Origin of the sequence: Pseudomonas sp. F8002 (assembly GCF_013385495.1) — a bacterium.
Classification (GTDB): Bacteria; Pseudomonadota; Gammaproteobacteria; order Pseudomonadales; family Pseudomonadaceae; genus Aquipseudomonas.
The window spans coordinates 1-55,980 of sequence record NZ_JACAPW010000023.1 but is presented as its reverse complement, the minus strand read 5'-3'; the positions used below and the strand labels follow the sequence as shown (position 1 = coordinate 55,980).

55 protein-coding genes, 4 tRNA genes and 1 riboswitch are annotated in these 55,980 nt (G+C 60.6%); of the genes, 40 read left to right on the top strand and 19 right to left on the bottom strand.

Annotated features, from left to right (window positions below):
* The first annotated feature begins 79 nt into the window (after positions 1-79).
* The 13 genes from HX811_RS17655 to astE all read left to right on the top strand — a co-directional run bounded on the left by HX811_RS17655 (position 80) and on the right by astE (position 13,663).
* Positions 80-865, top strand: a complete 786-nt coding sequence (locus tag HX811_RS17655; protein WP_003214343.1) for an ABC transporter substrate-binding protein — start codon at positions 80-82, stop codon at positions 863-865.
* Between the two features lie 91 nt (positions 866-956).
* Positions 957-1,646: an ABC transporter permease gene (locus HX811_RS17650; RefSeq protein WP_003214341.1), complete on the top strand. Its 690-nt coding sequence runs from the start codon at positions 957-959 to the stop codon at positions 1,644-1,646.
* A complete protein-coding gene (locus tag HX811_RS17645) occupies positions 1,643-2,341 on the top strand; it encodes an ABC transporter permease (protein WP_010165618.1) in 699 nt (232 codons plus the stop codon). The genes HX811_RS17650 and HX811_RS17645 overlap by 4 nt, the downstream gene beginning before the upstream one ends.
* A 1-nt stretch (position 2,342) precedes the next feature.
* Positions 2,343-3,455, top strand: a complete 1,113-nt coding sequence (locus HX811_RS17640) for a succinylglutamate desuccinylase/aspartoacylase family protein (protein ID WP_177046724.1) — start codon at positions 2,343-2,345, stop codon at positions 3,453-3,455.
* 27 nt (positions 3,456-3,482) lie between these two features.
* The gene (locus HX811_RS17635) at positions 3,483-4,247 is read left to right on the top strand and encodes an ABC transporter ATP-binding protein (protein ID WP_003214336.1); all 765 of its coding nucleotides are present in this window, start codon (positions 3,483-3,485) and stop codon (positions 4,245-4,247) included.
* A 247-nt stretch (positions 4,248-4,494) separates the two neighbouring features.
* Positions 4,495-5,475 carry a GlxA family transcriptional regulator gene (locus HX811_RS17630; protein WP_008435259.1) on the top strand — a complete coding sequence of 327 codons (981 nt, stop codon included), beginning with the start codon at positions 4,495-4,497 and terminating at the stop codon, positions 5,473-5,475.
* 309 nt (positions 5,476-5,784) lie between these two features.
* Positions 5,785-7,005, top strand: a complete 1,221-nt coding sequence (locus HX811_RS17625; RefSeq protein ID WP_003214332.1) for an aspartate aminotransferase family protein — start codon at positions 5,785-5,787, stop codon at positions 7,003-7,005.
* A gap of 244 nt (positions 7,006-7,249) precedes the next feature.
* Positions 7,250-8,269 carry an arginine/ornithine succinyltransferase subunit alpha gene (aruF, locus tag HX811_RS17620; protein ID WP_063027854.1) on the top strand — a complete coding sequence of 340 codons (1,020 nt, stop codon included), beginning with the start codon at positions 7,250-7,252 and terminating at the stop codon, positions 8,267-8,269.
* 49 nt (positions 8,270-8,318) lie between these two features.
* Positions 8,319-9,344, top strand: a complete 1,026-nt coding sequence (gene astA / locus HX811_RS17615) for an arginine N-succinyltransferase (protein ID WP_003214325.1) — start codon at positions 8,319-8,321, stop codon at positions 9,342-9,344.
* Positions 9,341-10,810, top strand: coding sequence for a succinylglutamate-semialdehyde dehydrogenase (gene astD / locus HX811_RS17610; RefSeq protein ID WP_177046765.1), 1,470 nt, complete (start codon positions 9,341-9,343; stop codon positions 10,808-10,810). The genes astA and astD overlap by 4 nt, the downstream gene beginning before the upstream one ends.
* A 176-nt stretch (positions 10,811-10,986) precedes the next feature.
* Positions 10,987-12,333, top strand: a complete 1,347-nt coding sequence (gene astB, locus HX811_RS17605; RefSeq protein WP_087694275.1) for an N-succinylarginine dihydrolase — start codon at positions 10,987-10,989, stop codon at positions 12,331-12,333.
* Between the two features lie 23 nt (positions 12,334-12,356).
* On the top strand, positions 12,357-12,647 hold the full coding sequence (locus HX811_RS17600; RefSeq protein WP_003214319.1) for a hypothetical protein: 291 nt from the start codon (positions 12,357-12,359) through the stop codon (positions 12,645-12,647).
* 11 nt (positions 12,648-12,658) lie between these two features.
* Positions 12,659-13,663, top strand: a complete 1,005-nt coding sequence (gene astE, locus HX811_RS17595; protein ID WP_003214315.1) for a succinylglutamate desuccinylase — start codon at positions 12,659-12,661, stop codon at positions 13,661-13,663.
* A 146-nt stretch (positions 13,664-13,809) separates the two neighbouring features.
* On the opposite strand, the gene HX811_RS17590 is transcribed toward astE, so the two are convergent.
* Positions 13,810-14,319: a 6,7-dimethyl-8-ribityllumazine synthase gene (locus HX811_RS17590; protein ID WP_003214313.1), complete on the bottom strand. Its 510-nt coding sequence runs from the start codon at positions 14,317-14,319 to the stop codon at positions 13,810-13,812.
* A 111-nt stretch (positions 14,320-14,430) separates the two neighbouring features.
* Positions 14,431-14,600, bottom strand: a riboswitch (FMN riboswitch).
* A gap of 190 nt (positions 14,601-14,790) precedes the next feature.
* Here HX811_RS17590 and ltaE point away from each other — a divergent pair.
* The 8 genes from ltaE (at position 14,791) to mgtE (ending at position 22,541) form a co-directional block, all read left to right on the top strand.
* Entirely contained in the window at positions 14,791-15,795 is a 1,005-nt protein-coding gene (gene ltaE, locus HX811_RS17585; protein WP_003214311.1) for a low-specificity L-threonine aldolase, read from the top strand.
* Positions 15,796-15,941: 146 nt separating this feature from the next.
* Positions 15,942-18,560, top strand: a complete 2,619-nt coding sequence (gene alaS, locus HX811_RS17580; RefSeq protein ID WP_063027864.1) for an alanine--tRNA ligase — start codon at positions 15,942-15,944, stop codon at positions 18,558-18,560.
* A gap of 95 nt (positions 18,561-18,655) precedes the next feature.
* On the top strand, positions 18,656-19,897 hold the full coding sequence (locus HX811_RS17575; RefSeq protein ID WP_003214308.1) for an aspartate kinase: 1,242 nt from the start codon (positions 18,656-18,658) through the stop codon (positions 19,895-19,897).
* A gap of 186 nt (positions 19,898-20,083) precedes the next feature.
* Entirely contained in the window at positions 20,084-20,272 is a 189-nt protein-coding gene (csrA, locus tag HX811_RS17570; protein WP_002554426.1) for a carbon storage regulator CsrA, read from the top strand.
* Positions 20,273-20,334: 62 nt separating this feature from the next.
* A tRNA-Ser gene (locus HX811_RS17565) sits at positions 20,335-20,425 on the top strand.
* A gap of 108 nt (positions 20,426-20,533) precedes the next feature.
* Positions 20,534-20,610: transfer RNA gene (locus HX811_RS17560), tRNA-Arg, on the top strand.
* Between the two features lie 72 nt (positions 20,611-20,682).
* Positions 20,683-20,759, top strand: a tRNA-Arg gene (locus tag HX811_RS17555).
* A 339-nt stretch (positions 20,760-21,098) separates the two neighbouring features.
* Complete coding sequence (mgtE, locus tag HX811_RS17550; RefSeq protein WP_003214265.1) at positions 21,099-22,541, top strand: magnesium transporter; 1,443 nt, start codon at positions 21,099-21,101, stop codon at positions 22,539-22,541.
* 103 nt (positions 22,542-22,644) lie between these two features.
* Here the strand turns inward: mgtE and HX811_RS17545 are convergent, their stop codons facing one another.
* The 3 genes from HX811_RS17545 to HX811_RS17535 form a co-directional block, all read right to left on the bottom strand.
* Positions 22,645-22,971, bottom strand: a complete 327-nt coding sequence (locus HX811_RS17545) for an Arc family DNA-binding protein (RefSeq protein WP_003175643.1) — start codon at positions 22,969-22,971, stop codon at positions 22,645-22,647.
* A 435-nt stretch (positions 22,972-23,406) separates the two neighbouring features.
* Positions 23,407-23,586 carry a PA3371 family protein gene (locus HX811_RS17540; protein WP_003214263.1) on the bottom strand — a complete coding sequence of 60 codons (180 nt, stop codon included), beginning with the start codon at positions 23,584-23,586 and terminating at the stop codon, positions 23,407-23,409.
* Positions 23,587-23,606: 20 nt separating this feature from the next.
* Positions 23,607-23,834 carry a hypothetical protein gene (locus HX811_RS17535; RefSeq protein WP_003214261.1) on the bottom strand — a complete coding sequence of 76 codons (228 nt, stop codon included), beginning with the start codon at positions 23,832-23,834 and terminating at the stop codon, positions 23,607-23,609.
* Positions 23,835-24,170: 336 nt separating this feature from the next.
* Between HX811_RS17535 and HX811_RS17530 the strand changes: the two genes are divergently transcribed.
* Together HX811_RS17530 and HX811_RS17525 are read left to right on the top strand one after the other, a co-directional pair.
* Positions 24,171-24,247: transfer RNA gene (locus tag HX811_RS17530), tRNA-Arg, on the top strand.
* Positions 24,248-24,589: 342 nt separating this feature from the next.
* A complete protein-coding gene (locus HX811_RS17525; protein WP_003214260.1) occupies positions 24,590-25,972 on the top strand; it encodes an MFS transporter in 1,383 nt (460 codons plus the stop codon).
* A gap of 60 nt (positions 25,973-26,032) precedes the next feature.
* Here the strand turns inward: HX811_RS17525 and HX811_RS17520 are convergent, their stop codons facing one another.
* From HX811_RS17520 to flgA, 4 genes are all read right to left on the bottom strand, one after another.
* On the bottom strand, positions 26,033-26,782 hold the full coding sequence (locus tag HX811_RS17520; protein WP_003214258.1) for a flagellar brake protein: 750 nt from the start codon (positions 26,780-26,782) through the stop codon (positions 26,033-26,035).
* A gap of 95 nt (positions 26,783-26,877) precedes the next feature.
* Positions 26,878-27,345 (bottom strand): flagellar protein FlgN, encoded by a 468-nt coding sequence (gene flgN, locus HX811_RS17515; protein WP_003214256.1) that lies wholly within the window; start codon positions 27,343-27,345, stop codon positions 26,878-26,880.
* Between the two features lie 48 nt (positions 27,346-27,393).
* Positions 27,394-27,717 carry a flagellar biosynthesis anti-sigma factor FlgM gene (flgM, locus tag HX811_RS17510; protein WP_003214254.1) on the bottom strand — a complete coding sequence of 108 codons (324 nt, stop codon included), beginning with the start codon at positions 27,715-27,717 and terminating at the stop codon, positions 27,394-27,396.
* 142 nt (positions 27,718-27,859) lie between these two features.
* On the bottom strand, positions 27,860-28,624 hold the full coding sequence (flgA, locus tag HX811_RS17505; RefSeq protein ID WP_032899382.1) for a flagellar basal body P-ring formation chaperone FlgA: 765 nt from the start codon (positions 28,622-28,624) through the stop codon (positions 27,860-27,862).
* Positions 28,625-28,704: 80 nt separating this feature from the next.
* On the opposite strand from flgA, the gene HX811_RS17500 reads away from it, so the two are divergent.
* The 7 genes from HX811_RS17500 to HX811_RS17470 all read left to right on the top strand — a co-directional run bounded on the left by HX811_RS17500 (position 28,705) and on the right by HX811_RS17470 (position 34,982).
* On the top strand, positions 28,705-29,637 hold the full coding sequence (locus HX811_RS17500) for a chemotaxis protein CheV (protein ID WP_003214250.1): 933 nt from the start codon (positions 28,705-28,707) through the stop codon (positions 29,635-29,637).
* Between the two features lie 43 nt (positions 29,638-29,680).
* Positions 29,681-30,508: a protein-glutamate O-methyltransferase CheR gene (gene cheR, locus HX811_RS17495; protein WP_177008427.1), complete on the top strand. Its 828-nt coding sequence runs from the start codon at positions 29,681-29,683 to the stop codon at positions 30,506-30,508.
* Positions 30,509-30,742: 234 nt separating this feature from the next.
* Positions 30,743-31,150: a flagellar basal body rod protein FlgB gene (gene flgB / locus HX811_RS17490; RefSeq protein WP_003214246.1), complete on the top strand. Its 408-nt coding sequence runs from the start codon at positions 30,743-30,745 to the stop codon at positions 31,148-31,150.
* A gap of 3 nt (positions 31,151-31,153) precedes the next feature.
* Positions 31,154-31,615 carry a flagellar basal body rod protein FlgC gene (gene flgC, locus HX811_RS17485; protein ID WP_177046722.1) on the top strand — a complete coding sequence of 154 codons (462 nt, stop codon included), beginning with the start codon at positions 31,154-31,156 and terminating at the stop codon, positions 31,613-31,615.
* A gap of 16 nt (positions 31,616-31,631) precedes the next feature.
* Positions 31,632-32,360, top strand: a complete 729-nt coding sequence (flgD, locus tag HX811_RS17480; RefSeq protein WP_177046720.1) for a flagellar hook assembly protein FlgD — start codon at positions 31,632-31,634, stop codon at positions 32,358-32,360.
* A 31-nt stretch (positions 32,361-32,391) separates the two neighbouring features.
* A complete protein-coding gene (gene flgE / locus HX811_RS17475) occupies positions 32,392-33,714 on the top strand; it encodes a flagellar hook protein FlgE (RefSeq protein WP_003214240.1) in 1,323 nt (440 codons plus the stop codon).
* A 170-nt stretch (positions 33,715-33,884) separates the two neighbouring features.
* A complete protein-coding gene (locus HX811_RS17470; RefSeq protein ID WP_177046718.1) occupies positions 33,885-34,982 on the top strand; it encodes a hypothetical protein in 1,098 nt (365 codons plus the stop codon).
* 80 nt (positions 34,983-35,062) lie between these two features.
* Here HX811_RS17470 and HX811_RS17465 read toward each other — a convergent pair whose 3' ends face one another.
* Positions 35,063-37,960 carry a ribonucleoside-diphosphate reductase subunit alpha gene (locus tag HX811_RS17465; RefSeq protein WP_008435294.1) on the bottom strand — a complete coding sequence of 966 codons (2,898 nt, stop codon included), beginning with the start codon at positions 37,958-37,960 and terminating at the stop codon, positions 35,063-35,065.
* Positions 37,961-38,763: 803 nt separating this feature from the next.
* Here HX811_RS17465 and HX811_RS17460 point away from each other — a divergent pair.
* The gene (locus HX811_RS17460) at positions 38,764-39,489 is read left to right on the top strand and encodes a response regulator (protein WP_177022205.1); all 726 of its coding nucleotides are present in this window, start codon (positions 38,764-38,766) and stop codon (positions 39,487-39,489) included.
* Complete coding sequence (locus HX811_RS17455; RefSeq protein WP_003214234.1) at positions 39,486-41,096, top strand: ATP-binding protein; 1,611 nt, start codon at positions 39,486-39,488, stop codon at positions 41,094-41,096. Before HX811_RS17460 ends, HX811_RS17455 begins: the two co-directional genes overlap by 4 nt.
* Here the strand turns inward: HX811_RS17455 and HX811_RS17450 are convergent.
* On the bottom strand, positions 41,093-41,809 hold the full coding sequence (locus HX811_RS17450) for a 4'-phosphopantetheinyl transferase (RefSeq protein WP_177046716.1): 717 nt from the start codon (positions 41,807-41,809) through the stop codon (positions 41,093-41,095). The two genes, HX811_RS17455 and HX811_RS17450, sit on opposite strands and share 4 nt — an antisense overlap.
* A 180-nt stretch (positions 41,810-41,989) precedes the next feature.
* Between HX811_RS17450 and HX811_RS17445 the strand changes: the two genes are divergently transcribed.
* From HX811_RS17445 to HX811_RS17435, 3 genes are read left to right on the top strand one after another with little or no spacing between them, the layout of a single operon-like run.
* A complete protein-coding gene (locus tag HX811_RS17445; protein WP_003214230.1) occupies positions 41,990-42,298 on the top strand; it encodes a hypothetical protein in 309 nt (102 codons plus the stop codon).
* 18 nt (positions 42,299-42,316) lie between these two features.
* A complete protein-coding gene (locus HX811_RS17440; protein WP_003214228.1) occupies positions 42,317-42,994 on the top strand; it encodes a response regulator transcription factor in 678 nt (225 codons plus the stop codon).
* Positions 42,991-44,337 carry an ATP-binding protein gene (locus HX811_RS17435; RefSeq protein ID WP_023659245.1) on the top strand — a complete coding sequence of 449 codons (1,347 nt, stop codon included), beginning with the start codon at positions 42,991-42,993 and terminating at the stop codon, positions 44,335-44,337. Before HX811_RS17440 ends, HX811_RS17435 begins: the two co-directional genes overlap by 4 nt.
* Before the next feature lie 129 nt (positions 44,338-44,466).
* Here the strand turns inward: HX811_RS17435 and HX811_RS17430 are convergent, their stop codons facing one another.
* Positions 44,467-45,465 (bottom strand): AraC family transcriptional regulator, encoded by a 999-nt coding sequence (locus HX811_RS17430; protein ID WP_003214223.1) that lies wholly within the window; start codon positions 45,463-45,465, stop codon positions 44,467-44,469.
* A 337-nt stretch (positions 45,466-45,802) separates the two neighbouring features.
* Here HX811_RS17430 and HX811_RS17425 point away from each other — a divergent pair, with 337 nt between their 5' ends.
* Together HX811_RS17425 and HX811_RS17420 are read left to right on the top strand one after the other, a co-directional pair.
* A complete protein-coding gene (locus tag HX811_RS17425) occupies positions 45,803-47,137 on the top strand; it encodes a dicarboxylate/amino acid:cation symporter (protein ID WP_008435307.1) in 1,335 nt (444 codons plus the stop codon).
* A 149-nt stretch (positions 47,138-47,286) separates the two neighbouring features.
* Positions 47,287-48,468, top strand: a complete 1,182-nt coding sequence (locus tag HX811_RS17420; protein WP_177046714.1) for a CaiB/BaiF CoA-transferase family protein — start codon at positions 47,287-47,289, stop codon at positions 48,466-48,468.
* Positions 48,469-48,556: 88 nt separating this feature from the next.
* Here HX811_RS17420 and HX811_RS17415 read toward each other — a convergent pair whose 3' ends face one another.
* Both HX811_RS17415 and HX811_RS17410 read right to left on the bottom strand, forming a co-directional pair.
* Positions 48,557-49,051 carry a SprT family zinc-dependent metalloprotease gene (locus HX811_RS17415; RefSeq protein WP_004371405.1) on the bottom strand — a complete coding sequence of 165 codons (495 nt, stop codon included), beginning with the start codon at positions 49,049-49,051 and terminating at the stop codon, positions 48,557-48,559.
* Between the two features lie 128 nt (positions 49,052-49,179).
* Positions 49,180-49,782, bottom strand: coding sequence for a Yip1 family protein (locus HX811_RS17410; RefSeq protein ID WP_004371402.1), 603 nt, complete (start codon positions 49,780-49,782; stop codon positions 49,180-49,182).
* A 362-nt stretch (positions 49,783-50,144) separates the two neighbouring features.
* Between HX811_RS17410 and ttcA the strand changes: the two genes are divergently transcribed.
* A complete protein-coding gene (gene ttcA / locus HX811_RS17405; protein WP_177046712.1) occupies positions 50,145-50,969 on the top strand; it encodes a tRNA 2-thiocytidine(32) synthetase TtcA in 825 nt (274 codons plus the stop codon).
* 67 nt (positions 50,970-51,036) lie between these two features.
* Positions 51,037-51,708 carry a DNA-3-methyladenine glycosylase I gene (locus HX811_RS17400; RefSeq protein ID WP_004371396.1) on the top strand — a complete coding sequence of 224 codons (672 nt, stop codon included), beginning with the start codon at positions 51,037-51,039 and terminating at the stop codon, positions 51,706-51,708.
* A 107-nt stretch (positions 51,709-51,815) separates the two neighbouring features.
* Here HX811_RS17400 and HX811_RS17395 read toward each other — a convergent pair whose 3' ends face one another.
* From HX811_RS17395 to arsC, 3 genes are read right to left on the bottom strand one after another with little or no spacing between them, the layout of a single operon-like run.
* Positions 51,816-52,235 (bottom strand): DUF2069 domain-containing protein, encoded by a 420-nt coding sequence (locus HX811_RS17395; RefSeq protein ID WP_102604978.1) that lies wholly within the window; start codon positions 52,233-52,235, stop codon positions 51,816-51,818.
* Entirely contained in the window at positions 52,219-52,833 is a 615-nt protein-coding gene (gene wrbA / locus HX811_RS17390; protein WP_004371390.1) for an NAD(P)H:quinone oxidoreductase, read from the bottom strand. Before wrbA ends, HX811_RS17395 begins: the two co-directional genes overlap by 17 nt.
* A complete protein-coding gene (gene arsC / locus HX811_RS17385; protein WP_004371385.1) occupies positions 52,830-53,183 on the bottom strand; it encodes an arsenate reductase (glutaredoxin) in 354 nt (117 codons plus the stop codon). Before arsC ends, wrbA begins: the two co-directional genes overlap by 4 nt.
* Before the next feature lie 115 nt (positions 53,184-53,298).
* Between arsC and HX811_RS17380 the strand changes: the two genes are divergently transcribed.
* Positions 53,299-53,760, top strand: a complete 462-nt coding sequence (locus HX811_RS17380; RefSeq protein WP_004371382.1) for a TlpA disulfide reductase family protein — start codon at positions 53,299-53,301, stop codon at positions 53,758-53,760.
* 117 nt (positions 53,761-53,877) lie between these two features.
* Here HX811_RS17380 and HX811_RS17375 read toward each other — a convergent pair whose 3' ends face one another.
* The 3 genes from HX811_RS17375 to HX811_RS17365 all read right to left on the bottom strand — a co-directional run bounded on the left by HX811_RS17375 (position 53,878) and on the right by HX811_RS17365 (position 55,780).
* Positions 53,878-54,282, bottom strand: coding sequence for an META domain-containing protein (locus HX811_RS17375; protein WP_004371380.1), 405 nt, complete (start codon positions 54,280-54,282; stop codon positions 53,878-53,880).
* The gene (locus HX811_RS17370; RefSeq protein ID WP_004371378.1) at positions 54,279-54,719 is read right to left on the bottom strand and encodes a hypothetical protein; all 441 of its coding nucleotides are present in this window, start codon (positions 54,717-54,719) and stop codon (positions 54,279-54,281) included. Before HX811_RS17370 ends, HX811_RS17375 begins: the two co-directional genes overlap by 4 nt.
* 71 nt (positions 54,720-54,790) lie before the next feature.
* Complete coding sequence (locus tag HX811_RS17365; RefSeq protein WP_177046710.1) at positions 54,791-55,780, bottom strand: 2-hydroxyacid dehydrogenase; 990 nt, start codon at positions 55,778-55,780, stop codon at positions 54,791-54,793.
* Positions 55,781-55,980 lie beyond the last annotated feature (200 nt).

Below are 55,980 nucleotides of genomic sequence, written 5' to 3'. Positions count from 1 at the left end.
CCGCTATTCGGTTTCACTCAGTCGCATCGTGGGCCCTGGCTCATACTGCTGTTTTGCCCTATACCGATGGAGTCCCAAGATGAAGAAACTCGTGCTGTTGGGCGCCCTGGCGCTGTCCGTGCTGTCCATGCAGGCTTTCGCCGAAGGCAAGCCACTGAAGATTGGTATTGAAGCGGCTTACCCTCCGTTTGCCTCCAAGGCACCGGACGGCAGCATCGTCGGTTTTGACTACGACATCGGCAACGCCCTGTGTGAGCAGATGCAGGTCAAGTGCACCTGGGTCGAGCAGGAATTCGACGGCCTGATCCCGGCGCTGAAAGTGCGCAAGATCGACGCCATCCTGTCCTCGATGTCCATCACTGACGATCGCAAGAAGTCCGTGGACTTCACCAACCGCTACTACCTGACCCCAGCTCGCCTGGTATTGAAGGAAGGCACTGCCGTCAGCGACAGCCTGGATGAATTGAAAGGCAAGAAAATCGGCGTGCAGCGCGGTTCGATCCACGACCGTTTCGCCAAGGAAGTGCTGGCTCCCAAAGGCGCCACCATTGTTCCTTACAGCTCGCAGAACGAAATCTACCTGGACGTAGAAGCCGGTCGCCTTGATGGCACCGTGGCCGACGCCACCCTGTTGCAGGAAGGCTTCCTCGACACGCCAGCCGGTAAAGGCTACGCGTTCACCGGCCCGGCCTTCACCGACGCCAAGTACTTCGGCGACGGTATCGGCATCGCGGTACGTAAAGGCGACAAGGAAAACCTGGACCGCATCAACGCTGCAATCGCTGCGATCCGTGCCAACGGCAAGTACAAGGCAATCCAGGACAAGTACTTCAACTTCGACATTTACGGCCCAGAAGCCAAGTAAACCGTCGCAGCTGTCTGTCCAGAATGGCGCAAGCACCAGGATCTCTGAAGTTTGCGCCATTTTTTCATCCCCCTTTTCGAGGACCTGAATCATGTTGAAAGGCTACGGGGCTGTCATCCTCGATGGCGCATGGTTGACGCTTCAGCTCGCCTTGTCGTCCATGGCCCTGGCCATTGTTCTGGGTCTGATCGGGGTCGCGTTGCGCCTCTCGCCGGTGCGCTGGTTGGCCTGGCTGGGCGACCTGTACTCCACGGTGATCCGCGGGATCCCCGACCTGGTGCTGATCCTGCTGATTTTCTACGGCGGTCAGGACCTGCTTAATCGCGTTGCGCCGTTGCTCGGCTACAACGACTACATTGACTTGAACCCCTTGGCCGCCGGTATCGGCACCCTGGGTTTCATCTTTGGCGCCTACCTTTCGGAAACCTTCCGTGGCGCCTTCATGGCCATTCCCAAGGGCCAGGCCGAAGCCGGCCTGGCGTATGGCATGAGCCCGTTCCAGGTGTTTTTCCGGGTGATGGTGCCGCAGATGATTCGGCTGGCGATCCCCGGGTTTACCAACAACTGGCTGGTACTGACCAAGGCCACCGCATTGATTTCGGTGGTGGGCCTGCAAGACATGATGTTCAAGGCCAAGCAGGCGGCAGACGCCACCCGCGAACCTTTTACCTTCTTCCTCGCAGTGGCGGCGATGTACCTGGTGATCACCAGCGTGTCGTTGCTGGCCCTGCGTCATCTTGAGAAGCGCTACTCGGTAGGCGTAAAGGCGGCTGATCTATGATCTTCGACTACAACGTCATCTGGGAGGCCATGCCGCTGTACCTCGGCGGCTTGCTGACCACCCTGAAACTGCTGGCCATTTCGCTGTTCTTCGGTTTGCTCGCGGCCTTGCCCCTGGGCCTGATGCGCGTGTCCAAGCAGCCGATCGTCAACGGCGTTGCCTGGCTGTACACCTATGTGATTCGCGGCACGCCGATGCTGGTGCAGCTGTTCTTGATCTACTACGGCTTGGCCCAGTTCGAAGCGGTGCGTGAAAGCTTCCTGTGGCCACTGCTGTCCAGTGCGACCTTCTGTGCGTGCCTGGCGTTTGCCGTGAACACCAGCGCCTACACCGCTGAAATCATCGCCGGCAGCCTCAAGGCCACGCCCCATGGCGAGATCGAGGCAGCCAAGGCCATGGGCATGTCGCGCTACAAGCTGTATCGCCGGATCCTGCTGCCATCGGCCCTGCGCCGGGCGCTGCCGCAATACAGCAACGAAGTGATCATGATGCTCCAGACCACGAGCCTGGCCTCCATCGTCACCCTGATCGACATCACCGGTGCCGCGCGCACGGTGAACGCCCAGTACTACTTGCCGTTCGAAGCCTATATCACGGCGGGTGCGTTCTACCTGTGCCTGACCTTCATCCTGGTGCGCCTGTTCAAGTTGGCCGAAGGCCGCTGGCTGAGCTACCTGGCTCCACGGAAGCATTGATATGGAACGTATCGATCACCTGTTGCCCTGGGGTCACCTGGGCTGCGAACGCCAGCTGACGGTGTTCCGATTCGGCAGCGGCGAGCGCAAGGCCTATATCCAGGCCAGCTTGCACGCGGATGAATTGCCCGGCATGCGCGCCGCCTGGGAGCTGAAAAAGCGCCTGACGGAACTGGAACAGCAAGGCGCCCTCAACGGCGTGATCGAGCTGGTTCCCGTCGCCAATCCGATGGGCCTGGGGCAACTGCTGCAAGGCAGTCACCAGGGCCGTTTCGAGATCGGCAGCGGCAAGAATTTCAACCGCGACTTCGTTGAGTTGAGCGAGCCGGTTACCGAGTTGCTCAAGGGCAAGCTGGGGGATGATCCTCACGCCAATGTGCGCTTGATCCGCCAGGCCATGAGCGATGCGCTCAATGCGTTGCCGGCGCCGAGCAGCCAGTTGCAAGGCATGCAGCGGGTGTTGCTGAGCCATGCCTGCACCGCCGACGTGGTCCTCGACCTGCATTGCGACGCCGAAGCCGCGTTGCACATGTACGCGCTGCCGCAACACTGGCCGCAGTGGCGTTCGCTGTCGGCGCACCTGAATGTGAAGGTCGGCCTGCTGGCGGAAGATTCCGGCGGCAGTTCGTTTGACGAAGCCTGCTCGCTACCGTGGCTGCGCCTGGCCCGGGCGTTCCCCGAGGCGCAGATTCCCCTGGCGTGCCTGGCGACGACTCTGGAGCTGGGTGGCCAGGCCGATACTGGCCGTGACGAAGCGATTTTCCACGCTGAAGGCATCCTGGCGTTCCTCGCCGAGCAAGGCCTGATCCGTGGTGAATGGCCCGCGCCGCAGCACGAGCCCTGCGAAGGCCTGCCCTTCGAAGGCACCGAGTTGTTGTTCGCGCCCCACGCCGGCGTGATCAGCTACCTGCGTAAAGCCGGTGACGTAGTCGAAGCCGGCGACCCGATATTTGAAGTGATCGATCCCTTGTCCGACCGCGTGAGCATTGTTTGCGCGGGCACGCCTGGGGTGCTGTTTGCCGTTGAACGGCTACGTTATGCCCAAGCGGGTTTCTGGCTGGCCAAGGTGGCGGGGCGCGAAGCGCTGCGGCACGGGCGCTTGCTCAACGACTGACCAACTGTTTTTGTGAGAACCGACCGCATGTACAAACTTGAAGTCCAAGACCTGCATAAACGCTATGGCAGTCATGAAGTGCTCAAAGGTGTGTCCCTGGCCGCCGCGGCCGGTGATGTGATCAGCATCATCGGGTCCAGTGGCTCGGGCAAAAGTACCTTTTTGCGCTGCATCAACCTGCTGGAGCAGCCCCACGCCGGCAAGATTCTGCTCAATAACGAAGAGCTGAAACTGGTGGCCAACAAAGACGGCGCCATGAAGGCTGCAGACCCGAAACAGCTGCAACGCATGCGTTCGCGACTGTCGATGGTGTTCCAGCATTTCAACCTGTGGTCCCATATGACCGCGCTGGAAAACGTCATGGAAGCACCGGTGCACGTCTTGGGCATGTCGAAAAAAGACGCCCGAGAAAAGGCCGAGCACTACCTGGCTAAAGTCGGTGTGGGCCATCGTAAGGATGCGTTCCCTGGCCACATGTCCGGCGGTGAACAGCAACGCGTGGCGATTGCCCGTGCCCTGGCGATGGAGCCTGAGGTGATGCTGTTCGACGAACCCACCTCGGCCCTTGACCCGGAGCTGGTGGGCGAAGTGCTGAAGGTGATGCAGGACCTGGCCCAGGAAGGCCGGACCATGGTGGTGGTGACCCACGAAATGGGCTTTGCCCGTGAAGTCTCCAACCAACTGGTGTTCTTGCACAAAGGCATCGTCGAAGAGCGTGGCAACCCGCGCGAAGTGCTGGTCAACCCACAGTCCGAGCGTTTGCAGCAGTTTCTTTCCGGCAGCTTGAAGTAAACAGAACTGCTTTTATGCACTGAATTAGTGCAAGCTTCACAATCCTGAGGTTGCCCAATCCCCTGTGGGAGCGGGCTTGCTCGCGAAAGCGGTGTATCAGTTGATACATCCGGTGACTGATCCACCGCATTCGCGAGCAAGCCCGCTCCCACATTTGGATCTTCACCCGCTTTAGAGATTTGTGTTGGTTTACGGGCTAGCATTGGCCTTTGTCTTCATTACTGTTACTCGCTTCGGATAGCACTCCATGACTGCCCATCGAATTGGTTTCCTGATTTGGCCCAGCACTAAAGCACTGACGCTTGCGCTGGCTGAGGAGGCCTTGCGCGTTGCTCAGCGGGTGCATCCGGACGTGGTGTACGAACTCTCGTTTTTGCAGGCCGAGCCGCCAATGGACGGCGCCTGGCAACTGCCGGGTGAGCCCTGGGCCGGCAAGCTGGAAGGTTTCCAAAAGCTGTTCCTGCTGGCCGATGAGCCACCGACCGTCATCGCCTCCCAGCTCAGCACCGCCCTCAAGCAACTGGTGCGTGCCGGGTGTGTGATCGGCGGCCTGTCGGCCGGTGTGTATCCGTTGGCCCAGCTCGGTCTGCTCGACGGCTATCGCGCCGCTGTGCACTGGCGCTGGCAGGACGATTTCGCCGAGCGTTTCCCCAAGGTCATCGCCACCAGCCATCTGTTCGACTGGGACCGTGACCGCCTGACCGCCTGCGGTGGCATGTCGGTACTCGACCTGCTGCTGGCAGTGCTGGCCCGTGACCACGGCGCCGAACTGGCCGGGGCAGTCTCGGAAGAACTGGTGGTAGAGCGCATCCGCGAAGGCGGCGAGCGCCAGCGCATCCCGCTGCAAAACCGCCTGGGTTCCAGCCATCCAAAGCTGACCCAGGCCGTGTTGCTGATGGAAGCCAACATCGAAGAGCCGCTGACCACCGACGAAATCGCCCAGCACGTGTGCGTGTCCCGACGACAGCTCGAGCGGATCTTCAAGCAATACCTCAATCGCGTCCCCAGCCAGTACTACCTGGAACTGCGCCTGAACAAGGCCCGCCAGATGCTCATGCAAACCAGCAAGTCGATCATCCAGATCGGCCTGTCCTGCGGCTTCTCCTCGGGGCCGCACTTCTCCAGCGCCTACCGCAACTTCTTCGGCGCCACCCCTCGTGAAGACCGCAACCAGCGCCGCAGCAGCAGCCCGTTCGAATTGTCGTCGGTGCCGTCCGAGCGCGGCTAGGCATCAGTGCTCGGCCGGCATCTCCAGGCATGACGCTGTTCCTGTGCGCGGATGAGATCAACAGCAGACCAAAACGGCCATCGGCGACGGCATTGGATAGTTGTGCCTCACCGACCGCCCAAAACCGGCCCGGGCGGTTTAAACTGCGCCATTGCGATGCTATTTGTCGCATTGGCGTAAACCCGCGAAAATCGCGGGTTGGCGCTATAAGAAGTTGTCGCTTGGCGGCAAGGCCGCGCTGAAAACTGTCCTTACAATCCCTGCATCGCCCGCCAGTTTCAGGCAGGCGTTCCTCTTCAGGAGACTCCGATGTCCGTTGAGCAAGCCCCGGTGCAACGTGCCGATTTCGACCAGGTCATGGTTCCCAACTACGCACCTGCCGCTTTCATCCCCGTGCGTGGCGCAGGTTCGCGCGTATGGGACCAGGCGGGCCGAGAGCTGATCGACTTTGCCGGCGGCATCGCGGTCAACGTATTGGGCCACGCCCACCCGGCGCTGGTCGGTGCACTGACCGAACAGGCCAACAAGCTGTGGCACGTGTCCAACGTCTTCACCAATGAGCCGGCCCTGCGCCTGGCCCACAAGCTGATCGACGCCACGTTTGCCGAGCGTGTGTTCTTCTGCAACTCCGGCGCCGAAGCCAACGAGGCCGCCTTCAAGTTGGCCCGTCGTGTCGCGTTCGACCGCTTCGGCACCGAGAAATACGAAATCATCGCCGCGCTGAACAGCTTCCACGGCCGTACCCTGTTCACCGTGAACGTGGGTGGCCAGTCGAAGTACTCCGACGGCTTCGGTCCGAAGATCGTCGGCATCACCCACGTGCCTTACAACGATCTAGAGGCGCTGAAAGCCGCCGTCTCGGACAAGACCTGCGCCGTGGTGCTGGAGCCGATCCAGGGCGAAGGCGGCGTGCTGCCGGCAGAACTGTCGTACCTGCAAGGTGCCCGCGACCTGTGCGACGCGAACAACGCGCTGCTGGTGTTCGACGAAGTGCAAACCGGCATGGGCCGCAGCGGCGAGTTGTTCGCCTATCAGCATTACGGCGTCGTGCCGGACATCCTCACCAGCGCCAAGAGCCTGGGCGGCGGTTTCCCGATCGCGGCCATGCTGACTCGCGAAGACCTGGCCAAGCACCTGGTGGTCGGCACCCACGGCACCACCTACGGCGGCAACCCGCTGGCGTGCGCGGTGGCGGAAGCGGTGATCGACGTGATCAATACGCCAGAAGTGCTGGCCGGTGTTAACGCCAAGCACGACCTGTTCGTTTCCCGTCTGGAGAAGATTGGCCAGCAATACGGCATCTTCACCGAAGTGCGTGGCCTGGGCCTGCTGCTCGGTTGCGTGCTGAGCGATGCCTGGAAAGGCAAGGCCAAGGACATCTTCAACGCCGCCGAGCGCGAAGGCTTGATGATCCTGCAAGCCGGCCCGGATGTGGTGCGTTTCGCCCCGAGCCTGGTGGTGGAAGATGCCGATATCCAGGAAGGCCTGGACCGCTTCGAACGTGCGGTGAAAAAGCTGACGCAAGCCTGATGGACCGTTGGGTGTCCGGCGAGTCGGGCGCCCAACACAAATTTTGTATGCCGGACTCTTTAGTTGAAGCTGTGAAGATCAAATGTGGGAGCGGGCTTGCTCGCGAATGCAGTGGTTCAGTCACCTGAAATGTTGAATGACACACCGCTTTCGCGAGCAAGCCCGCTCCCACACTTGACCTCACTGATTTCAAGATCGTGTCCGGCATTTTTTCCTGTGAGTTTTCGAGTTAAGGAGTGACACCATGCTGGTGATGCGCCCCGCGCAAATGGCTGATCTGGGCGAGGTACAGCGTCTGGCTGCGGACAGCCCGATTGGTGTCACCTCCTTGCCGGATGATGTCGAACGCCTGAGCGACAAGATCGCTGCGAGCGAAGCGTCCTTCGCCGCCGAGGTCAGCTTCAACGGTGAAGAAAGCTATTTCTTCGTCCTGGAAGACACCGACGCCGGCAAGCTGGTGGGCTGTTCGGCCATCGTTGCCTCGGCCGGCTACTCGGAACCGTTCTACAGCTTCCGCAACGAAACCTTCGTGCACGCTTCCCGCGAGCTGAAGATCCACAACAAGATCCACGTGCTCTCGCAGTGCCATGACCTCACCGGCAACAGCCTGCTGACCAGTTTCTACGTGGTGCCGGAACTGGTGGGTTCGCCGTGGTCGGAACTCAACTCCCGTGGCCGCCTGCTGTTCGTGGCCGGCCACCCGGAGCGCTTCGCCGATTCGGTGGTCACCGAGATTGTGGGCTACAGCGACGAGAACGGTGATTCGCCGTTCTGGGACGCCATCGGCCGCAACTTCTTCGACCTCAACTACGCCGCTGCCGAGCGCCTGTGCGGGTTGAAGAGCCGGACCTTCCTGGCCGAACTGATGCCGCACTACCCGATCTACGTGCCGCTGTTGCCGGACGCCGCCCAGGAAGCCATGGGCCAGGTGCACCCACGGGCGCAGATCACCTTCGACATCCTGATGCGCGAAGGCTTCGAGACTGACCATTACATCGACATCTTCGACGGCGGCCCAACCTTGCATGCGCGCGTCTCGGGCATTCGCTCGATCGCCCAGAGCCGTGTGGTGCCGGTGAAAATCGGTGAGATGGTCAAGGGTGTCGGCCGCCAGTACCTGGTGAGCAACGGCCAGTTGCAGGATTACCGCGCGGTGATGCTGGAGCTGGACTACGCGCCGGGCAAGCCAGTGACCCTGGACCTGGAAACCGCCGAAGCCCTGGGCGTCGGCGAGGGTGCCAGCGTTCGACTGGTAGCGGTTTAAGAATGAGTTTCGCGGGTGGCTTGCAAGGCGGCCCGTTTGAGGAGATAGCATGATCGTTCGTCCCGTACGCAGCAGCGATTTACCGGCCCTGATTGATCTGGCGCGCAGCACCGGCACCGGCCTCACCACCTTGCCGGCCAACGAAGAGCGCCTGACCCATCGGGTCGGCTGGGCTGAAAAGACCTTTCGCGGCGAAGCCGGGCGCGGTGATGCGGACTACCTGTTCGTGCTGGAAAACGACGAAGGCCGCGTGGTGGGAATTTCCGCCATCGCCGGTGCCGTCGGCCTGCGCGAGCCCTGGTACAACTTCCGGGTCGGCCTGACGGTCAGCGCCTCCCAGGAGCTGAACATCTACCGTGAAATCCCGACGCTGTTTCTGGCCAACGACCTGACCGGCAACTCCGAGCTGTGCTCGTTGTTCCTGCACGCCGATTACCGCAATGGCCTTAACGGCCGCATGCTGGCCAAGGCGCGCATGCTGTTTATCGCGGAATTCCCGCAGCTGTTCGGCAACAAGATCATCGCCGAGATGCGCGGCATGTCCGACGAAGCCGGGCGCTCGCCGTTCTGGGAAAGCCTGGGCCGGCACTTCTTCAAGATGGAATTCAGCCAGGCCGACTACCTCACCGGCGTGGGCAACAAGGCGTTTATCGCCGAGCTGATGCCGAAGTTTCCGCTGTACACCTGCTTCCTGTCTGAGGACGCGCGCAACGTGATCGGCAAGGTCCACACCGACACCGAGCCGGCCCTGAGCATGCTTAAGAGCGAAGGTTTCAGCTACCAGGGCTACGTCGACATCTTCGACGCGGGCCCGGCGGTGGAGTGTGAAACCACCAAGATCCGCGCCGTGCGCGACAGCGAGGCGCTGGTGCTGGCGATTGGTACGCCGGGCGACGACGCCACGCCGTTCCTGATCCATAACCGCAAACGTGAAGATTGCCGCATCACCGCCGCGCCGGCGCGGTTGGCTGCGGGCACCCTGGTGGTCGATCAACAGACCGCCAAGCGCCTGCAACTGATCGCCGGTGATCAAGTGCGTGCCGTACCGTTGTCCGCTGCCCGGGAGTCGAAATAATGAATTCGCTATACATCGCAGGTGAATGGCTGGCTGGCCAGGGTGAAGTGTTTGAGTCGCTGAACCCGGTGACCCAGCAGGTGGTGTGGTCGGGTAATGGCGCCACCGCCGAGCAGGTCGAGTCCGCCGTCCAGGCCGCACGCCAGGCGTTTCCGGCCTGGGCCAAGCGTTCCTTGGAAGAGCGCCTGAGCGTGCTGGAAGCCTTCGCCGCCAATTTGAAGAGTCGTGCTGACGAACTCGCCCGCTGCATCGGTGAGGAAACCGGCAAGCCTCTGTGGGAATCGGCGACTGAAGTCACCAGCATGGTCAACAAGGTCGCGATCTCGGTGCAAAGCTACCGCGAGCGTACCGGCGAGAAGAGCGGCCCCTTGGGCGACGCCACTGCCGTGTTGCGCCACAAGCCCCACGGTGTAGTGGCGGTGTTTGGCCCCTACAACTTCCCGGGTCACTTGCCTAACGGGCATATCGTGCCGGCCTTGCTGGCGGGTAACACCGTGCTGTTCAAACCGAGTGAGCTGACCCCGAAGGTCGCCGAGCTGACCGTGCAATGCTGGATCGACGCCGGCCTGCCGGCGGGCGTGTTGAACCTGCTGCAAGGCGCACGGGAAACCGGGATCGCCCTGGCGGCGAATCCGGGCATCGACGGTCTGTTCTTCACCGGCTCCAGCCGCACCGGCAACCATCTGCACCAGCAATTCGCCGGGCGCCCGGACAAGATCCTCGCGCTGGAAATGGGCGGCAACAACCCGCTGGTGGTGGACGAAGTGGCCGATGTGGATGCGGCCGTGTACACCATTATCCAGTCGGCGTTTATCTCCGCTGGCCAGCGTTGCACCTGTGCCCGTCGCCTGCTGGTGCCGGAAGGCGCCTGGGGCGATGCGTTGCTCGCACGCCTGGTGGCGGTGAGCTCGACCATCGAAGTCGGCGCATTTGACCAAACGCCGGCGCCGTTCATGGGCTCGGTGATTTCCCTCGGTGCTGCCAAGGCGTTGATGGATGCCCAGGAATTGCTGTTGGCCAATGGCGCCGTGGCGCTGTTGGAAATGACTCAACCCCAGGCCCAGGCTGCGTTGCTGACGCCGGGGATTATCGATGTGACCGAGGTTACGGAACGCGCTGACGAAGAGCTGTTCGGCCCACTGCTGCAAGTGATCCGCTACGCTGATTTCGAGGCGGCGATTGCCGAGGCCAACAACACTCAATACGGCTTGGCGGCCGGGTTGCTGTCGGATTCCGAGGCGCGTTACCAGCAGTTCTGGCTGGAAAGCCGCGCCGGGATCGTCAACTGGAACAAACAGCTGACGGGTGCTGCGAGCAGCGCGCCATTTGGCGGGGTAGGGGCTTCGGGCAACCATCGCGCCAGCGCCTATTACGCGGCGGACTATTGCGCGTACCCGGTGGCCTCCCTTGAGACCCCGAGCCTGGTGTTGCCTGCGTCGCTGACCCCAGGCGTAACGCTTAAGTGAAAGTGACACTGATCTAATGTGGGAGCTGGCTTGCCTGCGAAGGCATCACCTCGGTGTATCTGCATGACCGAGTTGCCCGCATCGCAGGCAAGCCAGCTCCCACACTTGATCGGGTTAACAGATACAGATCTGCACTTGATGCCTATAAAAATACAGATGTTCGTGGAGCCTCGCCGATGAAATCCTGTGAAGTCAATTTTGACGGTCTAGTGGGGCCGACCCATAACTACGGCGGCTTGTCCTACGGCAACGTCGCGTCCCAAAGCAACAGCCAGCAGTCCTCCAACCCGAAGGAAGCTGCGCTGCAAGGCTTGGCGAAGATGAAGGCCCTGATGGAAATGGGCTTTGTGCAAGGTGTGCTGGCGCCCCAGGAACGTCCGGATGTGGCCGCCTTGCGCAACCTCGGTTTTGCCGGCACCGACGCACAAGTCATCCAGCAGGCCGCCAAGCAAGCCATGCCGCTGCTGGTTGCCAGTTGCTCGGCGTCGAGCATGTGGGTGGCCAATGCCGCCACCGTCAGCCCGAGCGCCGACACCTTTGACGGCCGCGTGCATTTCACCGCCGCCAACCTCAACTGCAAATACCACCGCAGCATCGAACACCCGACCACCAGCCGCGTGCTGGGGGCGATGTTTGCCGATAGCAAACACTTCGCCCACCACGCCGCGCTGCCGGCCGTGGCGCAGTTCGGTGACGAAGGCGCGGCCAACCACACGCGTTTCTGCCGGGACTATGGCGAGGCGGGCGTAGAGTTTTTCGTGTTCGGCCGCAGCGCGTTCGACACCCGCTACCCCGCGCCGCAAAAGTACCCGGCGCGCCAGACCCTCGAAGCCTCCCAGGCGGTCGCACGTCTGCATGGCCTGCGGGACGACGGTGTGGTTTACGCGCAGCAGAACCCGGCGGTGATCGATGCCGGTGTGTTCCACAACGATGTGATCGCGGTGGGCAATGGCGAGGTGCTGTTCTATCACGAGGACGCGTTCCTCAATACCGATCAGATGCTCGGCGAATTGCAGGGCAAGCTCGGCAAGCTCGGCGGCAATTTCCAGTCGATCTGCGTGCCACGGGCCCAGGTGGGGGTTGAAGACGCGGTGCGTTCCTACCTGTTCAACAGCCAGCTGCTGACCCGCGCCGACGGTTCGATGCTGCTGATCGTGCCGGAAGAATGCCGCGCCAACGAGCGTGTCTGGCAGTACCTGCAAGGCCTGACGTCCTCCGGCGGGCTGATCCGCGAAGTCAAAGTCTTCGACCTCAAGCAAAGCATGCAGAACGGCGGTGGCCCGGCGTGCCTGCGCTTGCGTGTAGCCTTGAATGAAACCGAACTGGCGGCGGTCAACCCAGGGGTTATCATGACGGCGCCGTTGTACGACACGCTGACCCAATGGGTCGACAAGCACTACCGCGACAGCCTGCGGGAAACCGACCTGGCTGACCCGCAATTGCTGCTTGAGTGCCGGACGGCACTGGATGAACTGACGCAAATCCTTAAACTGGGCTCGGTTTATCCTTTCCAGATTAATTAACGCCGCACGGCTGAGAACTATTTATGACCACCGACACCCTGAAACTGATCCTTGAAGACACCGACGGCACCCAGCTGGAAACCTCCTGCACCCGCGTCGCCGTGGTGTGGCAGGGCAAGGAGATCTGGATCCAGCACGACGGCCGTGGCCAACTGCTGATCGGCGTGGACGTGGAAGAAGGCGACGCGGAATACGCCAACCTGCTGATGCGCCCATTGGCCACCAACCTGATGAGCCTGCAACTGGAAATGGAACCGGCCGACGTTGAAGGTGATGACGACGATCACGTCCACGGTCCTGGCTGCAACCACTAAGGAAGCTGCGTATGCTCGCCCTCGGCAAACTGCTTGAACTGACCCTCGCCGGTCGCGAACCGGCGCAAAAAATTCAACTGACTGTCGACGGCGTGCAACTGCGCTGGCTCAGTGAGGGCGCGCTGGAAGTGCGGCCTCCTGAGGCGCGGGACAACGGCAGCGACGTGCTGCTGTCGTCCGGCATCCATGGCAACGAAACCGCGCCGATCGAATTGGCCGACCGCTTGCTGCAGGGCATCGCCCGTGGGGAGATCAAGCCCCGTACCCGTATCCTGTTCCTGTTCGGCAACCCCGAGGCCATGCGCCGCGGCGAGCGTTACCTCGAACTGGACGTCAACCGGCTGTTCAACGGCCGTCATGAACAAAACATCGGCCCTGAAGCCATGCGCGCCGCCGAGCTTGAACAGTTGGCCCGCACCTTCTTCAGCGTGCCTGGGCGTAGCCGTTTGCACTACGACCTGCACACCGCCATCCGTGGCTCGAAGATCGAGCAGTTCGCACTGTACCCGTGGAAGGACGGTCGCCAGCATTCACGTCGTGAACTGGCGCGCCTGCGAGCCGCTGGCCTGGAGGCGGTGCTGTTGCAGAACAAGACGTCGATCACCTTCACGGCGTTTACCTATGAGCAGCTGGAGGCCGAGTCCTTCACCCTGGAGTTGGGCAAGGCCCGGCCGTTCGGGCAGAACCAGGGCGTGGACGTATCGCGCCTGGAAACCCGCCTCACGCAGATCATCGAGGGTAACGAGCCGGCCACCGAGAGCCTGGATGGCCTGCAGCTGTTCAGCGTCTCCCGGGAAGTCATCAAGCACAGCGATACCTTCGTCCTGCATTTGCCGGCGGACGTGGAAAACTTTTCGGAGTTGGAGAAGGGTTATCTGCTGGCCGAGGACATTGCCAAGACCCGCTGGGTGATCGAGGAGGAGGGCGCGCGCATCATCTTCCCGAACCCGAAGGTCAAGAATGGCTTGCGAGCGGGGATATTGATTGTGCCGACTACGGATGCCGGCCTGGCCTGAACCCCGAGACCGACTCGGTCAAATGTGGGAGCTGGCTTGCCTGCGATAGGATCAACTCGGTCTGCCAGATACACCGAGGCGATGCTATCGCAGGCAAGCCAGCTCCCACACAAGCCCAGCTCTGAGACTGGGCTTTGTGGTGTTGCTTAAACCGCGAGAGCCCGTGGCTCATTGCGACGCAGTGCGCGAACCTTGTGCAGGGTGTCGGCGCAGGTGCGTGCCGCTTCCTGGCCCTTGTGCACGAAGTGCTCATAGAAGAACGTATGGTGCTCGCTGCCCGCGTGGAAGTGGTGCGGGGTCAGGGATACCGAGAACACCGGCACTTCGGTTTCCAGCTGGACCTGCATCAGGCCGCTGACCACGGACTGGGCCACGAACTCGTGACGGTAGATCCCGCCGTCCACCACCAGGGCGGCCGCGACGATACCGGCATAACGGCCGGACTTGGCCAGCAGCTTGGCGTGCAGGGGCATTTCAAAGGCGCCGCCGACTTCGAAAAAATCGATGTCCGATTCCTGGTAGCCCTGGGCGATCATTTCGGCGAGGAAACCTTTACGGGATTGGTCGACAATATCCTTGTGCCAGCAGGCCTGGATAAACGCGACGCGCTCGCCGTGATGGTTTTTGCTTTTGCTGTCGATTGCGGTGGGTTGCATGTTCTGACTCCTGTTTAAGAAAAAAACAGGGCGTTATGAATCGAATGGGATTTAAGGGTACGCACAGCTGGCTCATGTGAACATGACGTCAGCGCGGCCCTTAGGTGCCAATCCCGTTCTCTCTTCATCCGGACTATGACCGTCGGCCCCGGGATCACACCGGGTCTGCTGACCTTGTCGCCGTCCTGCCGAGGCAGTTCGAGGCGCCAAGCGCTCGCGGGCTATGCACATTGCGTGCAATTACCGCCGGTGGGGAATTACACCCCGCCCTGAGAACGTTGCCGCCAGAACCCTGGCGGCGGAGAGTTTTTATCATGGTTTTTCAGAAACTGCACGGTTGGTTTATCGATAACCTATATCGGTTTGTTTGGTTGGTATTCGATTGTGCAAGCACGGGGCTTGATATTCCGCGGGTTTGCCCGCAGTAATCGTCAACACAAGAAACGCTCCAATCCGCTAGAGGCTAGTTTGATGAACGTGATTGACCTGCGCAGCGACACAGTGACCCAACCGACCCCAGGCATGCTCGAGGCGATGGCCACTGCCGCCAGCGGCGACGACGTCTACGGCGAGGACCCGAGCGTCAATCGCCTGGAAGCCGAACTGGCCAAGCGCCTGGGTTTTGCCGCCGCGTTGTTCGTGCCCACCGGCACCATGAGCAACCTGCTGGCGTTGATGGCGCACTGTGAGCGTGGCGAGGAATACATCGTCGGTCAGCAGGCCCACACCTACAAATACGAAGGCGGCGGCGCGGCGGTTCTCGGCTCGATCCAGCCACAACCCCTGGAAGTGCAGGCCGACGGTTCCCTGAACCTGGAGCACGTGCTGGCCGCGATCAAGCCGGACGACTTCCACTTCGCCCGTACCCGCTTGTTGGCGCTGGAAAACACCATGCAGGGCAAGGTCCTGCCGCTGCAATACCTGGCGGCCGCGCGAGCCTTTACCCGGGAACACGGCCTGGCCTTGCACTTGGACGGCGCGCGGCTCTACAACGCGGCGGTCAAGCTGGGTGTGGATGCGCGGGAAATTGCCCAGCACTTCGATTCGGTGTCGGTGTGCCTGTCCAAGGGCCTGGGCGCGCCGATCGGCTCGGTGCTGTGCGGCTCCACCGCGTTGATCGCCAAGGCCCGTCGTTTGCGCAAGATGGTCGGTGGCGGCATGCGCCAGGCCGGTTCGCTGGCGGCGGCGGGGCTGTACGCCCTTGATCACCAGGTGCAGCGCCTGGCCGACGACCACGCCAATGCCCAATGGCTGGGGGATGAACTGCGCAAGGCGGGTTATACGGTGGAGCCGGTGCAGACCAATATGGTCTACGTCGACATCGGTGATCGAGCCCAGGCCTTGAAGGCGTTTGCTGCCGAACGCGGGATCAAGTTGAGCGCGGCGCCGCGCCTGCGCATGGTCACGCACCTGGACGTCAGCCGGGCGCAGATCGAGCAAGTGCTCGCGACATTTGTCGAGTTTTCCCGGAAATGACAGTGCAGACCGTCTAATTGACTGTTTCTATCACATAAACACGCTGTACCACGGGCAAAGGGCCGATATAATGCGGCCCTTTGCCGTCGCTCCGTCTGATGACGTTTAGCACTGGCCTTTGGCCGCAGCCTCCGTGGAAGAACCTAATGAAAAGCGCAGAAATCCGTGAAGCCTTCCTTCGCTTCTTCGAAGAGCAAGGTCACACCCGTGTCGCCTCCAGCTCCTTGATCCCAGGCAATGACCCAACCCTGCTGTTCACCAACGCGGGGATGAACCAGTTCAAGGACTGCTTCCTGGGCCAGGAAAAGCGCGCCTACACCCGCGCCACCAGCAGCCAGAAGTGCGTACGCGCCGGCGGCAAGAACAGCGACCTGGAAAACGTGGGCTACACCGCCCGCCACCACACATTCTTCGAGATGCTGGGTAACTTCAGCTTCGGCGACTATTTCAAGAAAGACGCGATCACCTTTGCCTGGACCTTTCTGACCGGCGTGCTGAAGCTGCCGAAGGAAAAACTCTGGGTGACCGTCTACGCCACCGATGACGAAGCCTACGACATCTGGACCCAGCAAATCGGGGTGCCGGTCGAGCGCATGATTCGCATCGGCGACAACAAGGGCGCGCCTTACGCGTCCGACAACTTCTGGACCATGGGCGATACCGGCCCGTGCGGCCCGTGCACCGAGATTTTCTACGATCACGGCGCCGACATCTGGGGCGGCCCACCGGGCTCGCCGGAAGAAGACGGCGACCGCTACATCGAGATCTGGAACAACGTGTTCATGCAGTTCAACCGCACCGCCGATGGCGTGTTGCATCCGTTGCCAGCGCCGTCGGTGGACACCGGCATGGGCCTGGAGCGGATCAGTGCGGTGATGCAGCACGTTCACTCCAACTACGAGATCGACCTGTTCACCAACCTGCTGAGCGCTTCGGCCGCGGCCATTGGCTGTGCCAACGACAACCAGTCGTCGCTCAAGGTGGTGTCGGATCACATCCGTTCCTGCGGCTTCCTGATCGCCGATGGCGTGCTGCCGTCGAACGAAGGCCGTGGCTATGTGCTGCGCCGCATCATCCGTCGCGCCTGCCGTCACGGTAACAAGCTGGGCGCCACCGGCAGCTTCTTCTACAAGATCGTTGCCGCGCTGGTTGCCGAGATGGGCGATGCCTTCCCGGAACTCAAGCAGCAGCAAGCCAACATCGAGCGCGTGCTCAAGGCTGAAGAAGAGCAGTTCTCCAAGACCCTGGAGCACGGCCTGAAGATCCTCGAGCAGGACCTGGCCGAGCTCAAGGGCACCGTGGTGCCGGGCGACGTCGTGTTCAAGCTGTACGACACCTACGGTTTCCCGATGGACCTGACCGCCGACATCGCCCGCGAACGCGAGCTGACCATCGACGAAGCCGGGTTTGAGCGTGAGATGGAAGCCCAGCGCGTCCGTGCCCGTTCCGCCAGCTCCTTTGGCCTGGACTACAACACTCTGGTAAAGGTTGATGTGGCGACTTCGTTCATTGGTTACGAAGCCACCGTTGGCTCGGCCAAGATCGTGGCTATCTATAAGGACGGCAAGTCGGTTGACGTGCTGAACGAAGGTGACGAGGGCGTTGTGGTCCTCGACCAGACCCCGTTCTACGCTGAATCCGGTGGCCAGGTTGGCGACTGTGGTTTCCTGAGCTCCACCTCCGGTCGTTTTGAAGTGCGCGACACCACCAAGACCGGCGGTGCGTTCCTGCATCACGGCGTGCTGGTGCTGGGCAACCTGACCGTCGGAGCGCCGGTGGACACTCAGGTAGATGCCGACGTACGGCATGCAACTGCCTTGAACCATTCTGCCACTCACTTGCTGCACGCTGCGTTGCGTCAGGTGCTGGGTGAGCATGTGCAACAGAAGGGTTCGTTGGTCGATAGCCAGCGCCTGCGTTTTGACTTCAGTCATTTCGAGGCGATCAAGCCTGAGCAGTTGAAGGCCCTGGAAGACATCGTCAACGCCGAGATTCGCAAGAACACCCCGGTGGAAACCGAAGAAACCGATATCGAGACCGCCAAGCAAAAAGGCGCCATGGCGCTGTTTGGCGAGAAGTACGGCGACGAAGTGCGCGTATTGAGCATGGGCGGCAGCTTCTCGGTGGAGCTGTGTGGTGGTATTCACGCCAGCCGTACCGGCGACATCGGCCTGCTGAAAATCATCAGCGAAGGCGGCGTGGCTTCCGGCGTACGTCGTATTGAAGCGATCACCGGTGCTGCGGCCCTGGCCTACCTCAATGCGGCAGAAGAACAACTCAAGGAAGCGGCCGGCCTGGTCAAGGGCAGCCGCGACAACCTGATCGACAAGCTCTCCGGCGTACTGGAGCGCAACCGTCAGCTGGAGAAACAGCTGGAGCAGTTGCAGGCCAAGGCGGCCAGCGCGGCGGGCGACGATCTGTCGGCTTCTGCCCTGGACGTCAAGGGTGTGAAAGTGCTGGCCGTACGCCTGGACGGTCAGGACGGCAAGGCGCTGTTGGCCTTGGTCGATCAGTTGAAGAACAAGCTCGGCCGCGCAGTGATCCTGCTCGGCAGTGTCCATGAGGAAAAGGTCGTTCTGGTTGCCGGTGTAACCAAGGACCTGACTGGCCAACTCAAGGCCGGTGATTTGATGAAGCAAGCCGCCGCGGCAGTGGGCGGGAAGGGCGGTGGTCGTCCGGACATGGCGCAAGGCGGTGGTGTTGACGCCGGCGCCCTGGACGCGGCCCTGGCCCTGACCGTGCCGTTTGTCGAGGCAGGTATTTAAGGCGCTGTTAATGAGCCCGTGGTCTAGTCGCGGGCTCAGTCAGTGCTGGTTGATTGAATAACAGGCGCCCCTTTACGGGCTGAGGCGGCTTAGAAATGGCTTTGATCGTACAGAAATTTGGAGGCACCTCGGTCGGCTCTGTCGAAAGAATCGAGCAGGTCGCCGACAAGGTTAAGAAATTCCGCGATGCCGGCGATGACCTGGTGGTGGTGCTGTCGGCCATGAGCGGCGAGACCAATCGCCTGATCGATCTGGCCAAGCAAATCAGTGGCGATCAGCAACCGGTTCCCCGTGAACTGGACGTGATCATTTCCACCGGTGAGCAGGTGACCATCGCATTGCTGGCCATGGCGCTGAACAAGCGTGGTGTGCCGGCGGTGTCCTACACTGGCAACCAGGTCCGCATTCTTACGGATAGCGCGCACACTAAAGCCCGCATCCTGCAGATTGATGACCAGAAGATTCGCGCTGACCTGAAAGCCGGTCGTGTGGTAGTTGTCGCCGGTTTCCAGGGCGTCGACGAGCACGGCAACATCACCACCCTCGGTCGTGGCGGTTCCGACACCACTGGCGTGGCCCTGGCGGCAGCCCTGAAGGCTGACGAATGCCAGATCTACACCGATGTGGATGGCGTCTACACCACTGACCCGCGGGTCGTGTCCGTGGCCCAGCGCCTGGACAAGATCACCTTCGAAGAGATGCTGGAAATGGCCAGCCTCGGTTCCAAGGTGTTGCAGATCCGTGCCGTTGAGTTCGCCGGCAAATACAACGTTCCGCTGCGCGTACTGCACAGCTTCAAGGAGGGTCCGGGCACCCTCATTACTATTGATGAAGAGGAATCCATGGAACAGCCGATCATTTCCGGTATCGCTTTCAACCGTGATGAAGCCAAGCTGACTATCCGTGGCGTGCCAGACACCCCGGGCGTGGCTTTCAAGATCCTGGGCCCTATCAGTGGCGCGAACATCGAAGTCGACATGATCGTGCAGAACGTCTCGCACGATAACACCACCGATTTCACCTTCACCGTGCACCGCAACGAGTACGATGCGGCGGAGCGGATCCTGCAGAACACTGCGAAGGAAATCGGCGCCCGTGAAGTGGTCGGCGATACGAAGATTGCCAAGGTGTCGATCGTGGGCGTGGGCATGCGTTCCCATGCGGGCGTTGCCAGCCGCATGTTCGAAGCCCTGGCCAAGGAAAGCATCAACATCCAGATGATCTCCACATCGGAAATCAAGGTGTCGGTGGTGATCGAAGAGAAGTACCTGGAACTGGCTGTACGCGCACTGCATACCGCTTTTGAGCTGGACGCTCCGGCCCGACAGGGCGAGTGATGCGTTGCCGGGAAGGCGCGGTTATCCGCGCCTTTCATTTTTTTGCCGGGTGTGTGGTTAAGACCTGTTCTTTTACCTGCGCTCGACAATACTTAGGCGTGTAGGGCTATGGCCATTTGGTTGTAGGTCGAATGCCTTTTTTTTGCAGACTGTTGTTCCCGAAATGAAATGCGTGAGGAGAAAGGTATGCTGATTCTGACTCGTCGATGCGCAGAAAGCCTGATTATTGGTGATGGCGAAATCACCGTGACCGTGCTCGGCGTCAAAGGCAATCAAGTGCGTATCGGGGTTAACGCTCCGAAAGAGGTGGCTGTCCACCGCGAGGAAATCTACCTGCGGATCAAGAAAGAGAAGGACGAAGAACCAAGCCATTAATTTTTATCGTTTTTTATGTTTGCAAACGGGGATGAAGCTGGTTAATATACGCCCCGTGTTGCGGAGAGCTGGCCGAGTGGCCGAAGGCGCTCCCCTGCTAAGGGAGTACACCTCAAAAGGGTGTCGGGGGTTCGAATCCCCCGTTCTCCGCCATTATTTGCTTAGTACGTTGCAATCTGGTTTTTTCGCTAAGTTGTTGAAACTAAACGAAAAAATAGCTTTACATAGAGATTGAACGGCCTATAATGCGCGGCAACAAATGCACTCGTAGCTCAGCTGGATAGAGTACTCGGCTACGAACCGAGCGGTCACAGGTTCGAATCCTGTCGAGTGCACCATTTAAGAGTTAGTTGCAGCAATGCAGGTAACTTGGCTTCAACCAGTTGTGATCTGGTCTAAAAACACAATCTGCACTCGTAGCTCAGCTGGATAGAGTACTCGGCTACGAACCGAGCGGTCACAGGTTCGAATCCTGTCGAGTGCACCAAACAACAAAAAGCCCGCCTAGTGCGGGCTTTTTGCCGTCTGGGGTTTTTATTTCCCGGGGCGCCTTTTTCTCCCGCCCATGTGTTTTCCTCTCAAGCTGCGTCGTCGCAGTTCATATGTGTGGCCAATGCTCAGCTTTGTGTCGCAAGCGCTTGTTCTTTCCAGTTTTTTGACGTTAAACGCGGCCGCCCAGTGTATCATTGCGCCCGTCAGCCCCGCCGGGGCTTGTGGAACACCTCCATGGACTTACCCAGTAGTTACTCAGTACCCCGTTTTACCAATCATGAATTGACTGATTGATCCTTCCGGCGTGCCCCGCTGCTGGGAGTGGAGTTCGCCTATGACCGAAGTTGAAGTAAAGAAAACACAAGAAAGCCTGCAGGATCGCCTGGCTCAAGTCGTCGAGCTGCTGCAGCGCCAGCGCGTGGTCGAAGACCTGACGCATCGCCAGGAAGGCGCGAACAATGACCGGGTCGAGAACCTGGTCCACCGGCAAAACCTTGTCGAGTTGCAACGCAAGCTCGATGACCTGCACTCCGCCGACGTTGCCTACATCCTCGAAGCCTTGCCGCTGAATGACCGCCTGACCCTTTGGCAGTTGGTCAAGGCTGACCGCGACGGCGACATCCTCCTCGAAGTATCCGACTCGGTCCGTGAAACCCTGATCGCCGACATGGACGATCACGAGCTCCTGGCGGCCGCCAAGGACATGGATGCCGACGAACTCGCTGACCTGGCTTCCGAGCTGCCGCGTGACGTCGTCCATGAGCTGATGGAAACCCTCGATGGCCAGCAGCGCGAGCGTGTGCGCTCGGCGTTGTCCTATGACGAGGAGCAGGTCGGTGCGTTGATGGACTTCGAGATGGTCACCATCCGCGAAGACGTCAGCCTGGAAGTGGTTCTGCGCTACCTGCGCCGGTTGAAAGAGCTGCCAGGCCACACCGACAAGCTGTTCGTGGTCGACTACGAAGGGATCCTCAAGGGCGTACTGCCGATCAAGCGCCTGCTGGTCAATGATCCGGACAAAAAAGTCGCGGACGTCATGGCCAGTGACCCGGTGAGTTTCCATCCGGACGAAGACGCTTACGACGCGGCCCAGGCGTTTGAGCGTTATGACTTGATCTCGGCCCCGGTGGTCGACAAGAACGGCAAGCTGATCGGCCGTCTGACCATCGATGAAATGGTCGACCTGATTCGTGAGGAGAGCGAAAGCGAAGTCCTCAACATGGCCGGTCTGCGGGAAGAAGAGGATATTTTTGCGTCGGTCTGGAAGTCCCTGCGTAACCGCTGGGCCTGGCTGGCGGTGAATTTGATTACCGCGTTTATTGCTTCACGGGTGATCGGCCTGTTTGAAGGCTCCATCGAGAAGCTCGTGGCCCTGGCTGCACTGATGCCGATTGTGGCGGGTATTGGCGGTAACTCGGGTAACCAGACCATTACCATGATCGTCCGCGCCATGGCGCTGGATCAGGTGGGGACCGGGCATGGCAAGCGTTTGATGCGCAAGGAGCTTGCGGTCGCGCTGATCAACGGCCTGGTGTGGGGCGGTGTCATCGGTATCGTGGCGTACCTGCTGTATGGCAGCTGGTCGCTCGGCGTGGTCATGACGGCGGCCATGACGCTTAACCTGCTGCTGGCAGCGTTGATGGGGGTTCTGATTCCAATGACCCTGGTGCGCCTTGGACGAGACCCGGCGATGGGCGCCAGTGTGATGATCACGGCCATGACCGACAGTGGCGGCTTCTTCATCTTCCTGGGCCTGGCAACCATCTTCCTGCTTTGATCCCTTCCATGGATCGGGGGCATTTGCCCCTTGATCCTTTCCTGACCAAATCCCGGGCAAAAAAAAGCCAGCGCATGGCTGGCTTTCAGCTTTCAGTTGCCAATCAGTTGGCTTCTGCAGCTGCCTCAACGTCGTGGGCGATCAGCGAGACGAGAGCATTTTGCTGGCGGTGGGAGAGCTGACGAAAACGCTGCAGCAGTTCGCGTTCGTGCAGTGACAGCTCGGGGCTGTCCAGGCGCATGCTCAGCTCGTCGCCCAGCGCACCTTCCTGAATCAGGCTTTGTTCCAGGCGTGCGATGATTTCGGAGTTCATGCTGCGGTGATGATTGCGAGCCACCTCGGCAATGCGTTCCCGCATTCCGTCTGGCAGACGTACGACGAACTTGTCAGCCGTACGGCTGGAATAAATTGCCTGTTTCAATGGGCGCATATATTTAACCGGTTAGTTCAGGGGAGCGGTTTTTGGAATTGGCCGCAAGATGCATGTTAGGACAAGGTTTGCTGCCAAATGTTCAACCTGAATTGCAAAGAGGCCGCATCATGCCTCAGATTTGCCAGTTCCTTGGCGTCAATTCTGTGACAAATATTGAACCGGCTACCGGCTTTATGCCAGTACTCATTTCAAAATTTGCGGACTGGTTGGAAAACTTTCCGCGGACGCACCCAAATGAGTGTTGAGCCCGCAGACCCTGGGCGCAAAAGGCTTTTCGGGCGCACATCCTATAGCAATATGGCCTTTTGCCCTTAACTTTAAGATTAGTGGCAAATTGCCAATTTACGAATGCGGAGCGACATATGGTCGGCTGTCCGGACGGACAAGCCGAGGCGTGGGAGCGATTTTAGCGAGGGCGACGAGCGGGGGGATTCAGCGCAGTACGGGATCGAATTTGATGCGGCGACCAATGAAGACTGCCAATACCCACAGACTGCCAAACACGCCGGCGGCGACGAAGGAGACTGTCTGTACGTCTTGCGACAATACGTTCAGGCCGAGGCCGGCGGCGGCCAGTGCCAGGGTCAGAAACAGCCAGGCGGACTTGTTCATGGAATGCTCCGGTAAGCGGTTCAGAAAACCCAGTGTTCAGTGGCAGGAGCAGCTTGAGTGCCCTGGGTCAGTTGCAGTGGGGATTGCATGTTCGGCTTCATGACAGCCAGTTGCGGACGCTGCTGCAGGTGGTGGGGAATCGCCTGGCTGACCTGTGCGGCGTCGTCGGAAGTGGTGGACTGAAAATGGAACATCACCAGCGCAGCCAGTGCAACGGTATTGAGGGCTAGTAGAAGTGCGCTGTTCATGTGCATGTTCTCCGCAGATGGCTGGGCCGGACTGTATTTGTAGGATAAAGGATTGCAGGTGTCGTGCCAGTCTTTAATTGAAAATAAATCCTTTAAAATCAAACATTTATATAGTGTCCAGATTGCCATGCTGTTGCAATTTGCAATGATGGCATTTTGGGGGAGTGCATTTTGCACGATGGTCCGAACCGTCCGTAATCGTTGAGCGCAATACCACCGGCTGTCACTGGCATGGGCCTACACTCAAAAAGCCAACGGACGACATGACAAAATTCACCTGCGCCGTTAACATGCACGCCGTCCGTCGCCGTGCCCATCGCCGGTTGGCTGTCATTAGTCCCAGTAGCTCAATTGGATAGAGCATCCCCCTCCTAAGGGGAAGGTTGGCCGTTCGAACCGGCCCTGGGACACCACTTCACCGTTGCTGCCCAAGCGGCCTCGACGTCCGCAAGCCCCGATCAGATTTATCTGGCGGGGCTTTTTTGTGGCCGGGCGTTTGAGTGTGGCAGTCTTTTCAAACACCAACCGAACCTTGCCCGCGTTTGAGGTTCACACGGGAGGCAAGAGCGGGGCGGCGCAAGTATTCGTCTGCATCCTGTACCTCGCGGGTGACTGGCGAGCGTCTGACACGTAGCCAATTGGCATGAGCAAAATATTCCCCGGCAACCGCGTGTTTTGGCTGTCCGGACCCGACGACCCGGGACTATCATTCCGGTAGTCCTGACACCCACAGCAAGGAGCCGCTCGGAACGCCGATGCGCCAGATCTGGAAACCTTTTCGAGCCCTTTATTTTGCTTCCCTGATGATGCTGATCGGCTCTGGCCTGCTCAGTACTTACCTGGCCTTGCGCCTGGCGGCAGATCACGTCGACAGCCTGTGGGTCGGTGCGTTGATGGCCGCCAACTATTTTGGCCTGGTGTTGGGGGGCAAGATCGGTCACCGCCTGATTGGCCGCGTCGGGCATATCCGGGCCTACGCCACCTGTGCCGGGATCGTCGGCGCGGCGGTGTTGGGCCACGGGCTGATCAACTGGCTGCCAGCCTGGATTGTGCTGCGGATGATTGTCGGCCTGGGCATGATGTGCCAGTACATGGTCATCGAGAGCTGGCTTAACGAACAAGCTGAAGCCAAGCAACGCGGTGCGGTGTTCAGCGGCTATATGATCGCCTCGTACCTGGGCCTGGTGCTGGGCCAGTTGATCCTTGTGATGCACCCGCAGTTGGGGCTTGAGTTGCTGATGCTGGTCGCGCTGTGTTTTGCGCTGTGCCTGGTGCCGGTGGCCATGACTCGCCGCATTCACCCGGCGCCGCTGCATCCGGCGCCGATGGAGCCGCGCTTCTTTATCAAGCGGGTGCCGCAGTCCCTCAGTACGGTGTTGGGGGCCGGGCTGATCGTCGGCTCGTTCTACGGTTTGGCGCCGCTGTACGCGTCTCAGCAAGGGCTGACCACCGAGCAGGTCGGCCTGTTCATGGGTAGCTGCATTTTCGCCGGGCTGCTGGTGCAGTGGCCATTGGGCTGGCTGTCCGATCGATATGACCGCGCGCTGTTGATTCGCTGTTTCGCCTTGTGCCTGGCGGTGGCCGCGTTGCCGTTGGCGATCATGACCCAGGTACCACTGGAAGTGCTGTTCGTCGCGGGCTTTCTCTGTTCCCTGGTGCAGTTCTGCCTGTACCCGCTGGCTGTGGCTTTTTCCAACGACCACGTCGAGGGTGATCGCCGGGTGTCGCTCACTGCGATGTTGCTGGTGACCTACGGCATCGGCGCCAGTGTCGGCCCGCTGTTGGCCGGTGTGGTGATGAAGCTGTTCGGCAGCCATATGCTGTATGCGTTTTTCAGCGTGTGCGCATTGATCCTGGTGTGGCGCATCCGGCCCAAGGCGGTCACCAACCTGCATCAGGTGGACGACGCACCCCTGCATCACGTGGCGATGCCCGACAGCATGTCCAGCTCGCCCCTGGTAGCATGCCTCGATCCGCGAGTGGACGAACAGGTGGTGCAGGACCAGATGCAGACCGCCGTTGTGGATCCCGAGCCGGAAGTCGATCCCGAGCTGGATCAGCCGGAGCCTGTCACCGAGCCACCAGAGCATCCGGACCCGGATGATCACCCCCACGACTTGAGCAGGGCGCGCCCCTGAAAGCAAAAACGGGCAGCCCCCTTGAGGGACTGCCCGTTTTTTTGTCGCGACCTTTATTGTTTAAAGGTCGTCGTCCTTGTCAAACCGGCGCGCTTCACGCTGCAGTTGATACACAAACCGCTCGACCTGACGCTGCACCAGCCCGCTCATGTTATGAAAACGTAGGCCGGCGAAGGTGGTGTTGATCCTTTCTTCGAAGTGCAGGTAACGCAGTTCTACCGAGGTGGTCATGCTGCCAAAGGGTAGCGCGGCGATAAATCGGTCGTAGACCTGACCCAGTTGCAGGCGCTCGGAAATATCCCCTTCGAAGCGCAATTTGCAGCCGGTGGCGGAAATATCCAGCAACTTGCCGCTGATGGGGGCCTTGAGTTTGTCGCCGCCCAGTTCGACGCTCACCAGTTGCGCCAGCTTCAGCGCCGCGCGGAAGGCGTTGCGACGCTGATGGTAAATCACCTCGCCAGGCATGCTGCCGCGGTAAATGCGGTGGCCGCCGGCTTCATCGAGGGTCAGGGTGCCGTTGCTTTCCCAGGCTACCCGCACCCCCTCGTGAAAACCTTCGATCCGGAAAGCTTCGCCATTCTCGAGGTAGCGTTCGCCGTCGCGCGGGACCATTTCGTCCAGGGCCAGTGTCTTGCTGTCCCGGTCGATTTCCACCAGGTAGCTTTGAAACCGCTGGTTGCGTTCATGGAAGGTGATGATCAGCGGATCATGGCTTTCTTGCAGCATCCGCAAGGTGCCAGCGATTTCCAGCGGCGTGGTGAGTACCTTGGGGGGCTGCGGAGCATCTTCCGCGTTAAGGGTGTTGAACACGGTTCTTCCATCTCCAGACAAAATACGACTACACGCAAGTGCTGTCATTTTGCCAGTATGTGGCGCGACTTGGATAGGGCGCGCTCAAACTGGTTTCAGGCTTGGCTGCGGGTGCTTGGCTTGGCCAGGCGTGAGGTGGAGCCTTGAGCGTTGTAGAGAGCCGGAGGCTCGCCGCCGTGGAGGATACGCAACTGATTGGCGGTCGTGGCTTGCTGAAGCTGGATGGCCTGGCCGTTGAGGAGGTTGGTTTCCTGGCACAGGGTCAGCAACTGGTTGAGTTCTTTGCTCTGGGCCAGCAACTGGTCGCCCACCGTGGAGTGGCTGGCGAGTTGTTCCAGGCCCTTGTGGTCGGCCGTGAGGCCCAGGCTGATCAGAATCTGGCTGCGCTTCTTGCCGTGCTGTTCCAGCAGGACGATCAGCGATTGCTTGCGCGCCAGGATTTCTTCCAGCATGCGCATGTCCCGGCCGTACAGGGCCAGTGATTCTTCTCGAAGGAGCTCCAGCAGCTGCTGTGCGGGAGGCAGGTCTTCAATGATCAGTTGTAGCAAGTTTTCGTCGTGCATGGCTGGCCTTGGGGTTTAAGCGTCCAAAAGCCTGGCGCAGGCCTTTGCCTAGCGCTCGGCTTCGAAGTTAAGCAGTTTGCTGGCTACACGGTTGCTGTCGACCTTATAGCTGCCATCGGCAATCGCCTGTTTCAATTCGGCCACACGGGCTTTATTGACAACTGGCTGATCGCTCAGCGAGTCAGTGACCTTCTGCAACTGTTGAGCCTCATTGCTCAGGTGTACCGATTCCCCGCTTTGGCTTGCACCGGCCTGTTCTGTCTTGGCAGGCAGAGGCTGGGACTTGGCTTCAACGCTGTCTTTGGCACCGTTGGTGCGCGAAGAACCGGGCGTTGGCAGGGCGTTATTCAAACGACTGAAATCGATGACCATGTTAAAAAAACCTCTGGGTATTTGGACGCTTGCCATGTTTTCGGCCATACCCGGACAAACTTTAGGCTCGATTGACAATAAACCTATGCGCGATGCCGCTTTGCGCACAGTGTAGGAAAAGCTGGCGTCCGATGCCAGTGATCTATAAAGCCACCTCAACCTGCCCCGGCGCAGTCACCCGGGCCTTGATCACGCGGTTGGAATTCAGATTCTTGACGCGAATCTGTTCACTCATGCCGCCGTTGGACAGGGCTTCCCCCGGCATTTTTACATTCAGGCCACCGCTGCTGGCGGAAATCACCACCTGGTCACCTTTGCGCACGACTTCGGCCTGCTCGAGATGGACCAGGGTAATCACCTGGTCAGCAACCATTGGTCGGGTAAGTTTCTGCCCGAGTGCCTGGTCAAGGGACGTGAGGTAGCTCTGGGTGATCATGCTGATGTCGCGCTCACGCATCGCGACGTCATCATAACCAATGATTCCGGTACGTTTCAGCGGGCGCGTCACCACCACCACTTCGCGAAACAGTTTGACCTGGGCGGGCACGAACACCGTCCAGGGCGAGGCGCCTTCGCAGCGCACTTTCACGGTCACGCGCCCGATGGGCTGGGCGGGGCTTTCCAGGGAAGCTGTCAATTCTCTGTCGCACATGGGCATGCGCAGGCGCGGATCCAGCTGGTTGACCTGGATTTCGTAGCGGCCCGGTGTCTGCGTCGTGGCCAGATAATCTTCTACAGTGAACTCAAGAAAGCCTTGAGTGACGCCGATAAGCAGATCAGGCAAGGTGACGTTATCGGCGCGGGCCGGCTGGCCCGTAGCCAAGGCAAGCAACGCCATCGAGACGCAGAGCAATCTGCGGTACTGTGGGGATCGGAGGCGTCGGGAAACTGTCGTTTTGATGTCCATGGCCAATAAAAAAGCAAAGCTCGTGCCGTTTAGTGTTGGGTACGCGTCGTACCCCTAAGTTTTAGCGTAGGAGTCTGGGCATGGCCGGTGTAATGGATTCAGTGAACCAGCGCACACAGCTGGTGGGGCAGAATCGCCTGGAGTTGCTGTTGTTCCGTCTGGACGGCAAGCAGCTGTACGGGATTAATGTCTTCAAGGTTCGCGAAGTGCTGCAGTGTCCCAAGCTGACAATAATGCCCAAGTCCAGCCCGGTGGTTTGCGGTGTGGCGAACATTCGTGGCGCGACCATCCCGATTCTTGACCTGGCAATGGCCACCGGTTCGGCGGGGTTGCAGGACCGCGAGAGCCCGTTCGTGATCATTACCGAGTACAACACCAAGACCCAGGGTTTCCTGGTGCGCTCGGTGGAGCGCATCGTCAACATGAACTGGGAAGAGATCCATCCGCCGCCCAAGGGCACCGGTCGCGATCACTACCTCACGGCGGTGACGCGGGTCGACAACCAGTTGGTGGAAATCATCGACGTGGAGAAAATCCTCGCCGAAGTGGCCCCGACCTCCGAGGCGATATCGGTGGGTGTGGTAGACGCCGAAACCGCGCACAAGGCGATCTCGCTGCGGGTGCTGACGGTGGACGACTCTTCGGTTGCGCGCAAGCAGGTGTCCCGTTGCCTGCAGACCGTTGGGGTCGAAGTGGTCGCGCTCAATGACGGTCGCCAGGCCCTGGATTACCTGCGCAAGCTGGTGGATGAGGGCAAGAAGCCGGAAGAAGAATTCCTGATGATGATCTCCGACATCGAGATGCCGGAAATGGACGGCTACACCCTCACGGCCGAGATACGCAACGACCCACGCATGCAAAAACTACATATCATCCTGCATACTTCGTTGTCGGGTGTATTCAATCAGGCGATGGTCAAGAAGGTCGGTGCCGATGACTTCCTGGCCAAATTCCGCCCTGATGACCTGGCATCCCGGGTAGTCGACCGGATCAAGGCAGCAGATCACGGCTAGGGGCCTTTTCCCTGGCGGTCACACGATTTAAGAGGCGGTATCATTGTCTACGGGTAATTTGGATTTCGAACAGTTCCGGGTCTTCCTGGAAAAGGCCTGTGGCATATTGCTCGGTGAAAACAAGCAGTACCTGGTATCCAGCCGTCTCAACAAACTGATGGAGCAGCAAGGCATCAAGTCCCTCGGGGAGTTGGTGCAACGGATCCAGGGCCAGCCGCGCAGCGGGCTCAAGGAGATGGTGGTCGACGCCATGACCACCAACGAAACATTGTGGTTTCGCGATACCTATCCGTTTGAAGTGCTCAAGAACAAGGTGCTGCCCGAGGCGATCAAGGCCGCTCCCGGCCAGCGCCTGCGCATCTGGTCGGCGGCCTGTTCGTCGGGACAGGAACCGTATTCGATTTCGATGTCCATCGACGAGTTCGAGCGGACCAACATGGGCCAGTTGAAAGCCGGGGCGCAAATCGTGGCCACGGACTTGTCCGGTACCATGCTCACCAACTGCAAGACCGGCGAGTACGACAGCCTGGCGCTGGGGCGCGGGTTGTCCCAGGAGCGCTTGCAGCGTTTCTTCGACCCCAAGGGGGCAGGGCGTTGGGCGGTCAAGGCGCCGATCAAGAGCCGGGTGGAGTTTCGTTCGTTCAACCTGCTGGACAGTTATGCCAGCCTGGGCAAGTTCGACATGGTGTTTTGCCGCAACGTGCTGATCTACTTCTCGGCCGAGGTGAAGAAAGACATTCTGTTGCGCATCCACGGCACCCTCAAGCGTGGCGGTTATCTGTTCCTGGGGGCTTCCGAGGCGCTGAACGGTTTGCCGGATCATTACCAGATGGTGCAGTGCAGTCCTGGAATCATTTACCAGGCCAAGTGATGAGTGCTTGAACAAAAAGGGAGGCCTGCACAGGCCTCCCTTTTTTTATGGCCGCAAAGCGGCAAGCCCTCATTGCCGCTTTACTGGCGTTTCGCGGAAACCCTTTGCCGCTTTTCTGGCATTGCCGCCGGCAATTCCCTCGCAAACCCTTGATTTACGGGGCTCAAGCAACTTGGCATGGCCCTTGCTAAATCCTTGTTACGAAAAGCAGGTCAGCCCCTAAAGGTTTCCGCCATGAGCATCAGCTTCGATAAAGCGCTCGGTATCCACGAACAAGCACTGGGCTTTCGCGCCCAGCGTGCCGAAGTCCTGGCCAACAACATCGCCAACGCCGACACCCCGAACTACAAGGCTCGGGACCTGGACTTCTCTGCCGTGCTCGCCGCCCAGCAAGACAAGACCAAGAACGGCACCTTCGCCCTGAACATGACCAACAGCCGTCATATCGAGGCGCAAGGCCTGGGCAATGGTGACGAGTCGCTGCTGTATCGCACGCCGATGCAGCCGTCGATCGACCAGAACACCGTGGACGCCCAGTTGGAGCAATCGGCCTACGCCGAGAACTCAGTGAACTTCCAGGCCAGCTTCACCCTGCTCAACAGCAAATTCAAAGGGCTGATGTCAGCCCTGCGTGGAGAATAAGCCATGTCCCTCGCCAGTGTTTTCAATATTGCCGGTAGTGGCATGAGTGCGCAGACCACGCGCCTCAACACCGTCGCCAGTAACATCGCCAACGCCGAGACCGTGTCTTCGAGCATCGACCAGACCTACCGTGCCCGGCACCCGGTGTTCGCCACCATGTTCCAGGGCGGCCAGGGCGGCCAGGGCGGCCAGAGTGGCAGCGGCGATTCGCTGTTCCAGAACCAGGATGCCGCAGGCCAGGGCGTGCAGGTGCTCGGTGTGGTCGAAGACCAGAGCAACCTCGAAGCCCGCTACGAGCCGAATCACCCTGCAGCGAACGAAAAAGGGTACGTGTACTACCCCAACGTCAACGTGGTCGAGGAAATGGCCGACATGATTTCCGCCAGCCGCTCGTTCCAGACCAACGCGGAAATGATGAACACCGCCAAAACCATGATGCAGAAGGTCCTGACCCTGGGTCAGTGATAAGGGGCGCCAAATAATGGCCATTGTTGATAACAATTCGACGAACACGGCAGTCCAGGACCTTTTTAACTCCAAGGTCAAGACGGCGACAGATAACACCAGCGTCGGTGACGCCGCCAAGTCGGCGACGGGCAACCAGGCGATGGGCAAGGACGCGTTCCTGCAATTGCTGGTGACCCAGCTGAAAAACCAGAACCCGCTGTCGCCCCAGGACAATGGCGCGTTCGTCGCACAGTTGGCGCAGTTCAGCAGTCTGGAAGGCATCAACAACCTGAATGACTCGGTGAATGCGATTTCCAGCAACTTCAGCTCCTCCCAGGCGCTGCAGGCTTCGTCGCTGGTGGGGCGTTCGGTCATCACCCAGACCGACAAGGCGATGGTGGATACCAGCAAGAGCATGACCGGTTCCGTGGCGGTGACGGCGGCGACGGGCAACGTCTCCGTCAAGATCACCGACAAGGACGGCAACGTCGTTCGCACCATCGACATGGGCGCCCAGAGCGCCGGCAACTCCAGCTTCGTCTGGGACGGCAAGACCGATGCGGGTGAGACGGCGCCACCCGGCACCTACACCTTCAATGCCACCACCAAGAATGACAAGGGTGACTCGGTGGCCCTCGCCACCTCGCTGCCGGCAACGGTGACCAGCGTAACCCTGGGCACGAACGGCGCTGAAATGGTGCTGAACCTGGCGGGCGGCCTGGGCAGTATCAAGCTGTCGCAAATTCAGACTATCGGTACATAGAGCCGGCTAAATACGGCAAAAGGAGAGAACAATGTCTTTTAACATCGGCCTAAGCGGCCTCTATGCGGCCAACAAACAACTGGACGTGACGGGCAACAACATCGCCAACGTCGCGACCACCGGCTTCAAGTCGTCCCGTGCAGAATTCGCGGATATCTACGCGGCTTCCAAGCTGGGTACCGGCCAGAACAGCATCGGCAATGGCGTGAACCTGGCGGCCGTGTCCCAGCAGTTCACCCAGGGTGACGTCAACAACAGCGGCGGCACGCTCGACATGGCGATCCAGGGCGGCGGCTTCTTCGTGCAGAAGGGCAGCGACGGTTCGCTGGAATACACCCGCAACGGTGCGTTCCGGGCCGACAAGGACGGCTACATCACCAACAACACCGGCACCTCGCGCCTGCAAGGCTACGCAGCGGATGCCGATGGCAACATCCAGAAGGGCGGCTTGACCGACCTGCAGCTCAACCTGTCGTACCTGCCACCGAAGGCTTCGAGCAAGGTGGATTCCACCAGTAACCTGAACTCCTCCGAGACGGCGATCGACCAGACGGCGCACCCGTTTGATCCGACCAAATCGGACAGCTTCACCACTCAATATTCCACCACGCTGTACGATACGCAGGGCAACGCGCATCCGATGGTGCAGTACCTGGTGAAGACCGACTCCAACACCTGGAAGTCCTACACCCTGATCGATGGGCGCAACCCTGACGGCTCGCCGATCAGCGGCACCGGTACTGACGTGAAGGCGCCAGTTGCCTCGACGCTGTCGTTTGACACCTCCGGCAAGCTCACCGGGATCGTTACCCCGCCAGCCACCGCTTCCAATACCACCCTGACCATTTCCGACTGGAAGCCGGGCGGCCTGGTCAATGGTGTCTGGACGCCTAACGGTGCGGCCGCCAACGCAGACGGCGTGGCCGTCAACATGGGGAACATCACCCAGTACAACTCCGCCACCTACCGCAACCCGCCGACCACCGATGGCTACGCCACCGGGCAAATCACCGGGCTGAAAATCGACGGCAGCGGCGTACTGTTCGCCACGTTCAGCAACCAGCAGAGCAAGGCCATCGGCCAGATTTCCCTGGCCAGCTTCAACAACGAGCAGGGCCTGCAGCCAGCCGGCGGCACCACCTGGAAAGAAACCTTCGCGTCGGGCCAGCCGGGTTTTGACACCCCGCAAGTCGGTACCCTGGGTTCGATCGTGGCCAACTCCCTGGAGAACTCCAACGTCAACCTGACCAACGAGCTGGTGGACCTGATCAAGGCCCAGAGCAACTATCAGGCGAACGCCAAGACCATTTCCACCCAAAGCACCATCATGCAGACCATCATTCAGATGACCTGATGTTGTCGCTTTAACTCGCTTTACCGAAAAGCCCCTCGCGTGAGGGGCTTTTTTTTGCCTGTAGATCGGCCCGGCTGGACACCAGATGACATGGATCTGGTGGAACGCCCTACGTCAGCTTTGCCACCCAAGCAACCAAGAGAGATCAGGTGAATGGGTGGGGGCGAGATATGGCGAGTGTTTCGGCTGCAGGGGACGCCAGCAGGCGCGTGTATTTTTCGGTTAAGGACAGTGCGAGGCCGGACCGGCCGGGCGATTCGAAAAACACCGATGCCGCTAACGAGGCCTCGGTCAAAAAACTGCTCCGTGAGCTGGAGGACGCCGATAGAACGCCCGGGAGCCCGGTCGCTCGGGATTTGCGGGACAAACTCAATGCTTTACGAGAGGAGATCGGTGATAAGAAACTCGAGGAGATACTCAAGAAGCTGATTGAAGAGGCTGCCGTCGGAGACTGGCTCGATTTCCTCAGGAAACTGATGAAGGCGTTGTTCCCGGGCTCGGATGACGCACCGCCGGCTCCTGCACCAGCTCCTGCGCCGGCACCTTCGCCAAGGGGCGGTGGCGGTGGCGGAGGAGGCGGCGGCGGGGCTAACAGAAATGATTTTGGCCCCAGCGAGCGCATGAGCAACCTGACGCCTACTGAAGGTTCAAAGCATTTCGACTACAAGCCTGACAACAGCAATCCCAGGCAAAAGCCAAGTACGGAGAAAGGCCAGCCGGGCAATATCTGGAGCGGATTCAGTCAGGGCCCCGACGGCAACTGCATCACCGTTTCAGCGATAAAAGCCGCCATGATGCACTTCGGCCAGAAGCCCACCGATGTTTTCAAGGAAGTGAAGGAGAATGGTAATGGCTTCGACGTAACCATGCGCGATGGAGTCCATGTCTTCGTGTCAAAAAACGAACTGGAGCAGGCGGCCAAATACGCACAGTTCAAGGGCGATGATCCAGCCATGATGACTGATGCCAACTTCATGTACGCCGCGAGTGCCAAAAGGGCAATGAAAGAAGGCAACGATGGCAGGACGGGAATGAATTTCTTTCAAGCGATGGAGAGTCTCAATGATGGGGAACATGCGCGCGAAGGCCTGGATCGCCTGGGCCTCAAGGGCCACTATAGGCCGGCCACTGATGCCGACCTCAGGAACAGCAAGGTGGGGACGGTGGAGTATGGCGGCCACTCCATGGCTGTGATCAACGGTCGTGTTGAGTTGTGGGGGGGGCGAGGCGGTGTGCCTCAGTCGGGTACGGCGACGGTGTTGTTCTAGACAAAAGAAAACCCCCGATACGCCGTAGGCCTATCGGGGGTTTTTCAACCTTGGGTGGTTAGACCCAGGGTGGGCTCAGCTTATTGGCAAGCTTCGCAATCCGGCTCGTCGATCGCGCAGGCTTTTGGCACTGGCGCTGGACCGGCAGGTGCCGCGAGAACCGAATCATCACCATGGTTGCCGCCGCTGGAAACAGCGTTCAGCTTGCCGGTGTTGATGGTCGACTTCTCGGTGCTGGTGGCAGCCAGGGCACGGAGGTAGTAAGTGGTTTTCAGGCCACGGTACCAGGCCATGCGGTAGGTCACGTCGAGCTTCTTGCCCGATGCGCCGGCGATGTACAGGTTCAGCGACTGAGCCTGGTCGATCCACTTCTGGCGACGGCTGGCGGCGTCGACGATCCACTTGGTGTCCACTTCGAAGGCGGTCGCGTAGAGCTCTTTGAGTTCTTGCGGGATGCGCTCGATCTGCTGCACCGAACCGTCGTAGTACTTCAGGTCGTTGATCATGACCGAGTCCCACAGGCCGCGGGCTTTCAGGTCGCGAACCAGGTACGGGTTGATCACGGTGAATTCGCCCGACAGGTTCGATTTCACATACAGGTTCTGGTAGGTCGGTTCGATCGATTGCGACACGCCAGTGATGTTGGCGATGGTGGCGGTCGGTGCGATGGCCATGATGTTGGAGTTACGAATGCCTTTCTGCACACGGGCACGTACCGGCGCCCAGTCCAGGGATTCGTTCAGGTCAACGTCGATGTACTTCTGGCCACGTTGCTCGATCAGGATCTGTTGCGAATCCAGCGGCAGGATACCTTTGGACCACAGCGAACCCTGGAACGTCTCGTAGGCGCCACGCTCGTCGGCCAGGTCGCAGGAAGCCTGGATCGCGTAGTAGCTGACCGCTTCCATGGACTTGTCGGCGAACTCGACTGCAGCGTCCGAACCGTAAGGAATGTGCTGCAGGTACAGCGCGTCCTGGAAGCCCATGATGCCCAGGCCAACCGGACGGTGCTTGAAGTTGGAGTTCTGCGCCTGGGGTACCGAGTAGTAGTTGATGTCGATAACGTTATCGAGCATGCGAACGGCGGTGTTCACGGTGCGTTCCAGCTTGGCGGTGTCCAGCTTGCCGTTGACGATGTGGTTCGGCAGGTTGATCGAGCCCAGGTTGCAAACGGCGATCTCGTCCTTGTTGGTGTTCAAGGTGATCTCGGTGCACAGGTTCGAGCTGTGGACCACGCCCACGTGCTGCTGCGGGCTGCGCAGGTTGCACGGGTCTTTGAAGGTCAGCCATGGGTGGCCGGTTTCAAACAGCATGGAGAGCATTTTGCGCCACAGGTCTTTGGCCTGGATGGTCTTGAACAGCTTGACCTTGCCCGGGTACTCGGTGAGGGCTTCGTAGTACTCGTAGCGCTCTTCGAAAGCCTTGCCGGTCAGGTCGTGCAGGTCCGGTACTTCGGATGGCGAGAACAGGGTCCACTTGCCGTCATCGAAGACGCGCTTCATGAACAGGTCAGGGATCCAGTTGGCGGTGTTCATGTCGTGGGTACGACGACGGTCATCACCGGTGTTCTTGCGCAGCTCGATGAACTCTTCGATGTCCATGTGCCAGGTTTCCAGGTAGGCACAGACAGCGCCCTTGCGCTTGCCACCCTGGTTCACGGCTACGGCGGTGTCGTTCACTACTTTGAGGAACGGTACAACGCCCTGGGACTTGCCGTTGGTGCCCTTGATGTACGAACCCAGTGCACGCACCGGGGTCCAGTCGTTACCCAGGCCGCCGGCGAATTTGGACAGCATGGCGTTGTCGTGGATCGCGTGGTAGATGCCCGACAGGTCATCCGGCACGGTGGTCAGGTAGCAGCTGGACAGTTGTGGACGCAGGGTACCGGCGTTGAACAGGGTCGGGGTCGACGACATGTAGTCGAAGGACGACAACAGGTTGTAGAACTCGATGGCACGGTCTTCTTTCTGCTTCTCTTCGATCGCCAGGCCCATGGCCACGCGCATGAAGAACACTTGCGGCAGTTCGAAGCGGATCCCGTCCTTGTGGATGAAGTAACGGTCGTACAGGGTTTGCAGGCCCAGGTAAGTGAACTGCTGGTCGCGCTCGTGGTTGATCGCCTTGCCGAGTTTTTCCAGGTCGAAGGTGGCCAGGATCGGGTTCAGCAATTCGAATTCGATACCCTTGGCGATGTAGGCCGGCAGGGCCTTGGCGTACAGGTCGGCCATCTCGTGGTGGGTGGCGCTGTCGGCGACTTTCAGGAAGCCCAGGCCTTCGGCACGCAGGGTGTCCATCAGCAGGCGCGCGGTGACGAACGAGTAGTTCGGCTCACGCTCGACCAGGGTACGGGCGGTCATCACCAGTGCGGTGTTGACGTCGGTCAGGGCCACGCCGTCGTACAGGTTCTTCAGGGTTTCGCGCTGGATCAGGTCGCCATCGACTTCTTCCAGGCCTTCGCAGGCCTCGGTGATGATGGTGTTCAGGCGGCCCAGGTCCAGCGGTGCAAACGTACCGTCGGCCAGGGTGATGCGGATCGACGGGTGAGCTTGTACGGCAGCTTCTTCGGCCGGGGAACGTACGGCACGTTCCTTGGCGCGCGAGTCACGGTAGATCACGTAGTCGCGGGCGACTTTCTGCTCGCCGGCACGCATCAGGGCCAGTTCGACCTGGTCCTGGATTTCTTCGATGTGAATGGTGCCGCCCGATGGCATGCGACGCTTGAAGGTTGCGGTGACCTGTTCGGTCAGGCGGGCAACGGTGTCGTGGATGCGCGACGAGGCAGCAGCGGTGCCGCCTTCAACTGCAAGAAACGCTTTGGTGATCGCGACGGTGATTTTGTCATCGGTGTAAGGAACGACAGTGCCGTTACGCTTGATCACACGCAATTGGCCGGGCGCGGTGGCGGACAGATCCAGGTTCGAATCAGCGGCCTGCGGCACGGAGCCCTGCGGGTTCTCGCGAGTTGTGTCGGTTTGCATGGGGGGTTGTCTCCACATTCTATATTTATTTGGGCACCATCACGGTGCCCACCGTTCCGTCCTGAAGCACTTACAACAGGCCAGGGGCCTGGCATAACAACTTCGGGACAGGAGGAAGGGAGCTGTTCGCGCCGCTTCCATGCCGAAGTCTTCGGTTACAAGCCTTGGGGCTCTTACCGTATTCCTGGTGGGTGACAGTTTCGTACTGCAACACCCGTACCGTTTTCGCCTGATCGGGGCAGAAAGCGGCTGCCATCCGCGTGCGCGGTTTGGTCTTCTGAAAAAGGCTTAAGTTCACCAAACAGGAGCAAGAAAGAGCTTGAGTTTCTTGTCTGATTTGTGTTTGGTCTTTTCGCTGAAAACCCTACATGTAGGGTTTTTTTGGCGACGACCTACAAGATAATGCGTTTTGGGGGGCTTAGCAACGGACTACCTGTGGATAACGCTGTGGGTAAAATGTGTATGAAACGTGGAATGGCCGTGTAGGCCGCAGTACTGCTGCATTGCGCCGTTTGTCACCGAATATTCCGAGGTAAAAACAACCGGTTGGATTTTTGCGGGCGCGAACCCTATCACAAAAAAACACGATGTCCGAACGCATTTGCGCGCTTGTGGCAGAGGGCCGGCCCGTTGCTACAATCGGCGGTTATCCATACAGTTTATGCCTCGCCTACATGACAACTGTAGGAGCGGGCTTGCCCGCGAAGGACGTCAACGATGACGCTGGAAACCTGAATAAACGCGGCGCCCTCGAATTTTCTCGGGCAAACCCGCCCCTACAATAATTAGAACCGAGGTAACGCATGGAGCAAGAAGCCTGGCAGGTATTGATTGTCGAGGACGACGAGCGATTGGCCGAGTTGACCCGTGACTACCTGGAGAGCAACGGCTTGCGGGTGTCGGTGGAAGGTAATGGTGCCCTCGCGGCGGCGCGGATCATCGCCGAGCAGCCGGACCTGGTGATCCTCGACCTGATGTTGCCCGGTGAAGACGGCCTGAGCATTTGCCGCAAGGTGCGCGAGCACTACGACGGGGTGATCCTGATGCTGACCGCGCGCACCGACGACATGGACCAGGTGCTGGGCCTGGACATGGGTGCCGACGATTACGTGTGCAAACCCGTGCGTCCACGCCTGTTGCTGGCACGCATCCAGGCCCTGCTGCGGCGCAGCGAAAGCGTCGAACCGGCACTCCCCGAAAAACAGCGGCGCCTGCAATTCGGCCCGCTGGTGGTGGACAACGCCCTGCGTGAAGCCTGGCTGCACGAAGGCGGCATCGAGCTGACCAGCGCCGAATTCGACCTGCTGTGGCTGCTGGTGGCGAATGCCGGGCGGATCCTGTCCCGGGAAGAAATCTTCACCGCCTTGCGCGGCATTGGCTATGACGGCCAGGACCGCTCCATCGACGTGCGCATCTCGCGCATCCGCCCGAAAATCGGCGACGACCCGATCCACCCACGCCTGATCAAGACCATTCGCAGCAAAGGCTACCTGTTCGTCCCCGAAGCTGCGGCTGACCTGACGCCGTGAACTCAATCTTCCTGCGCATCTACGGCGGCATGTGCGCGGCGCTGATTCTGGTGGCGTTGCTCGGCGTACTGGCCTTGCACCTGCTCAATGAAGTGCGTAGCGGCCAGTACCGCGAGCGCCTGGCCCACGGCACCTTCGCGCTGATGGGCGACAACCTGCAACCCATGAGTGCCATCGAGCGCCGCCGCGCCCTGGCGGTGTGGGAGCGCTTGCTGGGTATCCCGCTGCAATTGCAGACCGTGGCCGAGGCGCATCTGGACCTGACCCAGCGTAGCCGTCTGCAACGCGGCCAGGTGTTGGTGGAGCAAACCGGGCCTCACGCGGCCAGGGTGCTGCGCTTGGTCAGTGACCAGGAGCAACTGTTGCTGACCGGTGAAGTGCAGCAAATCAGCGAACAACTGGCCCGCGCGACGATTTACCTGCTGGCCGATGAGCTGGTGCGTTTCCCGGTGGCGGAGCAACCGCAGAAACTCGCAGACCTGAAGGAAGCCAAGGGCTTTGGTTTCGAGATGCACCTGGTGATGCTCAATCAGGCTGATATGGACGAAGACCAGCGCCGCCGCGTGTCCGAAGGCGATACCGTGATGGCCCTGGGCAAGGGGGGGGATTCGATCCGGGTATTTGCCGGGATGGTCGGCACGCCGTGGGTCCTGGAAATCGGCCCGCTGTATCAGATGAATCCGTACCCGGCGCAATGGCTGATCCTGATTGCGCTGATCAGCCTGACCTTGATCGGTTTGATCGTCTATCTATTGGTGCGCCAGCTGGAGCGGCGTCTGAGTGGCTTGGAAGCCGCCGCCACGCGCATCGCCAAAGGCAGCCTGGAAGTGCGGGTGCCGGCCCGCGGCGCCGATTCGGTGGGGCGCCTGGCGGCAGCGTTCAATGGCATGGCCGAGCACCTGCAACGCCTGTTGGCGATCCAGCGCGAACTGGTGCGGGCGGTGTCCCATGAACTGCGCACCCCGGTGGCGCGCCTGCGGTTCGGCCTGGAGATGATCGGCGACGCGGCCACGCCTGAAGCGCGGCGCAAGTATATGGAGGGCATGGACAGCGACATCCAGGACCTCGATGGCCTGGTGGACGAAATGCTCACCTACGCGCGGCTGGAACAGGGGGCGCCGGCACTGAATTTCCAGCGGGTCGACCTCAATGCGTTGCTGGATCAGGTGATTGATGAACTGTCACCGCTGCGCCCGGAAATCAACGTGGCGCGGGGCATCTGCCTGTCCTCGGCACATTGGGACGATGCATGGGTGGAGGCCGAGCCGCGTTACCTGCACCGTGCCCTGCAAAACCTGGTGAGCAACGCCATGCGCCACGCCCAGGGGCAGGTGCTGATCAGTTACCAGGTGGGCCAGGTGCGTTGCCGCATCGACGTGGAAGACGACGGGCCGGGCGTACCGGAAAGTGCCTGGGAGCGGATTTTCACGCCGTTCCTGCGCCTGGATGACAGCCGGACCCGCGCGTCGGGTGGGCACGGCCTGGGGTTATCCATTGTGCGGCGGATCATCTATTGGCACGGCGGCCGGGCGTTGATCAGCAAGAGCAACAATCTGGGTGGCGCGTGTTTCAGCCTGAGTTGGCCACGGGATCAGGAGAAGGTCTAGGCCTGGACGGCCACCAGGCTCAACAACTGCCCCTCATCCACCGCAAACTGCGCCTCCAGTTCCTTGCCATGGCACCATTCTGCGGACAAGTCCGTCAGCAACCGCAGCCGCGCATGGCCGGTATCCGACCACTCCAGCAACTCGGCATGCTCAAAATAAAAGCGCTTCTGCACGATCGGGTAGAGCGCCTTGAACAGGCTCTCTTTCGCCGAAAACGTCAGCGTCACCAGTTGCGCAACCTGTTCCCGCGGCCCGGCGGCCATGCGCAGCATTTCATCCGGAGTGAGAATTTCCCCGGCCAGGCGTTCCGCCCGCTCCAGGGGCAGCAGGTTCTCCAGGTCCATCCCCAGCCCGCGCCACTGTGACTTGTGGGCGACGATGGCCGCTGCATGGCCGGTGCTGTGGGTGATCGAACCGCTGATGTGCGCGGGCCAGACCGGCGCGCGGTCCTCGCCGATCGCCGGCACGCAATCCAGCCCGTCCAGCTGTTGCAGGGCCGCGCGGGCGCACAGGCGACCGGCCAGGAACTCCGCCTGCCGCTTGGCCACCGAACGCTGGATGCTCGCGGGTGGCGGCACGGCGCTGCGCTGGAAATCGCCGATGGCCAGCAGGGCCGGGTCAAAACGGGTGCTCAGCAAGACCGTGCCGGGCAAGGCATCGGGCAACGGCCAATGGGCGTCAAGTGGGGTGCAGCAGGCGGGTAGGGAATTCATGCCGGGTATTTTGCCGAGTTGCAGGGCCGCTGGATAGCCTGCGGCCGGGGATACGTAAATAACTCTTTACACAGTAGCCGGCCTCGGTTCAGCCCAGGTTCAGAGAGTGTTCAGGGGGAGTTCAGGGGCGTCTGCGTAGTCTGGCCCCGTACCCAAAGCCCAAGCGTATGAGGTAGCACCATGACTGCGATCAAGAAGCTGATGTTGGCCTTAACCATGCTCAGCGCCACCGCTGGCGTCCAGGCCTCTGATTCGAGTTTCGCGGGTTTCTCCAAGGAGAAGAGCAAAAAACCCTACAGCCTTCTCCAGCGGGTGAGCTTCGAGGATGCCGGTGAACAGGCGGCTCCATGGGGCCAGTCCCTGGGCCAGCACACCCCGCAGTCAGACTATCGCGTGGGCAACGAAAACCTGTCAGGTCACTTCAACGGCAGTAAATTGCGCCAGCAAGACCTGCAGGGCCGCTATGATATACCCCAGTTGGAAAGTTGATTTGCCTTGGAGAGCTTTATGAAATTGCTGGTTGTCGAAGATGAGGCGTTGCTGCGCCATCACCTGTTGACCCGCCTTACCGACAGCGGTCACGTGGTCGAGGCCGTCGCCAATGCCGAAGAGGCGCTGTACCAGACCGGGCAATTCAACCACGACCTGGCGATCATCGATTTGGGCCTGCCCGGCATGGGCGGCCTGGACCTGATCCGCCAATTGCGCGCCCAGGCCAAGACCTTCCCGATCCTGATCCTGACCGCCCGTGGCAACTGGCAGGACAAGGTTGAAGGCCTGGCAGCAGGTGCCGACGACTACGTGGTCAAGCCGTTCCAGTTCGAAGAGCTGGAAGCGCGGATGAACGCACTGTTGCGCCGCTCCAGCGGTTTCACCCAATCCACCATCGTCGCCGGGCCGTTGCTGCTGGACCTCAATCGCAAGCAGGCGTCCCTCGACGAACAGCCACTGGCGCTGACCGCCTACGAATACCGCATCCTCGAATACCTGATGCGGCATCACCAGCAAGTGGTCGCCAAGGACCGCCTGATGGAACAGCTCTACCCCGATGACGACGAGCGTGATCCGAACGTGATCGAAGTGCTGGTGGGCCGCCTGCGCCGCAAGCTGGAAGGCCCGGCGGGTTTCAAGCCGATCGACACCGTGCGTGGCCTGGGCTACCTGTTCAATGAGCGCTGCCGTTGATTCGCTCGCTACGTGTACGTTTGATGCTCGCGGCCACCATCCTGGCCGTGCTGTTTATGCTGGCCTTGTTGCCGGCCATGCAGGGCGCCTTCAGCCTGGCCCTGCAGGACTCCATCGAGCAGCGCCTGGCGTCGGATGTCACGACGCTGATTTCGGCTGCCCGGGTTGAAAACAATCGCCTGCTGATGCCCGCGCAGCTGCCGGACGAGCGTTTCAACCTCACCGACAGCCGCCTGCTGGGCTACATCTATGACCGCGAAGGCCATCTGGTCTGGCGGTCGCGCGCCACCCAGGAAGAGAACATCAACTACAAGCCGCGCTATGACGGGCGCGGCAACGAGTTTGCGCGGATCCGCGAGGCCAACGGCCAGGAATTTTTTGTCTATGACGTCGAGGTCAAGCTGCTGGGCGGCAAGAGCGCGGCGTTCAGTATCGTCGCCCTGCAACCGGTGCGTGAATACCAACTGACCCTCGAAGGCCTGCGGGAAAACCTTTACCTGGGCTTCGGCGCCGCCTTGCTGGTGCTGCTGACCCTGTTGTGGCTGGGCCTGACCTGGGGCCTGCAGGCGCTGCGCCGGCTGAGCCAGGAACTGGATGAAATCGAAGGCGGTACCCGGGAAAGCCTCAGCGAGCAACACCCGCGCGAGCTGCTGCGCCTGACCGGCTCCCTGAACCGGTTGCTCCACAGCGAGCGGGAGCAACGCACCCGTTACCGCGATTCCCTGGATGACCTGGCCCACAGCCTGAAAACCCCGTTGGCGGTGCTGCAAGGCGTGAGTGAAGACATGGCCCAGCGCCCCGAAGATCGGGACCAGGCCTGGGTACTGCAATCGCAGATCGAACGCATGAGCCAGCAGATCAGCTACCAATTGCAGCGCGCCAGCCTGCGTAAAAGCGGCCTGGTGCGCCACCAGGTGCGGCTGGAGCCGGTGCTGCAAAGCCTGTGCGACACGCTGGACAAGGTTTATCGCGATAAGGGCGTGAAGGTCGCCTTTGAACTGCCGGACGAATGCGACGTGCCGATCGAGAAGGGCGCCTTGCTGGAACTGCTCGGCAACCTGCTGGAGAACGCCTATCGCCTGTGCCTGAGCGAAGTGCGCATCACCTTGCAGGAAAGCCTGGAGGGCACCGAGTTGTGCATCGAAGACGATGGCCCCGGCGTGCCGCCGGACCAGCGTGCGCGCATCCTGCAGCGGGGCGAGCGGCTCGACCGCCAGCATCCGGGGCAGGGGATTGGCCTGGCGGTGGTCAAGGACATCATTGAAAGCTATGGCGCCCGGCTGACCCTTGGGGATTCACCGCTGGGTGGGGCTGCGTTCAAGATCCACTTCCCGGCTGTTTGATCTTTATTGACTGTGCCGGCCTCTTCGCGAGCAAGCCCGCTCCCACATTCGATGGCATTCCCAAGGTGGAACTCGGTCAAATGTGGGAGCGGGCTTGCTCGCGAAGAGGCCAGTCGCATCAATACACACCTAGGTTTCTTGTGCTCTATAGGCCCCCGGCGTCAACCCGGTCCACTTCTTGAACGCCCGATGAAACGCCGACGGTTCGGAAAACCCCAGCTGCTCGGCGATTTCCTGCAACGACAAATCCGCCCGCCCCAAATGATAGATCGCAATGTCCCGGCGCAACTCATCCTTGAGCGCCTGAAAGCTGGTGCCTTCCTCCCGCAAATGCCGACGCAGGGTCTGCGGGCTGATATGCAGGTGCTGGGCGACGGCTTCGAGGTCAGGCCAGGGCGTGCGGTCGCGGCTCAATAGGCGGCGCAACTGGCTGCTCAGGCTGTCGCCTTCATCCGGCCGCGACAGCAGGTCGGCCGGGGAGCGTTCGAGGAAATGCTTGAGGGTGCGCTCGTCCTGCAACAACGGCAGGCTCAGGTAGCGGCTGGGGAACACCAGGCTGCTGGTGGGCGCTGCGAATACCTGCGGGCAGGGGAACAGCAAGTCGTACTCACCGGCGTGGGGCGGCGTCGGGTAGCTGAAGGTGGCCTGGTGCAGGCGGATGCGCTGGCCAATCAGCCAACTGCCGAGTCGATGCCAGATCACCAGCAGGCATTCGCTGAGGAAGTGATCCGGGTCCCAGAGTTGCGAATCGTCCAGGCTCAGGCGGGCCATTTCCCCTTCACGTGTCAGACGCCAGCGCGGACCCTGCGGGAATAGGCTATAAAATAATAAGCCGCGTTCCAGAGCCTTCTCCAGGGTGCGGCAGTGAATCAGCGCGTGGCACATCATGGCGAAGGTGCCGCGCTTGCTCGGGCCTTCGGCGAAGCCCAGGTATTCGTCATCCAGCGCCAGCCACAGCATTTGCAACAACTGGGTGAATTGCTCGGGGGCGATGCGGGCGCGGGGCTCGCTCAGCAGTTCCGCAGTGATGCCGACCTGCTGCAGCAGGCCCGAATAATCGTAGCCGGCCCGGCGAGCACCGCCGAGAGCGGCTCGGGCGTAGTGACTGGCGATGGTTCGTTCACGCATGAGGGGCCTCGTCCATTGAGTGGCGGATGTTAGCCACCCCGGGCGGGTGCAACAAGGCGGATATCCGCCAAATTGTAGGACGAGATCAGGCGAGCAGGCGGAAATCCGCCACTGTCTGTAGGCATAACCTTAAGCTGGAAATCGCCCGAGCGCTGATGTCTAAAGGCCTTCAGGGAGTTTCAGCAGAAGTGGCACGACGCTTGCGATACAGAGCGCAGGGAGACCGCCTCGAGCAGGCTCTCAAACAACAAATCCCTCCAGTGCAGGAGGGTTCGCAATTCAAGTGTCGTGGGCAATGGCGGATATTTGCCACACGGGACGATTGAGGAACTTTGCAATGACGACTCGTCAGCCACTGTACAAATCCCTGTATTTCCAGGTGATCGTTGCAATCGTTATCGGTATTTTGCTCGGTCACTTCTACCCGCAGACCGGCGTGGCCCTCAAGCCACTGGGTGACGGCTTTATCAAGCTGATCAAAATGGTCATCGCCCCGATCATCTTCTGCACCGTTGTCAGCGGCATCGCTGGCATGCAAAGCATGAAATCGGTCGGCAAGACCGGCGGCTACGCGCTGCTGTACTTCGAAATCGTCTCCACCATCGCCCTGCTGATCGGCCTGGTCGTGGTCAACGTCGTGCAACCGGGCGCCGGCATGCATATCGACGTGGCTACCCTGGACGCCTCCAAAGTCGCGGCCTACGTGACTGCCGGTGCCGACCAGAGCATCGTTGGCTTCCTGCTGAACGTGATCCCGAACACCATCGTTGGCGCGTTCGCTACCGGTGACATCCTGCAAGTGCTGATGTTCTCGGTGATCTTCGGTTTCGCCCTGCACCGCCTGGGTGCCTACGGCAAGCCGGTGCTGGACTTCATCGATCGTTTCGCCCACGTGATGTTCAACATCATCAACATGATCATGAAGCTCGCGCCACTCGGTGCCCTGGGCGCCATGGCGTTCACCATCGGTGCCTACGGCGTAGGTTCGCTGGTGCAGCTCGGTCAGCTGATGATCTGCTTCTACATCACCTGCATCCTGTTCGTGGTGCTGGTATTGGGCGCCATCTGCCGCGCACACGGCTTCAGCGTCCTGAAACTGATCCGCTACATCCGTGAAGAACTGCTGATCGTACTGGGTACTTCCTCGTCCGAATCCGCACTGCCACGCATGCTGATCAAGATGGAACGCCTGGGCGCCAAGAAGTCGGTAGTCGGCCTGGTTATCCCGACTGGCTACTCCTTCAACCTGGACGGTACTTCGATCTACCTGACCATGGCTGCCGTGTTCATCGCCCAGGCGACTGACACCCACATGGACATCACCCACCAGATCACCCTGTTGCTGGTACTGCTGCTGTCGTCCAAGGGCGCTGCTGGCGTGACGGGTAGTGGTTTCATCGTACTGGCCGCTACCCTATCGGCTGTTGGCCACCTGCCGGTTGCCGGCCTGGCGCTGATCCTGGGTATCGACCGCTTCATGTCCGAAGCCCGCGCACTGACCAACCTGGTTGGCAACGCTGTTGCAACCCTGGTTGTGGCCAAGTGGGTCAAGGAACTGGACGAAGACAAGCTGAAAGTCGAACTGGCTTCCGGTGGTCGCGGTATCTCCGACACCCGTGAAGAAGACGACCTGGGCGTGGCCGAAGGCCCGGCTCCAACCGCCGTCAAGTAAGGCTGTAGCGTTTGTGAAAAACCCATCTTCGGATGGGTTTTTTTATGCCTTCGGGAAGCATCAGTCACTTCGGATGATGGTTTATGTGATTGCCGCCGACCGCCGGGTTTGCCTACTCTGTGGCCAATCGAATCGGAATCGGAGTCCGCATGTCAGGTCCCTTGGCGTCCCTCAAAGTACTGGATTTCTCCACCTTGCTGCCGGGGCCGTTCGCCTCGTTGCTGCTGGCCGACATGGGCGCCGAGGTGTTGCGCATCGAATCCCCCACACGCATGGACCTGCTGCGAGTACTGCCGCCCCATGACCAGGGCGTGTCGGCCAGCCATGCCTATCTGAACCGCAACAAACGCAGCCTGGCCCTGGACCTCAAGCAGGCCGAGGCGGTGGCGATCGTGCGGCAACTGGTGGCGGACTACGACATCGTCCTCGAGCAGTTCCGCCCCGGGGTCATGGAGCGCCTGGGCCTGGGTTACGAGGCGTTGAAGGCGATCAACCCAAAGCTGATCTACGTCTCCATCACCGGCTACGGCCAGACCGGCCCCTACAAGGATCGCGCCGGCCATGACATCAATTATCTGGCCCTGGCAGGCATTGCCAGCTACACCGGGCGCCAGGACAGCGGGCCGTTGCCCTTGGGTGTGCAGTTGGCGGATGTGGGGGGCGGCTCGTTGCACGCGGTGATCGGTTTGCTGGCGGCGGTGATTGCCCGGCAGCACAGTGGGGTGGGGCAATACCTGGACGTGAGCATGACCGACTGCGCCTTCAGCCTGAATGCCATGGCCGGCGCCGGTTACCTGGCGTGCGGCGTGGAGCCGGCGTGGGAGAACCAGGTGCTCAATGGCGGCAGTTTCTATGACTATTACCGATCGCGGGAAGGACGCTGGTTGTCGGTGGGCAGTCTGGAGCCGGCGTTTATGCAGCAGTTGTGTACGGCGCTTGGCCGCCCTGAATTGGCGGCAATGGGCCTATCGCCCAAACCCGAGCAGCAGAAAGCCCTCAAGCTGGCGCTGCAGGTCGAGTTCGAGAAACGTAGCTTTGATGAGCTGTGTGAGCTGTTTGCCGGGATTGATGCGTGTGTCGAGCCGGTGCTGAATCTGAGCGAGGCCGTTGAACACCCGCAGTTGAAAGCCCGGGAGCTGGTCAGCCAGGTGCCGCGGGGCGATGGTTCCAGCCAGGCGCAAATGGCCTGCCCGCTGAAGTTTTCCGAGGGCTTGCCGGCGGCCAGGCACATAGGCGCGGCGGTGGGCGCTCACAGCGATGGGGTGTTGGCGGAGTTGGGATTCAGTGCTCAACAAATAGATGATTTGCGGCGTGCCAAGGTGATTCAGTAGCGCCTGGGCTGACGCTATCGCAGGCAAGCCAGCTCCCACAGGGGAATGCATTTCAACTGTGGGAGCTGGCTTGCCTGCGATGAGGCCCTCACTCCACCCGGGTTTCCCCGGTAAACACCAAAGTCTGCCGGCACCTGCGGCACAAATACCGCCGCCCCTGGCCCACCAACCCGTGACGCTGGGGCGAAAACGGGAAGTCACTGTCGGCACACGGACAGCGGTAGATATACCGCGTCACGCGCCGCCGCTGGATTTCATAGGTGTGGCAGCGGTCCGGCGGCAGTTCGTAAACCCCACGCATGATCAACTGCCATTCCTCGCCATGGGGCTGGATGCGCTCGCCGAACAATTGGTGGGCAATCAGGTGGGCCACTTCATGGGCGACTGTCTGTTTAAGGAAGTGTTGGCTGTTTTCACGGTACAGCTGCGGGTTGAAGCGCAGCAGGTTCTCGTGCAAATGCGCGACACCGGCCTTCTGGCCCCGCAGCTTGAGGCTGACTTGAGGGCGTTTGAAGCTTCGTTTGAAAAAGGATTCGGCTTGCAGGAAACAATCTTCGACGCGGGTATTGAGTTGCTCGGGCATGCTGTACATATCTCCAGAGATGTCCAGTATGCCGCAAACAAGGGTGTATCCGAATCTGTCAGGCGCCGAATGGTCATGCATAACGCACAAAGCCACCTTACGGTGGCTTTTCCTGCGGGTAAACCGCGTCAGTTGGTGTAGATCGGGCCTACGCCCAGCCCCCAGACGATCACGGTAAAGGCCATGATCGCCACCAGCACCACCAGGCCTACCGCCAGTACCGAGCTGGAAAACAGGAAGCCCTCGTCCGGGTGGATGTTCATGAAGGTCGGCAGCCCCACGTACAGCAGATACACCGTGTAGCAAATGGCCGCCGTGCCCACCACCATGCCCAGCCACATATGCGGGTACAGCGCCGCGAGCCCGCCGATAAACAGCGGTGTCGCGGTGTAGGTGGCAAACGCCACGCAGCGCGCCATGCTGGGGTTGGCGTCATAGGTGCGGGCCATCCAGTGAATGAACGCGCCCATCACCGCCACGCCGCCGAGCATCGCCGCGTAGGACATGAGGGTCATCCACAACGCGCTTTCCACCGTCAGCATCACCGGGGCGCGGCTGCCGATGACCCAACCCACCTGAGTGGTACCGATAAAGGCTGAGACAGCGGGGATGGCCGCGAGAATCAGCGTGTGGGTGAGGTACATGTGGCCGATACTTTCTTCTTTATCGCCACGAATTTCCCGCCATTCCTGATCGGGGTGGGTGAAAAGTCCCACGACGTGATGGATCATGCCAGTCACTCCTGTCGTTATTACCATCGCCCCCCAGCGGAGCGCCCACGGGCCAATTGGCCTGAAAGGTCTGGATATATGTGCGACCTTATGTCGCAGTATAGGAAGTGATGACCGGAAAAAGTGTGGGGCTTTAGAGCAAATTGCGCTGTAAACATTGGGCTTAATCGCGGCGGGGTCTGTTGATTGGAATGCGGTCAAATGTGGGAGCGGGCTTGCTCGCGAATGCGGTGGGTCAGCTAAACACCTGGCGAATGACACTTCGCGTTCGCGAGCAAGCCCGCTCCCACATTGGAACTCGGTCGTCCATCCCGGTAAAATACCCGGCTTTTCGTCACACACCTTTCGCGGATCCAAGCGCCATGGGCACTCTTACGGTCAACCAGAACAAACTGCAAAAACGCCTGCGTCGCCTGGCCGGCGAGGCAGTCGCCGATTTCAACATGATCGAAGAGGGCGACAAGGTCATGGTCTGCCTGTCCGGCGGCAAGGACAGCTACACCATGCTCGACGTGCTGATGCACCTGCAAAAGGTCGCGCCGATCAAGTTCGACATCGTCGCCGTGAACATGGACCAGAAGCAGCCGGGTTTTCCCGAGCATGTGCTGCCGGCCTACCTCAAGGCATTGGGGATCGAGTACCACATCGTCGAGAAAGACACCTATTCGGTGGTCAAGGAACTGGTCCCGGAAGGCAAGACCACCTGCTCGCTGTGCTCGCGCCTGCGCCGTGGCACGCTCTATACGTTTGCCGACGAAATCGGCGCGACGAAGATGGCCCTGGGTCATCACCGCGATGACATCGTCGAAACCTTCTTCCTCAACATGTTCTTCAACGGCAGCCTCAAGGCCATGCCGCCCAAGCTGCGGGCCGATGACGGGCGCAACGTGGTGATCCGCCCACTGGCGTACTGCCATGAGAAGGACATCCAGGCGTACTCCGACCTCAAGCAATTCCCGATCATCCCGTGCAACCTCTGCGGCTCCCAGGAAAACCTGCAGCGCCAGGTGGTCAAGGACATGCTCCAGGATTGGGACCGCAAGACCCCGGGCCGCGTCGACAGCATCTTCCGCAGCTTGCAGAACGTGCAGCCGTCGCAGTTGGCCGACCGTAACCTGTTCGACTTCACCAGCCTGCGTATCGACGAAAGTGCGGCGTCGCGCTTCGTCAACGTAGTGAACCTCTGAGTGTTTTCACCGCTCTGACAGACGGCGCTCCTGGGCGCCGTTTTCATTTCAATCCTTAGGAGAGGGCATGCGCGATTACAAGTGGCTGCACGAATATTGTCTGAACCGGTTTGGTTCGGCGGCCGAGCTGGAAGCCCACCTGCCTGTGCCCCTGACCCCGGCGAAACTGCGCAAAATCAGCGATGACCGCTACCTGTCGACCCTGTCGCTGCGGGTGTTTCGTGCCGGCCTGAAGCACAGCGTGGTGGACGCCAAGTGGCCGGCCTTCGAGCAGGTGTTCTTTGGGTTTGACCCGGAAAAAGTCGTACTCATGGGCGCCGAGCACCTGGAGCGGCTGATGCAGGACACGCGCATCATCCGTCACCTGGGCAAGCTCAAGAGCGTGCCGCGCAATGCGCAGATGATTCTGGATATCGAGAAGGAAAAAGGCAGCTTCGGCGGGTTTATTGCCGACTGGCCGGTGACCGATATCGTCGGCCTGTGGAAGTACCTGAGCAAGCACGGCCACCAGTTGGGCGGGCTGTCGGCGCCGCGCTTTTTGCGGATGGTGGGCAAGGACACGTTCGTGCCGAGCTATGACGTGGTGGCGGCGCTGAATGCGCAGAAGATCGTCGACAAGGTGCCCACCAGCCTGCGGGACCTGGCCACGGTGCAGGGCGCATTCAACCAGTGGCATGCCGAGAGCGGGCGGCCGATGTGCCAGTTGTCGATGATGCTGGCTTACACCGTGAATCATTGATACCGGGTTGATGCCATCGCAGGCAAGCCAGCTCCCACACTTGGAATGCATTCCTCTGTGGGAGCTGGCTTGCCTGCGATAGCGGCAGGTCAGGCACTACAAAAGCATCAAGCAGGCAATCCTTCCCCCGCCAACCGCCGATTCAGCTGATGCCGGTACCGCACATACATCAACGCCGTGCAGAACACCGCCAGGCTCGCCAGCATCTCGAGCACACCAAACCACTGCCGGTTCGGGTCATAGGCCGCCAGCGCGCCCTTGATGAAATACAGGTTCACCACAAAGCACATCCATGAATGCCCGCGCGCGCTGCCCAGGATCATCCCCGGCGCCAGCAACAGCAGCGGCACCAATTCGATCAGCAGAATCACCCACGGCCGCGCGCCATGCAGATCGGCGAACGCCAGGTAGTAGGCACACAGCAGCCCCACCAATCCCAGGAACGCCAGCAGGCTCAACGCCCGCATCGCCTTGACCCGTGGCTCCAGCCAGGCCTGGGGCGGCAGTACCTTAGGCTTCCTGGCCACGGCCGTTCTCCAGTAGCGCAGCGGTCTTCGCCAGGCGCAGGCCGAGGGCGCGGCACAGGGCGATCTCGTGTTGATCCAGTGCGCGCTTGCCGTCGGCACCGGAATGGTGGCTGGCGCCATAAGGCGTACCGCCGCCCTTGGTGTCGAGCAGCGCCTGTTCACTGTAGGGCAGTCCGGTGATCAGCATGCCGTGGTGCAGCAGCGGCAGCAGCATCGACATCAGCGTGGTCTCCTGGCCGCCGTGCAGGCTGGCGGTGGAGGTGAACACACCCGCCGGCTTGCCGACCAGGGCGCCGGTCAGCCACAGGTTGCTGGTGCCGTCGAGAAAGTACTTGAGCGGCGCGGCCATGTTGCCGAAACGGGTCGGGCTGCCCAGCGCCAGGCCTGCGCAGTTCTTCAGGTCGTCGAGGCTGCAGTACAGCGGGCCGTCGACCGGAATGTCCGGCGCCACGGCCTCGCATTCACTGGAGATGGCCGGCACGGTGCGCAGCCGCGCCTCAAGCCCGGCTTGCTCGATGCCCCGGGCAATCTGCCGGGCCATTTCGCTGACTGAACCGTTGCGGCTGTAATACAACACCAGCACATACGGCGCACTCACGAAACCAGCTCCAGGATGTTCTCCGGTGGGCGGCCGATCACGGCCTTGTCGGCGGTGGCGAGGATCGGACGCTCCATCAGTTTCGGATGAGCGGCGATGGCAGCGATCAACTGTGCTTCGCTGAGGCTGGTGTCAGCCAGGTTGAGGGTTTTATATTCGTCCTCGCCGGTACGCAGCAGTTGCCGCGCGCTGATGTTCAGCTTGCCCAGCAGGGCCTGCAATTGCGCGGCGTCGAGCGGGGTTTCCAGGTAGCGCACCACCGTCGGTGTGAGGCCACGGGCTTCCAGCAGTTCGAGCGCACCGCGGGATTTCGAGCAGCGCGGGTTGTGATAAAGCGTCAGATCGGTCATGTGCGGGTCGCATCTTGCGTAAGGTGGCGGGTATTCTACCCGCGCTGCGCCGCGTCCTTAAACCATGAGAGGCGATAGGCCGCAGCCAACGTTCATTTTTACGAAGGATTACCCCATGACGAGGCGACTGTTAGGCGCATTGGCAATCATCGGCACACTGCTGCTCAGCGGCTGTGGCAATGATTATGGCGTTGACCAATATGGTCAGAAAGTGGCCGCCGAACGCCTGGACAAGCAATGGCTGGTGGTTAACTACTGGGCCGAATGGTGTGGCCCGTGCCGTACCGAAATCCCGGAACTCAACGCCTTGGCCGAACAGCTCAAGGGCCAGTCAGTGGGGGTGTTCGGGGTGAATTTCGACAACGTCCAGGGTGAAGAGCTCAAGAGCGCCAGCGAGAAGCTGGGCATCAAGTTCACCGTACTGGCGCAGAACCCGGACGGGATCTTCGACATTCCCCGCAGTGAAGCCCTGCCGGTGACCTACATCATTGATGACAAGGGCAAGGTGCGTGAGCAACTGATGGGTGAGCAGACGGCGGAAGGGGTGTTGGCCAAGCTCAAGGCGTTGCGCGGATAAAAAATGTGGGAGCGGGCTTGCTCGCGAATGCGGTGTGGCAGTCACCGGATACATCGACTGATCCACCGCTTTCGCGAGCAAGCCCGCTCCCACATTTAGATGTGTTGCGCCTTCAGATCAGCCTTCTTCCAGCCACAACCGCAACGGCTTGCCATCCGCCGGCCAGAAGCGGGTCTGTTCGATCGGCGAAATGTCCCAGCGCTGCACGCCCTGCAGGGCCTGGAAGAAGCGGTGCTCCTGCTCCATCAGCGCTTCGGCGCAGAGTTTGCGGGTGCTGCCGACCTTGCCGAAGCTCAGCTTGTCGCCGTCCAGGGTGTAGGGCGCAAACCAATGGTTGCAGCCACCATTGCCATAGGCCCGGCCATCGGCGCCGAGGGTCACGGTCAGGTGGGCGTAATCCATCAGCGGCCGCTCACCGATCCATTCCACCACGTAGCTGTGATCCTGCTTGAGCTTGACCTCGTCGCTGGCGCAGCCCGCAAGGCCTGCACCCAGCACGGCCAGCATCAGCAGGGCTTTCATTGCGCGGCCTGCTGGCATTTCGGGCAGCGGTGCTTGTCACCCAGGGTGGCCCAGCCCAACTCGGTAACCCGTGCAGTGGCGGCCGGTTGCAGCGGCTCCTTGGTCAGCTTGGTTTCCACCGCGAATTCAAACTCCAGCACGTTGTCGCAGCTGTCGCAGTTGACCTTCCAGGTGTGAATCTCCAGTTCGCCGAATTTCGGCCCCTGGGCCATGGCGACCCACTGGCCCGCCGGGCGGATGGAGTAGCGCGCATCGCCTTCGACGGTCAGGCGCATCGACAGGGTTTTGCTGCCGCGCAGGGTGACGATCAGAACGTCGCCGTTCTTGATCGAGCCACCGTTGCCGGTGACTTGATAACGGCCCGGCACCAGGGCCCGGCATTCGATCAGGGTGTGTTGCGGGCTCAGCAAGCTGAAGCGGAAATCGTGTTCGGCCATGGATCCTCCAAATAGGCGCGGCATCCTATCACGGGCCGCTACCCATCATGGCGCGGCTATGTGACCGCTGATCATCCTTCGACGAGGTTTTGCGCCTGCCCGCCAGCCCACGCCGCGATGTTGGCCAGGGTGGTGCCGGCAATCGCCCCCAGCGCCTCGCGGGTCAGGAAGGCCTGGTGCGCGGTGATGATCACATTGGGGAAGGTCAGCAGGCGCGCCAATACGTCGTCTTGCAGGGGCAGGTCCGAGCGGTCTTCGAAAAACAGCTGGGCCTCTTCTTCATACACATCCAGCCCCAGATAGCCGAGCTGGCCGTCCTTGAGTGCGTCGATCAGCGCCGGGGTGTCCACCAGGCCGCCGCGCCCGGTGTTGATGAGCATCGCGCCGGGCTGCATATGGGCGAGGCTTTGGGCGTTGATCAGGTGTTTGCTGTCCGCCGTCAGCGGGCAATGCAGGCTGATGACCTGTGACTCGCCCAGCAACTGCGGCAGGCTCACATACCGGGCGCCGAGGGCTTCGACCTGCGGGTTGGGATAGGGATCGTACGCCAGCAACTGGCAGCCGAACCCGGCCATGATCTTGGCGAATGTGGCGCCGATCTGCCCGGTGCCGACCACGCCGACGGTCTTGCCCACCAGGTCGAACCCGGTCAGGCCGTGCAGGCTGAAGTCACCGTCGCGGGTGCGGTTGTAGGCGCGGTGCAGGCGGCGATTGAGGGCCAGGATCAACGCGACCGCATGTTCGGCCACCGCATGGGGCGAGTAGGCCGGCACCCGCACGATGGTCAGGCCCAGGCGTTTGGCGGCGGGCAGGTCGACATGGTTGTAACCGGCGGAACGCAGGGCGATCAGGCGGGTGCCGCCGCTGGCCAACTGCTCCAGCACCGGAGCGCTGAGGTCATCGTTGATAAAGGCGCAGACCACTTCGTGGTATTCGGCCAGGGCCACGGTGTCGATGTTCAGCCGGGCCGGCTGGAATTGCAGCTGCATGCCTTCGGGCAGCGGTTGGGCGAGAAAGCTGTCGCGGTCGTAGGTCTGGCTGCTGAAGAGGATGATGCGCATCAAATATTCCTTCTTGATGATGGAAAGCTGATTTTGTGGCGAGGGGGCTTGTCTGTGGTGAGTGAGCTTGCTGTGGTGAGGAGCTTGTTGTGGCGAGGGAGCTTGCTCCCGCTGGAGTGCGAAGCGCTCCCAGGATTTTGGGGCCGCTGCGCAGCCCAGCGGGAGCAAGCTCCCTAGCCCCAGCAAGCTCCCTCGCCACA

Excerpts from the sequence above, each read along its gene's own strand:
- HX811_RS17655 (WP_003214343.1), top strand. The coding sequence starts at position 80 with ATGAAGAAACTCGTGCTGTTGGGCGCCCTGGCGCTGTCCGTGCTGTCC.
- HX811_RS17650 (WP_003214341.1), top strand. The coding sequence starts at position 957 with ATGTTGAAAGGCTACGGGGCTGTCATCCTCGATGGCGCATGGTTGACG.
- HX811_RS17645 (WP_010165618.1), top strand. The coding sequence starts at position 1,643 with ATGATCTTCGACTACAACGTCATCTGGGAGGCCATGCCGCTGTACCTC.
- HX811_RS17640 (WP_177046724.1), top strand. The coding sequence starts at position 2,343 with ATGGAACGTATCGATCACCTGTTGCCCTGGGGTCACCTGGGCTGCGAA.
- HX811_RS17635 (WP_003214336.1), top strand. The coding sequence starts at position 3,483 with ATGTACAAACTTGAAGTCCAAGACCTGCATAAACGCTATGGCAGTCAT.
- HX811_RS17630 (WP_008435259.1), top strand. The coding sequence starts at position 4,495 with ATGACTGCCCATCGAATTGGTTTCCTGATTTGGCCCAGCACTAAAGCA.
- HX811_RS17625 (WP_003214332.1), top strand. The coding sequence starts at position 5,785 with ATGTCCGTTGAGCAAGCCCCGGTGCAACGTGCCGATTTCGACCAGGTC.
- aruF (WP_063027854.1), top strand. The coding sequence starts at position 7,250 with ATGCTGGTGATGCGCCCCGCGCAAATGGCTGATCTGGGCGAGGTACAG.
- astA (WP_003214325.1), top strand. The coding sequence starts at position 8,319 with ATGATCGTTCGTCCCGTACGCAGCAGCGATTTACCGGCCCTGATTGAT.
- astB (WP_087694275.1), top strand. The coding sequence starts at position 10,987 with ATGAAATCCTGTGAAGTCAATTTTGACGGTCTAGTGGGGCCGACCCAT.
- HX811_RS17600 (WP_003214319.1), top strand. The coding sequence starts at position 12,357 with ATGACCACCGACACCCTGAAACTGATCCTTGAAGACACCGACGGCACC.
- astE (WP_003214315.1), top strand. The coding sequence starts at position 12,659 with ATGCTCGCCCTCGGCAAACTGCTTGAACTGACCCTCGCCGGTCGCGAA.
- HX811_RS17590 (WP_003214313.1), bottom strand. The coding sequence starts at position 14,319 with ATGCAACCCACCGCAATCGACAGCAAAAGCAAAAACCATCACGGCGAG.
- ltaE (WP_003214311.1), top strand. The coding sequence starts at position 14,791 with ATGAACGTGATTGACCTGCGCAGCGACACAGTGACCCAACCGACCCCA.
- alaS (WP_063027864.1), top strand. The coding sequence starts at position 15,942 with ATGAAAAGCGCAGAAATCCGTGAAGCCTTCCTTCGCTTCTTCGAAGAG.
- HX811_RS17575 (WP_003214308.1), top strand. The coding sequence starts at position 18,656 with ATGGCTTTGATCGTACAGAAATTTGGAGGCACCTCGGTCGGCTCTGTC.
- csrA (WP_002554426.1), top strand. The coding sequence starts at position 20,084 with ATGCTGATTCTGACTCGTCGATGCGCAGAAAGCCTGATTATTGGTGAT.
- mgtE (WP_003214265.1), top strand. The coding sequence starts at position 21,099 with ATGACCGAAGTTGAAGTAAAGAAAACACAAGAAAGCCTGCAGGATCGC.
- HX811_RS17545 (WP_003175643.1), bottom strand. The coding sequence starts at position 22,971 with ATGCGCCCATTGAAACAGGCAATTTATTCCAGCCGTACGGCTGACAAG.
- HX811_RS17540 (WP_003214263.1), bottom strand. The coding sequence starts at position 23,586 with ATGAACAAGTCCGCCTGGCTGTTTCTGACCCTGGCACTGGCCGCCGCC.
- HX811_RS17535 (WP_003214261.1), bottom strand. The coding sequence starts at position 23,834 with ATGAACAGCGCACTTCTACTAGCCCTCAATACCGTTGCACTGGCTGCG.
- HX811_RS17525 (WP_003214260.1), top strand. The coding sequence starts at position 24,590 with ATGCGCCAGATCTGGAAACCTTTTCGAGCCCTTTATTTTGCTTCCCTG.
- flgN (WP_003214256.1), bottom strand. The coding sequence starts at position 27,345 with ATGCACGACGAAAACTTGCTACAACTGATCATTGAAGACCTGCCTCCC.
- flgM (WP_003214254.1), bottom strand. The coding sequence starts at position 27,717 with ATGGTCATCGATTTCAGTCGTTTGAATAACGCCCTGCCAACGCCCGGT.
- flgA (WP_032899382.1), bottom strand. The coding sequence starts at position 28,624 with ATGGACATCAAAACGACAGTTTCCCGACGCCTCCGATCCCCACAGTAC.
- HX811_RS17500 (WP_003214250.1), top strand. The coding sequence starts at position 28,705 with ATGGCCGGTGTAATGGATTCAGTGAACCAGCGCACACAGCTGGTGGGG.
- flgB (WP_003214246.1), top strand. The coding sequence starts at position 30,743 with ATGAGCATCAGCTTCGATAAAGCGCTCGGTATCCACGAACAAGCACTG.
- flgC (WP_177046722.1), top strand. The coding sequence starts at position 31,154 with ATGTCCCTCGCCAGTGTTTTCAATATTGCCGGTAGTGGCATGAGTGCG.
- flgD (WP_177046720.1), top strand. The coding sequence starts at position 31,632 with ATGGCCATTGTTGATAACAATTCGACGAACACGGCAGTCCAGGACCTT.
- flgE (WP_003214240.1), top strand. The coding sequence starts at position 32,392 with ATGTCTTTTAACATCGGCCTAAGCGGCCTCTATGCGGCCAACAAACAA.
- HX811_RS17470 (WP_177046718.1), top strand. The coding sequence starts at position 33,885 with ATGGCGAGTGTTTCGGCTGCAGGGGACGCCAGCAGGCGCGTGTATTTT.
- HX811_RS17465 (WP_008435294.1), bottom strand. The coding sequence starts at position 37,960 with ATGCAAACCGACACAACTCGCGAGAACCCGCAGGGCTCCGTGCCGCAG.
- HX811_RS17460 (WP_177022205.1), top strand. The coding sequence starts at position 38,764 with ATGGAGCAAGAAGCCTGGCAGGTATTGATTGTCGAGGACGACGAGCGA.
- HX811_RS17450 (WP_177046716.1), bottom strand. The coding sequence starts at position 41,809 with ATGAATTCCCTACCCGCCTGCTGCACCCCACTTGACGCCCATTGGCCG.
- HX811_RS17445 (WP_003214230.1), top strand. The coding sequence starts at position 41,990 with ATGACTGCGATCAAGAAGCTGATGTTGGCCTTAACCATGCTCAGCGCC.
- HX811_RS17440 (WP_003214228.1), top strand. The coding sequence starts at position 42,317 with ATGAAATTGCTGGTTGTCGAAGATGAGGCGTTGCTGCGCCATCACCTG.
- HX811_RS17430 (WP_003214223.1), bottom strand. The coding sequence starts at position 45,465 with ATGCGTGAACGAACCATCGCCAGTCACTACGCCCGAGCCGCTCTCGGC.
- HX811_RS17425 (WP_008435307.1), top strand. The coding sequence starts at position 45,803 with ATGACGACTCGTCAGCCACTGTACAAATCCCTGTATTTCCAGGTGATC.
- HX811_RS17420 (WP_177046714.1), top strand. The coding sequence starts at position 47,287 with ATGTCAGGTCCCTTGGCGTCCCTCAAAGTACTGGATTTCTCCACCTTG.
- HX811_RS17415 (WP_004371405.1), bottom strand. The coding sequence starts at position 49,051 with ATGCCCGAGCAACTCAATACCCGCGTCGAAGATTGTTTCCTGCAAGCC.
- HX811_RS17410 (WP_004371402.1), bottom strand. The coding sequence starts at position 49,782 with ATGATCCATCACGTCGTGGGACTTTTCACCCACCCCGATCAGGAATGG.
- ttcA (WP_177046712.1), top strand. The coding sequence starts at position 50,145 with ATGGGCACTCTTACGGTCAACCAGAACAAACTGCAAAAACGCCTGCGT.
- HX811_RS17400 (WP_004371396.1), top strand. The coding sequence starts at position 51,037 with ATGCGCGATTACAAGTGGCTGCACGAATATTGTCTGAACCGGTTTGGT.
- arsC (WP_004371385.1), bottom strand. The coding sequence starts at position 53,183 with ATGACCGATCTGACGCTTTATCACAACCCGCGCTGCTCGAAATCCCGC.
- HX811_RS17380 (WP_004371382.1), top strand. The coding sequence starts at position 53,299 with ATGACGAGGCGACTGTTAGGCGCATTGGCAATCATCGGCACACTGCTG.
- HX811_RS17375 (WP_004371380.1), bottom strand. The coding sequence starts at position 54,282 with ATGAAAGCCCTGCTGATGCTGGCCGTGCTGGGTGCAGGCCTTGCGGGC.
- HX811_RS17370 (WP_004371378.1), bottom strand. The coding sequence starts at position 54,719 with ATGGCCGAACACGATTTCCGCTTCAGCTTGCTGAGCCCGCAACACACC.
- HX811_RS17365 (WP_177046710.1), bottom strand. The coding sequence starts at position 55,780 with ATGCGCATCATCCTCTTCAGCAGCCAGACCTACGACCGCGACAGCTTT.